This window comes from Rhodococcus sp. IEGM 1372 (assembly GCF_030056835.1).
In the GTDB taxonomy this organism is placed as follows: Bacteria; Actinomycetota; Actinomycetes; order Mycobacteriales; family Mycobacteriaceae; genus Rhodococcoides.
Map to the genome: position 1 here is coordinate 1 of NZ_JASHKS010000011.1, position 54507 is coordinate 54507.

Below are 54507 nucleotides of genomic sequence, written 5' to 3' on the forward strand. Positions count from 1 at the left end.
TCGCAAACATCCCTAATGATCAGGCCCGTTGCGACCACCGCTCGAATCCGCCCGACCCCTGCTACGAGTTTCCGCTCACCTGCGCGCAGCGCTCACACCGCACTCATCGACTCCCAGGTCGGCCAGTCGATGGCCCAGTCGTACAGGTCGCCGTCGGCTGCCGAGAGGTCGATGCGCGTTCCGGTGACCTCCACGGGATCGCCGTACATCGCCGTCTGGAAGTACTGCTGAGCGTCGGCGTCGGAGAGGTTGATACACCCGTTGGTGACGTTCGACGCGCCCTGCACACCGGTGGTCAGCGGATTGGCGTGGATGAATTCACCGTTGTTGGAGATGCGCACCGCCCAGCGTTCGCGGACGTTCTCGTAGAACGGAGGGTTGGACATCAGGAAGTCCTCGTGCTTCTCGGTGACGACGTGGATGCCGCTGCGGGTGACGTTGCGGTCCTCGTTGCCCTCGCCGTAGCTGACGGGAATGTCCATGATCGTCGCGCCGTCACGCACCACCTGCATGCGGTGGCTGGTCGCGTCGGCGATGACGACCTGACTGCGTCCGATGCTGAAGTTCAGGGTGACGTCGTCGGCACCGTAAGCGCCGCCGCCGTAGTTCACGCCGTAGAGCTTGGCGACCACCGAGACCGTCGTGCCGGGAGCCCAGTAGTCGGTGGGACGCCAGTGCACGCGCGAGCCGTTGTCGTCCGGGAACCAGGCCCACGCGCCGGGCGTCGGCGGGTTGGTGGTCACCGTCAACGCTTTCTCGACGGCCGCCTTGTCCTCGATCGCCGAGTCGAACTGCAGAATGATCGGCGCAGCGATGCCGACTTCCTGGCCGTCGCCGATGTTGGTACTCACCGACGTACGACTGTCGGGTTCGACGGTGGTGAAGGCCCCGGTGATGTCGACGGTCTTGTTGTCGCTGCCGAGGGCGGTGCCGGACCACGTGTACTGCACGCCGTAGCCGAGGGGCTCGGTGACGGCGTACGAGGTCTTGTCGGGCGAGAGCGCGCCCTGGACGACCTTGCCGTCGGGGTTGGTCAACGCCACCTGGGTGAGCGTTCCGTCGGCGACCGAGACCGAGATGGGCGCGACGGGACTGACGTCGACGGCACCTGCGACCGGGTTCTCGGTGACCTGGGCGACGGGAGCTGCCTCGGTGGTCGGGGCCGCGGCACCCGAGTTGCCATCGCCCGATCCGACGGTGCAGCCTGCCACGAGTGCCACCAACGCGACGAGCACGGCGATCAACCACACCGTGCGCGTCCGTTTTGTCTGTTCTACCTGCTCATGCACGTTGTCCAACGTACCTGCGTCTGCGAACTACCCCGATTTTTGGGGGCAGTCTCACAGGTGCAGGAGTGGAGCCTGCGGAATGACTCAGAGTTTGCGCGTGCGCAGTTCGTGGCCTTTCGAGGTGAGGCAGCGGCCGGTCTCGAGGTTCCAATCCCATCCGTGCAGGTTGCAGGTGAGCTTCTTTCCCTCGACGATGCCGAACTTCGTCAGGTCCGCCTTCAGGTGCGGGCAGCGGCGTTGGATCTCGTAGCCGCCCATCGTGATCGTGGCGGTGTCGTCGTGCGCCTCGGAGAACCAACCGTCTGCGTAGGCGATGCGCTCGTCGGTGAGGCACTTGAAGAACGTGTAGAGAAACTCGTTGTAGCCGCCCACGCGTCGGGCCCGGAAGCGGGTGGACAGGAAGATCGAGTTGACCCAGTCCGGCTCCTGGTCGCGTATGGCGGTGCGTACCAGCTCCGGCGGGATGGTGAAGCTGTAGCGGAACTTCTCGTCCGAGATCGGTTCGCGCACAATTCTTTTCGGAAAGTCGAGCACGACGGTTTCGTCGCCCATCGTGATTCCGACGGGGTAGCCGATGCCGTCGCAGATCAGATCGGTCTGGGCCATGATCGGCTCGAACAGGCCTCGCATCGGCTCGAGCAGTGGCTCGCCCTCGGCCGGAGCCCAGGCTGCCTTCTCGGCAGCGATGACCGACGCCTGACGCTGGGCGTAGGCCTCGATGTAGTCGGCCTTGCCGGTGGTGAAGATGGCCTCGGCCTCAGCGGTGGGGATCGGGTGCTCGTGGGAGATCAACTCGGAACCGTCGAACGTCGCGGCGGTGCCCGGCATCATCAGCAGGCCCTTGTCGTGCCCGTGCAGTCGCATCTGCTCGAGGAACACCATCTGGTCCGGGAACACGTTGGCAGGGTCGCCGTAGACGTCGTTGAGCGAGCGCAGCTCGTCGTCGAGGAAACACGGCGGGCCCGCGGACGGAATCACCCACGTCGAGCCGACCTGCTCGATGTACTGGCGCGCCCGATCCATCTGGCGCTGACGCTTCTGGATGCCGAAGTTCTTCTTCGCGCGCGAGACCATGTCGTAGACCATCGGGTACCAGATCGCGCCCGAGTACTGCAGCATGTGCACGTCCACGGGACCGAAGTTCTCGGTCATCACGTCCAGGTCCACCGGCCTCGCGTCGTTCATGTTGAACGCGACGGTCTTGCCGTCCGAGACGACCAGACCCGAGTCGCCGATGGGACCGTCGGCGGGCGCACGCAGCGCGATGATCATGATGTCGAGATCGCCCTTGGGCCCGGAGATCGTGTGCTTGACCGAGTCCGTCGTCTCGTAGAACTTGTGGAACCCTAGCTTCTCTAGCTCGTGCTTGAGATCGAGCACCGGGTAATCCGGCAGCAGAACCGTGGCGTCCTTGTTGACGTGCTCGGCCAGGTTCTTCGGGTCGAAGTGGTCCTTGTGCAGGTGCGAGACGTAGAGGTAATCGCAATCACCCAGGGCGTCCCAGTCCAGGCCCGAGTTGTCGGGAAACGGGAACCACGACGCGTAGAACGACGGGTTCACCCACGGATCGCACAGGATGCTTCCGGCGTCGGTCCGAATATGGAATCCCGCATGTCCCACGCTGGTGACCTGCACTGATTTACCTCCTACGAGCTTTCACTTGCAAAGCTCCATCGTATGCGCCGTTTCGACCTGCCCTAACCGAGCGCGCAGTTGACGAGGTCACACTCGGGCGTGAGCGTGACGCCGAACTTCTCCTGCACGCCGTCTCGCACGTGCGCAGCCAGCGCCATGATGTCCGACGCGGTGGCCCCACCCCTGTTGGTGACGGCCAGCACGTGCTTGGACGACAACGCCGCAGTGCCGCGCCCGAATTCGGTGCCGTAACCGCGCGGAAAGCCCGCATTCTGGATCAGCCATGCGGCCGGAATCTTGGTTCCCGCGGGGTCGGGGAAGCTGGGCGCGTGCGCAGCGGCCTCGGGCACCTCGGGCAGTACCGGGTTGAGGAAGAACGATCCGACGCTCCACGTGTCGTGATCGCTCGCGTCGAGCACCATCCCCCGCTCGCCGCGCAGAGCCAGCACGGCCGCGCGCACGTCCGGCACCGGTACGACGTCGCCGATCTGCACATCGAGTCGCTCCGACAACGCCGCGTAGCGCACCGGAAGCGACTCGGTCGTCTTCTTCAGCGCGAACGTCACATCCAAGATCACGTACCGCGAGGACCGCTTGAACACCGACGACCGATGCGTTCCGAATCCGCACTGCTCCGGCGTCCACACCGAAGTCTCCTCGCTCTCACGGTCGTAGACGGTGAGAGCGTGCAACAACTCCGACGTCGACGCGCCGTACGCGCCCACGTTCTGGATGGGCGTCGCGCCGGTGGTTCCGGGAATGCCCGACAGCGCCTCCATGCCGGACAGTCCCGCATCGATCGTCGCCTGCACGACGGCATCCCACTCGACGCCGGCGTCGACCGTGACGATCTCGCCGTCGATCTCCAGCCGCGAACCGGTCACCCGAATCACCCGGCCGTCGAACCCCTCGTCGCCGACGACCAGATTGGATCCACCGCCGACGACCAGCACGTCCGTCCCCGCGCGATCCGCGTCGCGCACGAGGGAGACCAACTCGTCGCCCGTCGTCGCGACGCAGAATTCACGGGCCGGGCCGCCCACCCGAATGGTGGTGAGCTCCGAAATTGCAGTAGGCACGGACTCTCACGCTACCGGTCGCACACAAGCGTCGGACCCACCCGGTAACCTGCGGGGATGCCTCGCCCCATTGAGCACAGCTCGACTGTGCCCGCCTCCGCCGACAAGGTCCACGCCGCACTGACGTCCGAGCAGTACTGGAAGGACCGCATCGAGCAGATCGGCGGCCCCAGCGCAAGCGTGAAGAGCATCACCGTCGGCGACGGCACCATCGACGTCGTCATGACCCAGGCCGTCCCCGAAGAGGAGTTGCCGGCCGCGGTGACTGCGTTCAAGAAGGGCGACCTCATCATCGAACGCACCGAGAGCTGGGGACCGTTCGACGGTACCCACGCCGCCGGCACCTTCGGAGCGACCGTCGAAGGCGCACCGGCCCGCATCACCGGCACCACCACGCTCGACGCCACCGGCGACACGACGACCATCGCGCTGGCCGGCACCACCGAGGTCAAGGTCCCGATCTTCGGCGGCAAGATCGAAGCGATGATCAGCGAGCAGGTGCTCTCGCTCATCGACAACGAGCAGGACTTCACCGGTAACTGGATCGCCGCGCAGGGCAACGGCTAGCCTGGCGCACTATGGCTCGCCGAATGAACTACTCCGCCCGGTTCACCCACTCGACGCAGCAGGTCTATGCAGCGCTCTCCAGTCGCGATCACTGGGATGCGCGGATCGAGGAGATGCGTAAGTACTCGGAGAACGAGCTGAAGAGCTTCGAGGTGTCCGACGCCGGAATCGACATCGTGATGCACCACGTCATCCCGCGCACCGAATTGCCCGACATCGCGCAGACGGTGATGAAGAAAGACATGGTCATCACCCGCAACGTGCACTTCGACGCCTACGAGGAAGTCACCGCGGGCCACTACGACGCGTCGATTCCGGCCGGACCCGGCTCACTGAAGGGCACCACCTCGCTCTTCCCCACCAACGGCGGTTCGACGCTGCGCACCTCCTCCGAGGCCAAGGTCTTCCTGCCGTTCATCGGCGGCAAGCTCGAGCAACTCATGCTCGTCAACCTCATCGACCTGTGGCGCGGCGAAGGCGAAGTAACCGCCGACTGGCTCGAAAAGAACGCCTAGCCCTGAGCCCAGTTCACAAAGGTCGTTCCGCAGGCTCCACTCCCCATCTGGGTCGTTCCGCAGGCTCCACTCCTGCCCCTCAGGGCGTCATCACCCGCGGCACCACCGGCATCAATCGGCTGCGTCGTAGTGACCGGTGGCTGATGCACAGTCCCGATGTTCGACGCGTACTGCAGGGCTCGCCCGATCCCCTCGTCGTCGACCTCGGGTACGGGGCGATGCCGAACACGACCCTCGAGCTGGCCGGGCGGCTGCGCACCGTCCGGCCCGATCTTCGAGTCACCGGTCTGGAGATCGACCCCGCACGCGTCGTTCCGGGGAGTGACGGCGTCGAGTTCGCCCGCGGCGGTTTCGAGCTGGCGGGATTGCGCCCCAACCTGGTCCGGGCGTTCAACGTACTGCGGCAGTATCCCGAGGACGCGGTACCTGCTGCCTGGCAACGCATTCTGTCGGGCCTGGCACCGGGCGGCCTGCTGATGGACGGCACCTGCGACGAGCTCGGTCGACGCTGCGCCTGGGTGTTGATCGACGCCGATGGGCCACGTTCACTGACGCTGGCGTGGGATCCGTTCGACGTCGAGATGCCGTCGGACATCGCGGAGCGGCTACCGAAGGTGTTGATTCATCGCAACATCGAGGGTGAGCTCGTGCACGATCTGCTTCGACGGGCCGACAGAGCGTGGTCGGTGTCGGCACCGCTGGCACCGTTCGGGCCTCGAATTCGATGGCGCGCGGCCATGAAAGTGCTTGCCGACCAAGGTCTTCCGATCACACTCCCCCGCCGACGAATGCGAGACAACGTGCTCACGGTCCCGTGGTCCTCGGTCGCACCTACACCGTGAATCGGGTGCAACTGACCGCGGTGAGCGCGGTCAGCTGCACCCGATTTCGCGGCTACGTACAGGCGGACAGTGCCAGTTCGACGCGTTCGGCCACTCGATCGGTGCTGTTTCCGGCCTCGGTGTACAGCGTGTGCGGGTCGACGCGACCGATCGCGACGGCGTCGCACACCACCTCGTCGAGGGTGCTCTGCGAGATGCCACCTGCGGCGAGGTCGAGCACCGTGCGCACCGGGGTGGTGAGGTTGAACGTGCCAGCCGATTCGACGTCCCGTGGCTCGAGCCTCAGACGATGAACCGCCAGCCTGGTGTCGGTCAGTCGTAGGTCGCCGAAGGCGCAGACGTGCACGAATTGCGGGTGAAGGTGCCCGAATCCGTGTAGCTCGGCCGCACTCTGGTGCGAGATCACGGCCTCGCCGCCGAACCAGGCGCACCACATGGCGAACACTTCGAGTTCGCTGTGGGGCCACTGGCCGAGTCGGAACAGGTTGCGCTCGACGCGAGTCCACGTGTTCGTGGCCAGATTGACGCGCACCATCGCAGAATCGAAGCCGAGCTCAGCGGCCTGCTCGGCAGTGAAATAGCCGTCCTGACGAGTGGCCAACGAGTGCAGCTCGTGCACGCTCGGTCCTGTCGTACTCATAACGCAAGAGTACGTCACAATGTGTTACAGGTCACAAACTTTGGTACCGGCTACACAGGTTCGGCGAGTTTCACAGAGCTTGCTCAGAATCATCGGGAAGACTGCCAGGAATGTCATCCACAGCCAGGCGCAGCACAGCACCGCTGATCGCAGTCTCCGTCGTTGTCGTCCTCCTCGTCGCCGTCATCGGTGGCGAGTTGTTCGTGCGTCAGCAGATCAAATCCTGCCTCGCCGGTCAGCTCGAATCCGAGCTCGGCAGCCAGGTCGAGGTCGGTCTCGGCTTGAAGCCGGTCCTGCTCTCACTGGTGGACAAGAAGGTCTCCTCGGTGACCGTCGACAGCAACGACGCACGCTTCGGACCCGCCGAGGGCATGGTCGTTCAGGCCGAGGCACGTGACCTGAATCTGACGCAGACCGCCGACTCCGGCGGCACCATCGGCAGCTCGAGTGCGGACATCTCGTGGTCCACCGACGGCATCACCCGCACCCTGCAGAGCCAGGGCATCGGCGCGATCGTCTCCGGCGTCACCTCGGACGCCTCGGCGGGCACCCTCGACTTCGCCGTCGGCGCTCTGGCGAATCTGACCGTCAAGCCGGAGGTCGTGGACGGCAGAGTCGACGTCCAGACCGTCGACGCGTCGATCCTGGGTCTCGGCATTCCCACCGATCTGGTCGACTCGGTCGTCGGCGTGCTGACCGACAGCCTGCAGGCCTACCCGCTGGACATGGCTCCGACGTCGCTGACCGTCACCGACAGCGGCATCGAGCTCACCCTCGAGGGCGGGCAGTACACGATTCCGGTCACCCAGCAGGATCAGAACCAGCCGACTCCCGAGGGTTGCTCGCTCGTCGCATAACCCACGTGCGCGGAACCTCGTAGCCTGCTACGAGTTTCCGTGCACGTGCGACGCAGTCGCTCTAGCCCAATCCGTCGAGTACCGCACGTGTTCCCGACAGTCCCAATCGTGTTGCGCCCGCGTCGATCATGGCCAGGGCGGCGTCCGTGGTGCGGATGCCGCCGCTGGCCTTGACGCCCAGTCGCCCGCCGACGGTCTCTGCCATCAATCGCACGGCCTCGACGCTCGCGCCGCCGGCCGGGTGGAATCCGGTGGACGTCTTGACGAAGTCGGCACCGGCTTTCTCGGCGGCGCGGCACACCTCGACGATCGCCTCGTCGGACAGTGCTGCCGATTCGATGATCACCTTCAGGACAGCGCTTCCGGCGATCCCTTCACGGACGGTGACGATGTCGGCCAGCACCGCGTTGTAGTCCCCCGCGATGGCCGCGCCGACGTCGATCACCATGTCGACCTCGTCGGCACCTTGCTGCACCGCGAGCCTGGCCTCGGATCCCTTGATCAACGAGTGATGCTTGCCCGACGGGAATCCCGCGACGACGGCGGTGAGCATTCCCTCGGCGTGAATCGGCAGCATCGAGGGCGATACGCACACCGCGAGCACTCCGAGTTCGCGGCCTTCCTCGATGAGGGCGGCCACGTCGGCCTGGGTGGCTTCGGGCTTGAGCAGCGTGTGGTCGACCATTCCGGCGAGGGCGGCGCGGGTGAGTGTCATGCGGTCCAGCTTTTCACAGCTCTGCCATTCGTAACCCTGTCGGTCTACGATTTTCGGTCATGACCGCAGCGTCGCTCGCCGCCACCTTCAACGCCACCAGCAGGGAGTTCGACGGCCTGACGCCGCAGGTGTGGGGCCCGGCCGGGCAGTCGCTCGCCTTCGCGCTCGAATTGGCCACCGGGGACGCGGTTCTCGACGTCTGTTCCGGCACCGGGGCGTCGGCGATTCCCGCGGCGGCGGCCGTGGGCCCCGACGGTCTCGTGCATGCCATCGATCTGGCCGACGACCTGTTGGAGGTGGGCCGCGTGAAAGCCACCGATCGCGCGCTGCGCAACATCGACTTCGTCCTCGCCGACGCCACCGAGTGGGAGCCGCCGTCGACGGTTCCCGATGCCGGCTACGACGCGTTGGCCTGTTCGTACGGCATCTTCTTTCTGCCCGATCCCGAGGGGGATTTCGCTCGTCTGGTGGCTCTGGTTCGTCCGGGCGGTCGCGTCGGGGTGACGGTGTGGCGCAAGGGTGCGATCGAGGCGTTCGCGGGCACGTACTTCGAGGTGATCGGCGCGCATTCGCGGCCGAGCGAGCACGACGGGCCACTCGCGCAGGACGGTTACGACAAGCACCCGATCCGGCGGATGGAGACGGCGGAGCTTCTGTCCGCATGGCTCACCGCGGCAGGCACCACCGATGTCGAGGTCGTGGAGCTGTCCAACCACGTTCCCGCGACGGAGTCGTTCGTGTGGGATCTCGTGCTGGGCAGCGCGATGCGGGGCGCACTGACACCGTTCGACGATGCGACCCGGACGCGGATCCGTGCCGAGTTCTCCGCGCTGCTGACCGAGCGTGGAATCGACTCGATCGATCTCGGGACACTGGTGGCAACCGGGGTGCGGACGCCCTGAGACAATCGGCGCTATGAGTTCTTCCGTATCCGAGGATCGCCGTTACGTTCTGTCGCTCGGTTGCCCCGACAAGACGGGCATCGTCGCCCGCATCTCGACCTTCCTCGCCGAGGTCGGTGGATGGATCGTCGAGGCCGCCTATCACGCCGATCCCGACACCGGGTGGTTCTTCACCCGGCAGGCCGTACGCGCGTCGTCAGTGGACATGAGCATCGAGGAGCTGCGCACACGTTTCGCCGCGGTGGCCGCCGAACTCGGCCCGGAAACCGAATGGACACTTCATGATTCGGGCGAGCCCAAGCGCGTGGTCCTGCTCGTCAGCAAGGAAGCACACTGCTTGCACGACCTCCTCGGCCGCGCCGCGGGCGGCGAACTGCCCGCTCAGATCTCCGCGGTGATCGGCAACCACAAGTCACTAGAGCCGATCGCCGCCGCACACGGCACACCGTTCCATCACGTCGAGTTCCCGAAGGATCCGGCCGAGCGCGGTCCTGCCTTCGAAGAGGTGCGGTCGCTGGTCGATTCCTACGACCCGCACGCGGTGGTGCTGGCACGGTTCATGCAGGTTCTCCCCGAGTCGCTGTGCGCGCACTGGGCAGGCCGGGCCATCAACATCCATCACAGCTTCCTGCCGTCGTTCGTCGGCGCTCGTCCGTACCACCAGGCATTCGCGCGGGGCGTGAAACTGATCGGTGCGACGTGCCACTACGTGACGGCCGAGCTCGACGCGGGTCCGATCATCGAGCAGGACGTCATCCGCGTCGATCATTCCGACGAGGTGGTCGACATGGTGCGTCAGGGTCGCGACATCGAGAAGCTTGTGCTTTCCCGCGGTCTGCGGTGGCACCTGGAGGATCGTGTCCTGGTGCACGGCCGCAAGACCGTGGTGTTCAGCTGAAAGCTAGAGATTCCGGAGCCGAACCACTTCGGTGTTGAATTCGTCGATTGCCTCGACGGAGCTCATGTGTCCGATGCCGGGGATGACGATCAGTCTGCTCAGGTGATCGTGATCGTCCAGGGCGCGGGCGAGTTTGCGGGCGTGCACCGGTGGGGTCAAGCGGTCGGCTGATCCGACGAGCACGCTGGTGGGGACGGACATGTTCGCCAGGGCCTCGCGGATGTCGAGGTCGGTGAGCGCTGCACCCCAGATACCGCGGGTGCGCGGGGCGCATTCGAGGACGATCTTCTCGCAGAACGCCACCTCGGCGGGTGTCGCTCCGGGTGCCATCGAGATGTACTTGATGGCTTGGCGCACCACCGGTGACGGCCGCAGCGGAAGTGCCGAGCCGAGTACCGCGCGCCCCACCGGGGTAGGGACCCGTGGAAAGCGTTGCGGCAGCGGGATGACGGTGGTTTCGCGAATCAGGGAGTCGGTCGCGGTGCTGGCGAGGAGCACAGCGCTGACGAGTCGGTCGACCTGTTCGGGATAGTTGCCGGCCCAGGCCATGATGGACATGCCGCCCATGCTGTGTCCCACCATGACGGCCTTGTTGTCCTCGGCCACCGTGGCGGAAAGGATCGCGGAGAGGTCGTCGGCCAGCACGTCGGGGCTCAGCGGTCGCGTCCCGACGTCGCTTCGACCGTGACCGCGCTGGTCGTAGGTGACGACGCGGTAGCGGCCGGCAAGGGCATTGATCTGCGGGTACCAGTAATCGGCCGAGCAGGTCCACCCGTGGCTGAAGACGATCGGTTCGGCATCGGCGTCCCCGTAGCTACGGACGTGCAGGTGCGCACCGTCGTCGGTGACCACCTCGGTGATGTGTGGTTCGAACGTGGGGCGCGCGAGCAACTCGTCGGGCTGCACGTCGGTCGTCTTGGTGAACGAGTGCAGGCGACGCCGCCGGACGACGAATGCACCGACAGAGGCCGCCGCGGCCGCGCTGCCCACTCCGAGCAGCGCGCGTTCGATTACCTTGCGTGAAACCACTGACATTCCCCTCTACCTGTGTCCCCCCGAGCGGGTGCGGTAGAGGGTACGCCCACACCGAAGTGGGCGTCGATGCGACTTACCTACCAGCGGGGTCCGCGCTGGATGCTGTCGACCTTGGGACGGACGTCGACGAGGTACACGCACACGGCGACGACGCCGATGATGCCCAGGAAGCCGATCACACCCGAGACGAGAATGAGCAGTAGACCGATGAACAGAATGGCCAGCCATTTGGTCTTCGTCAGCTTGTCCACTGCTGGAAACGCGTCGGGGCGCTGGCGCAGTGCGTGGAAGATCGCGAATCCTGCGCCCACCACTCCGAGGATCTGGAGAAAGGTCAGGATGTAGTAGCTGAAGCTGCCGGCGATGCTCACGTGCGCCAGTGTACGAGAAACGACCCCTGCGCCGCGCGGCGCAGGGGTCGTTTTCTTTACGAATGCTTTAGCGAGTGGTCTTCTTCGCCGGAGCCTTCTTGGCCGGAGCCGGGGCGGTCTTCTTGGCCGCCGGTGCCGGAGCCGTCTTCTTGGCCGGAGCCGGGGTCTTCTTGATCGGCGAGTTCGCGCTGCTGCGGGTCTTGGCCTCGACCTTGCCTGCCACGCCGCTCACCTTGTCGGAAGCTTCGACGGCCTTGTCCTTGGCCTCGTCGCCTGCTTCGTCGATGTTCTCGGCGAGCTCGTCGGCGGCCTCGGAGATCTCGTCGGCGCCTTCACGAACCTTGTCCGACGCAATGCCGGCCAGAGCAGCGGCGCGCTCGCCGACTGCGCGGGTCTGCGAGGCGACGGTTCCGAGGGCCTGCTCGGTGAGATCGACGACGTCGTTGGCTGCGGTGTTGGCGCGCTCGAGGCCCTCTTCGACGGCCGGGGTGCGGCGGATGCGCTCGACGGTCTCTTCGCCGCGCTCGGCGAGCGAGGTGTAGAGGTCGGAGGCGACCTTGAGGTACGCCTCGGCAACCTTGCGGAGCTCTTCGGGGGTGAAGCGCTCGCGCAGTTCGGCGATCTCGTCGGGAAGCTCTGCGGGCAGGTTCGCGAGCCGCTCGCGCAGGCTCTCGACGCCTTCGGTGACGTCCTCGGAGAGGTCGGCGATGCGGGCGTTGACCTCGCTGGTGCGGCTCTCGGCGCGCGAACGCACCTGAGCGACGACGTCCGCTACTGCCTGGACGACTGCGTCGCCCGCGCCGACGGCGGCGAAGATGGGGGTCTTGACGTTCTCGAAGTTCTTGGAATCAGACATCGGGTGTCTCCTGTTCGTCGGGTTCGGGCTCCTGCGTCGACTCGTTCTCACGACAGAACGAGTCGTAGATCTCGATCAGCACTTGCTTCTGCCGTTCGGTGATGTGCTCATCGCCGAGCAGAGCTTCGCGCACCGGACCGTGGGGACGCGCTTCCAAGATCCCGGCCCGGACGTACAGCACCTCCGAGGAGACGCGCAGACCCTTGGCTATCTGCGCTAGCACTTCTGCGGACGGGTTGCGCAGTCCGCGTTCGATCTGGCTCAGGTAGGGGTTGCTCACTCCGGCTCGGCTGGCGAGTTGCCGCATCGATACCTGCGCGGCTTCCCGTTGCGACCGGATGTAGCTTCCGATGTCCTGAGCTGCAGTCGTCACGACTGCGGCGACAAGATCCCCCGCCTCGGCGACGACCTGCGTCGCCTCGGTCGCCTTGGCGACCAGATCCCCCTCGTCATCGGCCATCTCGGCCTCCTGTTTTCGGTGTCCTACTGGACGGTACCGAAGGGTGCTAACTATTGCAAGCACTCTGCTAGCACTAGTGCCCGAAGATCAGATCCGAGATCGTGTAGATGGCCAGTCCGGCGATGGATCCGACGACGGTTCCGTTTATCCGGATGAACTGCAGATCGCGTCCGACCTGCAGTTCGATCTTCTTGCTCGCTTCCTCAGCGTCCCACCGAGCGACGGTGTCACCGATGATCGTGGTGATCTCGTCGGCGTAGTTCGCGGCGATGTAGCTCGCCCCACCGAGCAGCCAACCGTCCACTTTTCCGCGCAGTTCCTCGTCGTCGCGGAGCCGCACGCCGAGGTTGACGGTGTTCTCCTTGATCTTGGTGCGCAGCGTGCTCGTCGGATCGTCGACCGACTCGGTGATCAGCCGCTTGGCCACCTTCCAGGTCGCCGCCGCGAGCCCGGTGATCTCCTCGCGGCCCATGATCTGCGCCTTGAGCTTCTCCGCCTTCTCGATGGTCGTCGGGTCGTGCTGCAGATCGTTGGCGTAGTCGACCAAGAATTTGTTGGCGGCCAGACGCACGTCGTGCTCGGGGTTGGACCTGATCTTCCAGGTGAACTCGACGAGTTCCTTGTAGACCTTCTCCCCCAGCAGCGTGTCGACGAACTTCGGCGACCAGTTCGGGGAATCTCGCGCCACGACGCGATCGATCATCTCCTGGCTGCCGAGAGCCCATTGGTGGGCGCGCTCGGCGAGCATGTCGATCAACGGCAGCTGACGGTTCTCGCGGAGCAACTCGTCGAGGATCCGGCCGATGGGCGGGCCCCACTGAGGATCGGCGAGACGCCGCACGATGGTGCTGTCGATGACCGCGGTGATGTCCTCGTCGTTGAGCACGTCGACGACGCCGTGCAACACGGTCGCCGCCTCGGCCGCGACGCGTTCGGCGTTGTCGGGCTGAGCGAGCCAGGTACCCAACCGCAACGGAACCTGCGCCGACGCGACCTTCTCGGACACCACCTCGGGGGCGAGGAAGTTGCTGCCCACGAACGAGCTCAAGCTCGCGCCCAGCTGGTCCTTCTTCTTCTTGATCAGAGCCGTGTGCGGAATCGGGATCCCCAGCGGGTGTTTGAACAACGCAGTCACCGCGAACCAGTCCGCGAGCGCGCCGACCATTCCGGCCTCCGACGCCGCGCGCACGTATCCGACCCATGCACCGGCACCCGTCGACTCCTGCCACCGGCAGAAGAGGTAGACGATCGATGCGAAGACGAGAAAGCCCGTCGCCACTGTTTTCATCTTGCGGAGGTCGCGACGTTTGGTCTCGTCGTCGAAGTTCATGAGCTGCACAACCGACATTGTGCCCAGAATCTCGGCAGACCAACCGGACGCAGCCTGCAATGGTGTCGGACAAGGCGCATAGGGTGGGGTTGTGGCGAGAAATACGACGGAGGCAAAGCTGGACGAGTCCGAGCCGAGCGAGGACAAGCCGAAGGTCGAGAAGCCGGACGGCCGAAAACGTCGTTGGCGTGAGCACAAGATCGCCCGCCGCGAAGAGCTCGTCGACGGCACGTTGGCCGCGATCCGGTTGCGCGGCCGCGAGATCGGGATGGACGAGATCGCGTCGGAGATCGGTATCTCCAAGACGGTGCTCTACCGCTACTTCACCGACAAGAACGATCTGACGAGCGCCACCATGTCTCGGTACGTCGAGACCACGCTTGCCCCGCGCATCTACTCGGCGATCGCACACGAACTCGACGAGTACGAGCTCACCCGCATCGTCGTGACCGCCTACGTCGAGACAGTGGCCACCGATCCCGAGGTCTACCTCTACGTCATGGCGAACAACGCCGGCAACAACCGCGATGTCGTCGCCGAGTCCGAGCGGATGATCGCCGAGTTGCTGTCCACGGTGCTGGGCGAACGCCTACGGCAACGCGAAATGGATTCCGGTGGTTCGGTGCCGTGGGCCTTCGCCATCGTCGGCGCGGTCCAGTTGGCCACGCACTGGTGGATCTCCAACAAGTCGATGTCCGCGGACGATCTGATCGATTACCTCTGCATGATGATGTGGGGCGGAATCCACGGGGTCGCGATGGCCGACGGCTCCCCCGCAAAATTCAAGTCACAGCCACATCCGTTGGTCGACGAGGAGCCGAACACGCCTTAGCGCTCGTCGTACCCGTCGTCGTCCACGGGCACTTCTGCTCGTTGATCCAGCACGTCACGGGCGTCGGCCTCGATGGGCAGATCGTCGACGTTCGGCTCGTCCGGCTCGTCTGCGACCGGGAGATTCTGTTCGACGCGATCCTCGGTCGGGGTTTCGATGGGTGAGTCGCTCATGTCTCCATTCGTACCATCGCTCGTCAGTTTGAGATCAGGCCCGGTCGGACATCCGAGAAGGTATGACTACCGAAACATTGACCGGACGCCGCATCGCGATTCTCGCCACCGACGGCGTCGAGCAGGTCGAGCTGGTGCAGCCCCGCGAAGCAGTCGAAAAGGCCGGGGCCTCAGTCACATTGGTCTCGCTCGACCACGGCGACATCCAAGCCATGGAGGGTGACGTCAATGCCGCAGACACTTTCACCGTCGACAGCGTGGTCGCCGACGTCTCGGCCGACGACTTCGACGCATTGATCCTGCCCGGCGGAACCACCAATCCCGATCAACTCCGCGTCGATGCGGACGCCGTGGAGTTCGTCCGCTCGTTCGTACAAGCCCGCAAGCCCGTCGGCGTCATTTGCCACGGGGCCTGGACACTCGTCGAAGCCGACGTTCTGAAGGGCCGGACATTGACGTCCTACCCGAGCATCCGAACCGACATTCGCAACGCCGGTGGCACGGTCGTCGACGAGGAAGTGGTCGTCGACGGCAATCTGATCTCGAGCCGGAACCCGGACGACCTGCCCGCCTTCTGCGCGAAGATCGTGGAGCATTTCAGCGCTTGATAGGTTAGCGTGCCCTATGCGCATTTCTCGTTCCTTGGCTCTGCCTGCGGCAGTCCTCGCCCTCGCTCTCACCCTTTCCGCATGCAGCTCCGACGCCGGCGACGGCGACAGCGCCGATTCCTCCGAGGCCGGCGGTGTCGTCGTGACCGACATGTTCGGCGACGTCGAAGTCCCTGCGAACCCGCAGCGAGTGGTCGCACTCGGTTGGTCCGATGCCGAAACTGCGCTCGCCCTCGGTGTACAACCCGTCGGAGCCAGTGACTGGCTCGGCGTCGGCGGCAACGGCCTCGGTCCATGGGTCGACGAGTCCTACGACACCGACCCCACGATCGTCGGCACCTTCGACGTGAACATGGAATCGGTGGCGGCTCTGGAACCGGACCTGATTCTGTGGACGCGCAGCACCAACGACAAGGCTGTCTACGACGACCTGTCCGACATCGCACCGACCGTCGCGGCACCTCCGGGAACCGACGTCGCCTACGGCACCACCTGGGACGGACAGACCGAGATCGTCGCGCAGGCACTGGGCAAGGTCGACGAGGGCAAGCAGCTCGTCGACGAGACCGAGGCACTGTTCGAAAACACCATCGCGGCCAACCCCGAATTCGCCGACAAGACCGTCGCCGTCGGCACGCTCTACAGCGGACAGGTCGGTGCCTACGTCCGCGGCGACACCCGCGTCGACTTCCTCGAATCGCTCGGCCTGACCAACACACCGGCCGTCCAGGACCGCGCCGAGCCCGGAGCGTTCAGCATCGAACTGTCCGAGGAGAACATCTCCGCTCTCGACGCCGACCTCACCGTCATGTTTCCCATCGGCACCGGACCCGAGGTGATCACCGACAACCCGTCGATCCAGGGCCTGCCGTCGGCACGGGACGGACGCCTCGTGGTCCTCGGTGACACGAACCTGTCCAACGCCTTCTCGGCCGCCTCGGTCGCAGGCACCCGATACGCACTGGAAAACGCGGTGCCACTGTTCGCGGCACCGTTGAAGGGCTAGATCACAAGCCCGCCGGGGATCGTCACACCCTCCCTGGCGGGCTTGTTACACCCTGCCCGGGGGCTTTTCACACTCTCCCTGGTGGGAATCCACCCGCGGCGATCGGTCCCCAGGTGTCGATCACGATGCGTATCAACGACTTTCCCTGCTTCACCATCGCCGCGCGGTACTCGTCCCAGTCCGAGTGCTCGCCGGCGATGCTGCGGAAGTACTCAACCAGCGGCTCGACGGCGTCGGGAAGATCGATGATCTCGGCCGTACCGTCGACCTGGACGTAGTCGCCGTTCCAGTCGTCACTGTGCACCAGCACCGTGACGGCGGAATTACGGCGGATGTTGTGCACCTTCGCGCGCTCGGGATAGGTGGCGATGACGATGCGGCCTTCCGAGTCCACTCCGGCCGAGACCGGGGAGACCTGCAGACCGTCGTCGCGCTTGCGGGTGATCAGGGTGTGGTGGTGCCGCGGAGATACGAATTCGAGCAGTTGCTCACGCGACACGGTCTCTGCTTTTGCAATGGTAGGGGCCATGAATCCCATGGTAGAGAAGTAGTCTTCTCGCCTATGGCCGACAAGTCGAAACTGTGGACTCTTTCTCCCGTCGATGTGCTGCGGGCCAGTTCCTCTCCCCGTGTGGAGGACATCGACTTCACGGCAACTCCGGGTTTCGACGGCGCGAAAGCGCACGGCAACGACGTGCTCGAGCAGCGCGGTGCAGTGCTGGCAGCGCTGCAGGAAAAGCTCTATGCCCACGGGCGCGCAGGCGGAACCAAGTCGGTTCTGCTGGTGCTGCAGGGCATGGACACCGCAGGCAAGGGCGGCATGGTCAAACACGTCATCGGGATGGTCGATCCGCAGGGCGTCGACCTCGCCTCGTTCGGGGTGCCGACTCAGGAAGAGAAGCAACACCACTACCTGTGGCGCATCCGCAAGGCACTTCCGCGGGCCGGCCGGATCGGGGTGTTCGATCGGTCCCACTACGAGGACGTTCTCGTCGTCGCGGTTCACGATCTGGTGCCGCGGCAGGTGTGGGAGAAGCGATTCGACGAGATCAACGCCTTCGAGAAGGAATTGGTCGACGAGGACACCGTCGTGGTCAAGGTGGCCTTGTTCGTCTCGGCGGACGAGCAGAAGAAGCGACTGCAGGAGCGACTCGACCGACCCGAGAAGCACTGGAAGTACAACCCGGGCGACGTCACCGAGCGTGGATTCCTGGCGCAGTACCGGGCGGCGTATCAGCGGGTTCTCGATCGCACGGATTTCGACCATGCGCCCTGGTACGTCGTCCCCGCCGACCGCAAGTGGTACAGCCGCTTGGCCGTCACGGAGATCCTGATCGACACGTTGGAGAAGCTCGATCTCGATTGGCCGCCTGCGGATTTCGACGTCGAGCACGAGAAGAAGCGACTGGCCGAGAGCTGAACCCACTTCGAAAGCGTGAATGGTCCATCGACCCCCGTCTGGGCAGGTCAACGGACCATTCACTCGTCCAAGGTGACAGTTACAGCGTGGCTGCGTCGATCACGAAGCGGTAGCGCACGTCGGACTTGATGACGCGGTCGTAGGCCTCGTTGATCTTCTCGGCCGGGATGACCTCGATCTCGGCACCGATGTGGTGCTCGGCGCAGAAGTCCAGCATTTCCTGGGTCTCGGCGATGCCGCCGACCATGGAACCGGCGAACGAACGACGGTTGGCCAGCAGGTTGAAGGCGGGCACCTCGAGCGGCTTCTCGGGAACGCCGAGCTCGACGAGGGTGCCGTTGCGGGCGAGCAGTCCGAGGTACTTGCCCATCGGCAGGTTCGCCGAGACGGTGTTGAGGATCAGGTCGAACTTGCCCTGCAGATCCTTCAGCGCCGTGGTGTCCTTGGTTGCGTAGTACTCGTCGGCACCGTAGGCCTTGCCGTCGGCCTCTTTGGCGTCGGTCTGGCTCAGGACGGTGACGTGCGCACCCATGGCGTGGGCGATCTTGACGCCGATGTGTCCGAGGCCGCCCATACCGATGATGGCGACCTTCTTGTCGGGGCCGGCTCCCCAGTGCTTGAGCGGCGAGTACAGCGTGATGCCTGCACACAGCAGGGGTGCGGCGACGTCGAGCTCGACGCCTTCCGGGATGCCGAGGACGAACTTCTCCGTCACGACGATCTGGGTGGAGTAGCCGCCGTGGGTGAACTCGCCCTCGTAGGTCTCCGAGTTGTAGGTCTGTACGACGCCCTTGGTGCAGTACTGCTCGTCGCCGTCCTTGCACGCCTCGCACTCGCCACAGGAGTCGACGAAGCAGCCGACGCCGACGCGGTCGCCCACCTTGCGGGTGGTCACCTCGGAGCCGACCTCGGCCACGATGCCTGCGATCTCGTGCCCGGGAACGACGGGGTACGTGGTGCCGCCCCACTCGTTACGGGCGGTGTGGATGTCGGAGTGGCAGATGCCGGCGAACTTGACGTCGATGAGGATGTCGTTCGGTCCGACGGCGCGCCGCTCGATCGTCGCCTTCTCGAGCGGGGCGTCCGGAGCGGTGGCCTGGTAAGCGGTAGCTGAAGTCATATCTATATTGCTACCTACGCATCAGTGCGAGCGCAAGGCAGCTACCGCCTCGACCAGGCTATTCCTGCTCTAAACGAGTCGTTCGCAACAGTAACGTCAGCTGTTCTTGGCGATATTGATGCCGAGCCACCCAACGTACGCCACCAGACCGACCAGTCCGATCTTACGCGTCCCGGGGTATGCGATCGCCGCGCCGACGGCCAATTCGGTGGCTCCGTTGCGACTGATCCAGGTTCGAGTGTCCTTGGGGAACGGGAGCTTGGTGATTCCCTCGAACGCCTCCGGCACCACGAAGTGGGCGGCACCGGTCGCGGCCAACCCGATCCCGAATGCCTTGGGAACCACACCGTTCGACTTCGTGGACTTGCTCACTGACACGCTCCTGTGATCGAAGTGACTGCGTTCGCAGACCGACAATAGCGCTCCGATGACCGTCGCGGGGCAACCCGCCCGCCGCGGCGTCTACTTTGCGATCCGGCCGTTCTCGTAGCGGTAGAACCCGGCTCCGGCCTTCTTGCCCACGTGCCCCGATTCGACCATGTGCAGCAGTAGCGGGGGCGCCAGGAAGAGAGGTTCTCCGAACTCCGAATACATGGCGTCCGCAATGGCTTTGACCGTGTCGAGCCCCACGAGATCGGCGAGTGCGAGCGGCCCCATCGGGTGCGCCAGACCGAGCACCGTCGCCTTGTCCACGTCTTCCTTGGTGGCGAATCCGGATTCGACCATGCGAATCGCAGAGAGCAGATACGGCACGAGCAACGCGTTGACGACGAAGCCCGAGCGATCGGCCGAGCGCACGACCTGTTTGCCGAGAACGTCGCCTGCGAAGCGCTCGGCGCGGTCGGCCACGGCCGGTGCGGTCAGGTCGGTGGTGACGAGTTCGACGAGTGGCAGTACCGGGACCGGGTTGAAGAAGTGCAGACCGACGACGCGGCCGGGTGCCGTCGTCGCGGCTCCCAGGCTGACGATGGGAATGGAGGAGGTGTTCGAGGCGATGACGGCGTCGGGGTCGGTCACCACCGAGTCGAGCTCGGCGAAGATGTCGGCCTTGATCTTCTCGTCTTCGAGTACTGCTTCGACGACGAGTTGGCGATCGCCGAAGTCGGCGAGGTCGGAGGTGAATCGCAGCCTGGCCGCGGCATGCTCTCGCTCGCGTTCGGTGATCTTGCCGCTGCTCACTCCGCGATCGAGGGACCTCAGGATGCGGGTGCGTCCGGCGTTGGTCAGTTCGCGGGTCTGTTCGTGGACCAACACGTCGACATGGGCGCGGGCACACACCTCGGCTATTCCTGCCCCCATCTGCCCCGCTCCGACGATCCCCACCCTCTCGACCGTCACAGCAAACTCCTAGCGAATAATGTTGCAGCACAACAGCTTCAAGGTGAGATGAGGGTAACTCTTCCGGGGTACGCCCAAGACCTTCGTTGTACAAATCAGGCGGCCCGCAACGAAAGTTGCGGACCGCCCGACTAGTGCGCTGAAGGTTCGGGGTGGCGGCTCAGTGGAACTGGCCTTCTTCGGTGGAGCCCTTCAGTGCTGCCGTCGAGGTGTTGGGGTCGACGGTGGTGGCGATGCGGTCGAAGTAGCCGGCGCCGACCTCACGCTGGTGCTTGATGGCGGTGAAGCCGCGCTCTTCGGCAGCCTTGAACTCGCGCTCCTGCAGATCGACGAACGCGGTCATGCCTTCGCGGGCGTAGCCGTGTGCCAGGTCGAACATGCCGTAGTTGAGCGAGTGGAAGCCTGCGAGGGTGATGAACTGGAACTTGAAGCCCATGGCTCCGAGTTCCTTCTGGAACTTGGCGATGGTCGCGTCGTCCAGGTGCGCCTTCCAGTTGAACGAAGGCGAGCAGTTGTAGGCGAGCAGCTGGTCCGGGAATTCGCTGCGAACCGACTCGGAGAACTTCTTGGCGACCTCGAGATCCGGCACGCCGGTCTCCATCCAGATGAGGTCTGCGTACGGGGCGTAGGCCTTCGCACGGGCGATGCAGGGCTCGATGCCGTTCTTGACGCCGAAGAAACCTTCTGCGGTGCGGGTTCCGTCGAGGAACTCACGGTCACGCTCGTCGACGTCGGAGGTGATCAGCGTGGCTGCCTCGGCGTCGGTGCGGGCGATGATGACCGACGGGACGTCGGCGACGTCGGACGCGAGGCGTGCCGAGGTCAGGGTACGGATGTGCTGCTGGGTGGGGATCAGAACCTTGCCGCCGAGGTGGCCGCACTTCTTCTCCGATGCGAGCTGGTCCTCCCAGTGCACGCCTGCGGCGCCGGCCACGATCATGGCCTTCTGCAGCTCGTAGGCGTTCAGTGCGCCGCCGAAGCCGGCTTCGGCATCGGCGACGATCGGGGCGACCCAGTTCTTGACGGAGGTGTCGCCTTCGATCTTGGCGATCTCGTCGGCGCGCAGGAGCGCGTTGTTGATGCGACGGACGACCGAGGGGACCGAGTTGGCCGGGTAGAGGCTCTGGTCCGGGTAGGTGTGGCCCGAGAGGTTGGCATCGCCTGCGACCTGCCAGCCGGAGAGGTAGATCGCCTGGAGGCCGGCGCGAATCTGCTGCACGGCCTGGTTGCCGGTGAGGGCACCGAGCGAGTTGATGTAGTCCTCGTTGTTGACGAGGTCCCACAGGATCTCGCTGCCGCGGCGAGCGAGGGTCGCTTCTTCGACGACGGTGCCCTGGAGGTCGGAGACCTGCTGTGCGGTGAAGTTACGGGTGACGCCCTTCCAGCGGGGGTTGGTGTCCCAATCCTGCTGGATCTCGGCGATGGTCTTCGGGGTGCCGGTGGTCGACATCTTCAGCTCCAGTCTCTTCTGCTTCTCGGCCTGCCTCGAGACGAATCTTTACATCGTTGCCAGGCCCTTCTGGTGTACTCCAAAACAATGGCACAACCGAAAACATGCGTCTACCAGTTGTTAGTGCCAATCTTGGCTAGCTTTCCCGAGCACCTTGCTAATGTTGCAAAGTTTTGGTCGACGCAAACCTCTCGGATCGGACGCCATGGTTACTCGCCAGTAGCGATGAATCCCCAGTTGATGAACGCAATGAACAAAAACTCATACAGGACGCTTGTACGGTTTGGCGCAGCCGTCTGAATCGAGTCAGAAACCGTCGCCCTTGTGACCGACATCACAGTACTCCGATCTCAAAATGTGGACATGCACGGGGTGCTCCACTCGACGCCTTTGCCGCGGGAATCACGCCGCCGACGCCCCCGAGTGGAGCGCAACGTGCACTCATCCACAGACACGCACCTATCCACAGGGCATTCCATTCCCCCAGGTCGAGCTTCGGGGGACATCTGCACCATCCCCGACGCTGCACCCATGACACCCGACGCAGGCTCCACTCCCGGACCCACAGGTCATTCCGCAGGCTCCACTCCCAGACCGAAGGGTCATTCCGCAGGCCCCACTCCCGGCCCCGCCACCTTTCAGCAGCTCCTGGCCTCCGGACTCCACCCCAGCACCGTCTCGCGGCGCTTCACCCGTGTTCTGCCGACGGTCCACATGCGCGGGGAACCGTCGACGATGGATCGGTGTCGGGCCGTTTCGCTGTGGCGACCGGACGCCGTGCTCAGTCACCGGTCGGCCGCCTACCTACGGGGCTGGACGACCGAACCGACCATCCTCGACGCCACGGTCCCTCGCTCGGCGAGGTTGCGGCCACCGCCCTGGCTTCGGCTGCACCGTCGGACACTCGATTCCAGGCTCGTCGACGAGGTCGAAACCCTGCCGTGCACCACTCCCGCACAGACGATTCTCGATTGCTTGGCAATACTCCCCCGCGCCGAGGCCGAGTTGCTGATCGACGAACGCCTGAAGTTCGGACTCGACCCCGCGTCGTTGCTCCGCCTGCTCGAACGATTCCCGGGTCGACGCGGCAACGCAGAGTTGGCTCGCCAAGTTCGGCTGGCAGTGACCAGGTTCGCCTCGGAACCGGAGCGGGCACTGGGACGCGCGCTGCACCGGATCGGGCTGTACCTGGAGATGAATGCGGCAGTCGGTCCGTACATCTGCGACCTCGTCGACCGTCGCAGCCGAACGATCATCGAAGTGGACGGACACGAATTCCACAGTGCAGCTGGGGTATTCAGCAAGGATCGGCGCAGGCAGAACGCGCTGGTGCTCGATCGCTGGCTGGTGCTGCGCTACTCGGCATTCGACGTACTGGCCGCACCGGACTCATCGCCGGCGAGATTGCGTCGGTGATCCGACGACGTCGGGAATCGAGGCGATGACTGCACACGGTGCTCCACTCCCGGAGCTGTGCACGACATTCATCGCGCACGCCCTCGGGAGTGGAGCACCGGTTGCACCAGGCCATGAATGCACAGAATGCTCCACTCCCGGAGCCGTGCACGACATTCATCGCGCACGCCCTCGGGAGTGGAGCACCGGTTGCAGAGAAAGCTCAGATACGGACGCCGCTGCGCTCGTCACTGGACGCAACCACTCGCGACGTGGTCGGTGTCCGACGCGAGGCGAGCACCCCGAGCGCACCCATCGCGGCGATCACGAGTCCGCCGATGATGGCGAACAGGTCCGCAGCCAGCAATCCGGACGGGAACACCATCAGCGCCGGCGAGACCGCGAGCAGCAGGCCTAGGCCGACATGGGTCCAGTGACTTTGCCTCGACGACGATCCGATGGCCCACAGCGCGGTCGATGCAGCGAGAATGCCGAGCACCAGGATGGCACCGGTGACTTCCTGGTCGCCCTGGACGGGAAGCCAGACGGTGGATGCGACGAGTACGGCTCCGGTGACGAATACGACGACGTCCCTGAAAACTTCCGATGTGCGTTGACGGTTGGACATGACCGCTCCTCGTGATGCGTGGTGAATAGCTCGTATACCGGTATACGCCTTTACTTCGGCTAATGTTCCCGATGAACACCGAATTGTGACTCAGCAGCCGATTGCCAATGCTGTTAAGGCAATTCTTCGCAGGCGTAGCCTGGCGATATGTCCAAAACCTTCGTCGGCGTACGGCTTCGGCAGCTTCGCAGCGAACGCAGCATGAGTCAGGTGTCGCTGGCGCAGAAGCTGGGAATCTCGGCCAGCTATCTCAACCAGATCGAGCACGACGTGCGTCCACTGACGGTGCCGGTGCTGCTGCGGATCTCCGAGGTGTTCGGCGTCGACACGTCGTTCTTCTCCTCCGAGGACGACACCAGACTGGTTGCCGAACTCCGTGAGGTCGCGCTCGATCAGGACATGGGGATCGACGCCGACGCGCACGAGATCGCGCAGATGGTCAGCTCGCACCCGCAGCTGGCACGAGCGATGGTCAACATGCACCGCCGATACCGCAATACGACGGCTCAGCTGTTGGCCGCTACCGAGGAGCGTTTCTCCGACGGCAGTGGCAGCGGCTCCATCAGCAAGCCGCACGAGGAAGTGCGCGACTACTTCTATCAGCGGCAGAACTATCTGCACGAACTGGACACTGCAGCAGAGGCTCTGACCTCGAGGATCCGGTTCCATCGCGCCGATATCGGCGGCGAGATCGCCAAGCGGCTGCGGACGGTCCACGACGTGCAGATCGTCAATCGGATCGACCTCGGCGAGAACGTACTGCACCGATTCGATCCCCAGACGCGAGTACTGGAGATTTCACCGCATCTCTCCGGCGGGCAGAAGGTGTTCAAGTACGCCGCCGAACTCGCCTATCTCGAATGCGGGGACCTGCTGCAGAAGATGGCCGACGAAGGCAATTTCACCAGTGAGTCGTCGAAGAAGTTGGCGGTGCTCGGCTTCGCGAACTACTTCGCGGCCGCGACCGTGTTGCCGTACCACCAGTTCCATGACGTGGCCGAGGATTTCCGGTACGACATCGAGCGGCTCTCGGCCTTCTTCTCGGTCAGCTACGAGACCATCTGCCATCGACTCTCCACCTTGCAGAGACCCGAGTTGCGGGGTGTGCCGTTCTCGTTCGTGCGCGTCGACCGTGCCGGGAACATGTCGAAGCGTCAGTCCGCCACAGGTTTTCACTTCTCGTCCAGCGGCGGCACGTGCCCGCTGTGGAATGTGTACGAGACGTTCGCGTATCCGGGCAAGATCATGACGCAGATCGCCGAGATGCCCGACGGCCGCAGCTATCTGTGGATCGCGCGCACCGTGGAGAGGCGAGCGGCGCGATACGGTCAGCCCGGAAAGACCTTCGCCATCGGCCTCGGTTGCGAACTGCGCCACGCCGGACGGCTGGTGTACGCGGACGGTCTGGACGTGCAGGGTTCGGCAGCGGCGACGCCGATCGGAGCGGGCTGCCGGGTGTGCGAGCGCTCGAACTGCCCGCAACGCGCATTCCCGCCATTGGGTAAGGACCTCGACATCGACGAGCACCGAAGTTCAGTGTCCCCCTACCTCGTTCGCTGAGAAGAAAGGAAGACTGCAATGACACGAATCGGCGTCGTACTCAGACCCGAACTTGCGCCGGAGGATCTCGTCGAGGCGGCACGTGCAGCCGACCGGGCAGGCGTCGACGAAGCGTGGTTGTGGGAAGACTGCTTCTACTCCGGCGGACTGTCCACCGCTGCACTGGTTCTCGCGAACACCGAACGCCTGAACGTCGGCATCGGGGTGCTACCCACTCCGATGCGGAACGTGGCAGCCACCGCCATGGAGATCGCTACCGTCGCCCGAGTCCATCCGGGGCGGCTGCGCGTCGGGCTCGGACACGGTGTGCAGTCGTGGATGGGCCAGATCGGGGCGCGCGTGCAGTCGCCGCTGACGTTGCTGAGCGAGCAGATGTCAGCGCTCACCGCACTGTTGGCGGGCGAGAGCGTCACCGTGCAGGGTCGGTACGTCTCACCCGACAACGTGCAGCTCAATTGGCCTCCGCTGCAACCGCCGCCGCTGCTCGTCGGTGCGACGGGGCCGAAGACTCTCGCCCTGAGCGGCCGCACAGCCGTGGGAACGATCCTCACCAGCGAGACGACACCGGAACAGGTGCGAACGGCCATCGAGCACATCGGCGGTGGGCCCGATCACGACGTGGTGGTCTACGTTGCCGCGGGCTCCGATGCCGCGGCCAGCAACCTGCAACGCTGGATCGATGCCGGTGCCACCACCGTCGTACTGGAACCCTCTGCAGCAGAACCGGATCCGACCACACTGTTCGCACACGCGGCATCGTTGACACAGCAGTTCGGTGTGCCGGAGCCGCACTCGCGGTGAGCACACCTAGTGCTCTCGCAAGTACCTCCCCGCGTCCGCGAACGCACGTGCTCGACGCGTCAGCGTGGGTGGCGCAGGCGGCTCACCTCGCCACAGGCGGTAGAGGGTGCTCATGCTCAGGATGAGTCGTTCGGGTGAGTCCCAGTGCGCATACTGCCCGAATTCGCTTGATTTCAGCAGGTTCTGGGCGGCTTCGGTGGGCGCGAGTCCGGCGTCGAAGCAGCTGTGCCCGGCCTCGGACACCCAGGTCCAGTAGTTGCGGAGGGCGCGAATCTCGGCGGTGCCGCACAGGGGTCCGTGGCCCGGGACGTAGACGGCGGCATCGAGCTCGAGGAGGTGGTCGAGGGCGTCGATCCAGTTCTGCAGCGGACCGTGCCAGAGCACCGGGGTGGCGTCGATGAACAGCAGGTCGCCGGCGAACACCACTCCGACGTCGGGTACGTGTGCGATGAGGTCGCCTTCGGTGTGCGCCGGGCCCAGGTATCGCAGGTGTACGGATCGTCCTGCCACGTCGATGGTCTCGGTGGTCTCGAAGGTGTGGTCCGGCAGCCGCGGCAGAACGCTGGGGAAGGTGGCGTCACCGCGGACCCGATTCATGTAGGAGCCCATTGCACCGACCGGTCCCGGTACCCAGCCGATCTTCGCACCGAGGGAGGCGAACGCGTGCACACCTTTCGGAGGTGTTTCCTCCTTCATGGCGTGCAGTGAAGCGGCACTGGTGGTGATGCGAGCCGAGGTGGGGACGGTGTCGTTTCCCCACCAGTGATCACCGTCGGAGTGGGTGTTGAGCACTTCGGTGATCGGCGCGTCGGCCACCAGCTCGGCGGTGTCGGCAACGACGCGTTCTGCCCAGTTCACGTCCCACACCGTGTCGATCAGCATCGACGCAGAACCCGGTCCCACGATGAGGCCGGTGTTCGTCTGGCCCCAGCTTCCGGGCGGCCGCATGAATGCCCAGGTGTCGTCGGCGATCTGTCGGTACCCCACCTCTGTGTCTGCCACCGCCACAGGCTAGCCGGTGAGCAGCTCGCTCAGGTGTGAGTCCCACCGTCGGTCCGGGAAGCACCGATTCAACAGCTCGATCAAGATGGGCACGGCAGTGGATGCACCGGGAGACGCGCCGAGCACGGCGGCGATCGTACCGTCCTTCGAGGCAACCACTTCGGTGCCGAATTGCAGTGCACCGTCCTTCACGATCTGGGCGCGCTGCCCGGCGTCGGCGATGGACCAGTCCGCCGAATCGGCGCGCGGCAGAAACTCACGGAGCGCAGCGATCTTCCTGGTCCGCGTCGCGGTCAACTCGGAGAGCAGCAACCCGATCAACGGAGTGTTGCTGCGGGCCATCGACAGCAGCGAGCCGATGTTGTCCGCGTTGACCGAGCGCGGAAGGTCCATCAGGGATCCGTGTTTCAGAAACTTCGGGTTCGCCCCGGCATACGGTCCGAACAAAACCGATCGCTTCCCGTCGACGATTCGAGTGTCCAGGTGCGGCACCGACATCGGCGGAGCTCCGATGGGCGGAGTGCCGTACACCTTGGCGTCGTGCCTATCGACCAGCTCGGGTCGATCACAGCGCAGGAACTGTCCGCTGATCGGCAGCAGTCCGTAGCCTCGCGCCTCGGGAATTCCGGCTCGGCGCAGCAGCTTCAGAGCCCAGCCACCGGCTCCGACGAACACGAAGCGAGCACGCTCCACCGGCCGACCGCCGCGCACGTCGAGTCGCCAGGATCCATCTGTGTCCTGCGTCAATCCTCGCACTTCACGGCCGGTCTCGACGCTCGCGCCCGCGGCAGACATGGCATCGAACAGCTGCCGCGCCGCTGAGCCGAAGTCGACGTCGGTACCCGTGGCATCTCGGGTCGCCGCCCACGTCCCCGTCCTGCCCTCTGCCACCAGCGGTGCCCATTGCCGAAGCACCGCAGCGTCTTCGGTGTACTCCATTGCGTCGAACAGAGGATGCGCACGCAACGCCCTGTGCCGTGCGCGCAGGAACTCGACGTTCTCGGCACCCCGTACGAGCGTCATGTGCGGCACAGGATGCACGAAGTCCGCCTGGGGCAGCGTCGACCAGAAACGCCGGGTGGTCGCGAACTGCTCGGCGATCCCCACGGCTCGATCGATGTCGACCGACCCGTCGGATCGCAGTGTCGTGTAGTTGGTCTCGCACAGACCGGCATGACCGGTTCCGGCGTTGTTCCATCCGTCGGATGCTTCCGCTGCCACCCGAGGCAATCGCTCGAGTACCCGGATCGACCAAGTCGGTTCCAGTCTTTGCAACAGCGTTCCCAAAGTCGCGCTCATGATTCCGCCGCCGACGAGGATGACGTCGTCCACCTGCAGCCCCTTTCTCGTACTAAGTACAAGTCACGCTAGCACCGACTCGTACAGCTGTATAGTTCTGCCGATGTCCCGCCTGACCAGGATTGCCGTCGTCGACGCCGCGCTGGACGTCGCGTACCGCCGCGGATTGGACTCGCTCACCATCCGCAAGATCGCCACCGAACTGGGCGTGTCCCCCATGGCGATCTACTGGCACGTCGAGAACAAGGACGAGCTACTGGACGCCATGGGCGACCGCGTCTGCCAGGACATCGAGATCACCGCGGATCCCACCGCTGCGTGGTGGGACCAACTGCGCACCGTGCACGAGGACTTCATGCGCGCCCTACGCGCACACCCGGGAGCCGCGACCATCGTGGTACCCCGAATGCTGTTCTCTCCCAATAGCAGAGCGGCGATGGAACTGAGCCTGAAACTCCTGCGGGAGGCCGGTTTCTCCGTTCCCGACGCCACCCAGCTCGCTCGCCAGGGTGTTCGGGTCGCCATTTCTCTGATCACGGAACCGTTGTTCACCGGCGTCGATGTCGAGCCGGAGCGTCGGGCACACGTCGAGCACGAGGTGGCGTCGACGATGGAATCACTCGATCCCGACGAGTTCCCGAACATACTCGCTGCCGCCCCGCATCTGGGCGATGCCACGGCTAGAGCGGCGTTCGAGAAACTCGGTCTCGATACCTTCATCGCGGGCGTCAGAGCTCTGGCGCGAGAGACCGACATCTCGTCCTGATTCGAAGGGAAGTATTGGACATCTTGTCGGGTGGCGAAGTCTCGTCCGTAGGTGCAGGCTTTGCAGAACCGAAACAGTCGACGCTAGGGGTTTCAGTGATGACGGTGCCTGTCCTGCAGAACTACATCGACGGGGCGTTCGTGACGCCCTCGGGCACCGAGATGCTCGATGTGGTGAATCCGGTGGACGAGTCGGTTGTCGCCCACTCCCCCGTGTCCGACGCCGCCGATGTGGAGGCCGCGATGTCGGCCGCTGCCAGCGCGTTCGAGACCTGGGGCAAGACCACGCCGGGAGAACGGCAGAAGGTGCTGCTGAAGCTCGCCGACGCCATCGAAGCGCACAGCGACGAGATCGTCGAAGCGCAGAGCCGCAACACCGGCCAGCCCAAGGCCACCATCGCCGCCGAGGAAGTCACCGTCGGTGCCGATCAGATTCGATTCTTCGCCGGCGCGGCCCGGATGCTCGAGGGCAAGTCGGCGGGCGAGTACATGGACGGCTTCACCTCCTATGTTCGACGCGAACCGATCGGTGTCGTCGGCCAGGTGACGCCGTGGAACTACCCGTTCATGATGGCGATCTGGAAGATCGGTCCCGCGCTGGCCGCCGGAAACACCATCGTGCTCAAGCCAAGTGACACCACTCCCGAGAGCACGTTGGTGCTGGCGAAGCTGTCCAAGGGCATCGTTCCGGACGGAGTGTTCAACGTCGTTCTCGGCAACGGCGGCACCGGAGCTGCGATCGTCGAACACAAGACTCCCGGCCTGGTGTCGATCACCGGATCTGTCCGCGCCGGCATCGCGGTGGCCGTGGCCGCCGCCAAGCAGCTCAAGCGCGCGCACCTCGAATTGGGCGGCAAGGCACCGGCAATCGTGTTCGACGATGTCGACATCAGCAAGGCCGCGGACGGAATTGCCGAGGCTGCGTTCTTCAACGCCGGCCAGGATTGCACCGCCGTCACCCGCGTCCTGGTGCACGAGTCGGTACACGATGCCCTCGTCGATGCCCTTGTCGCCAAGGCGAAGACGCTGAAGGTCGGCCTGCCCGACGACCCCGATACCTTCCTCGGCCCACTGAACAACGTCAACCACTTCGGTCAGGTGAGCGCCAAGGTCGACGGCATCGGCGCTCATGCCACCGTCGTCACCGGCGGTAAGCGCATCGGCGACAAGGGTTTCTTCTTCGAGCCCACCATCATCACCGGCGTGCAGCAGTCCGATCCCATCGTGCAGGAGGAGACCTTCGGCCCGGTGCTCACGGTGCAGAAGTTCACCGACGAGGCGGAGGCCATCGCGCTCGCCAACGACGTCGATTTCGGGCTCGCATCGAGCGTCTGGACCTCCGATCACGGACGCACACTGCGCATCTCGGCGGCCCTGGACTTCGGTGCCGTCTGGGTCAACTGCCACATTCCGCTGGTGGCGGAGATGCCGCACGGTGGATTCAAGTACTCCGGCTACGGCAAGGACCTCTCGGCGTACGGCGTCGAGGACTACACCCGCATCAAGCACGTCATGAGCTCGACGGAGACACTTCGATGACTTTTCATCCCCTCGATCCCCTGTCCAGCGACGAATTCGCCACCGTAGCCGAGGTTCTCGGCCGCGATCACGGCGTGGGCGACGGCTGGCGCTACGCCTCGATCGAGATGATCGAGCCCGCGAAGTCCGAGATCACCGCGTTCGACGCGTCCGGGACCGTGCCTGCGCGTCGAGCAGTCTCGGTGGTGTTGAACCGCGCCGAGAACACGACCTTCAAGGCCGTCGTGTCGCTGGACGATCGCACCACCGAATCGTGGACGCACATCCCGGATGTACAGCCCAACTTCACCGTCGACGAGTGGGAGGAGGCCGACGCGGCTCTCCGCGCCCACCCCGATGTGATTGCCGCCCTTGCCGATCGCGGTATCACCGATCTGGATCTGGTGTTCATGGACACCTGGACCTACGGCGAGGCGGTGACGCCCGAGAAGTACAAGGGTCGACGCCTCGGCTGGTCCGACACGTGGGTCAAAGCTGCCGAGGGTGCCAATCCCTACGCCGGACCGGTGGGCGGATTTCACTGCGTGATCGACGTAAACACGATGGAGCTGCTCGAGATCGAGGACACGTATCGCGTCGAGCGTCCGGAGATCATGGGCGAGTACGTCCCTCGCCATATCCCGGAGCGAATCAGGAACGCGAGTACACGCCCGCCCTTGAAGCGCCTCGAGATCACTCAGTCCGACGGGCCCTCGTTCGAGCTCGACGGCAACAAGTTGACGTGGCAGAACTGGTCGCTGCGAGTCGGCTTCAACTACCGCGAGGGCATGACGCTGCACGCCGTCAGCTACAACGACAACGGGAACGTGCGGTCCGTCGCCAATCGAATGTCGTTCGCGGAGATGGTGGTTCCCTATCGCGATCACACCGAGGATCATTATCGACGCACCGCGTTCGACATCGGCGAGTGGGGTCTCGGTTTCATGACCACCTCGCTCGAGCTGGGCTGCGACTGCCTCGGTGAGATCCGCTATCTCGACGCGGTGCTGCACAACAGCAAGGGTGAGCCGTACACGATCACCAACGCGATCTGCATCCACGAGGAAGACAACGCCGTGCTGTGGAAGCACGTCGATCACGACGCCGGAGCCGAGGTGCGGCGGATGCGTCGCCTCACGGTCAGCTTCCATGCCACCGTGGCGAATTACGAGTACCTCGTCTACTGGCGGTTCTATCAGGACGGCAACATCGAGTGCGAGGTTCGTGCGACGGGCATCATGGTCGTCACGCACTTTGCCGAAGGCGGGAATGACGCCAGCGACGAGGGCGGCATGCACCCGTCGGGAACGCTGGTCGACAACCGGACCTACGCGCCCTACCACCAGCACTTCCTGGTCGCCCGACTCGATCTGGACATCGACGGCACCGAGAACACCGTCTATGCCAGTGAGACGCAACGCGTTCCGATGGGTCCGGACAATCCTTACGGTCTCGCGCTGACTCAGGTCAACACTCCCCTGACCACCGAGTCCGAGGGCAAGCAGGATTACGACTGGAACACCCAGAAGGCGTGGAAGGTCGTCAACGACAACGTCACCAACGGCCTCGGCACCCGGCCCGCCTACAAGTTGGTTCCGGGAGCGGCGATCCCGTCGATGTTCGATCCCGCGTCGCCGATCTTCCAGCGTGCCCAGGTGATAGGTCACACCGTCTGGGTCACACCCAATTCGCCCGACGAGCGTTGGCCCAGCGGCGAGTTCGTCAACCAGAGCGGCGTAGACCACGGGCTCCCGGAGTGGACCGAGAAGGATCGCAGCATCGAGAACACCGATGTCGTCGTCTGGTACACCTTCGGCATCCACCACATCACTCGGCCGGAGGACTGGCCGGTGATGCCCGCGGACACGGTCTCGTTCTGGCTCAAGCCGTTCGGGTTCTTCGATCGCAATCCCTCGCTCGACGTCGCACCGTCGGAACCGAAGTCGTGCCACACCGATCCCGGTAGCACCTGCCATTAGCTCGCCCAACCTCAGGGAAGGTCCGCCCATGCGTCTGATCGTGGGTTACCAAGCAACACCGAGTGGCGCTGACGGAATCGCCCTGGGGGCAACGCTGGCGCGTTCGCTGCAGGCGTCGCTTGACATCTGTTTGGTGCTGCCGCAGGAGCGTCCGGTGCCGTCCAAAGCGCCGGTCGAGGCCGGATACGACGACATCCTGATCGATCGGGCCACCGGCTGGCTCGACGAGGCACTCACCCTCGTACCCGAGGACGTGGAGGCACGCGCACACCTGTTGTTCGACGAGTCCTTCGCTCAGGGCCTGCTCGACGCCGTCCGTGAGTTCGACGCGTACATGATCGTGGTCGGTGCGGCCGGCGACGGTCTGCTCGGACGCCATTCGATCGGCACCGTCACCAGCGATCTGCTGCACGTGGCTCATGTGCCGCTCGCGCTGGCTCCGCGGGGGTATCGACATTCTCCGCCGCAACGCATTCGAGAGATCACCTGCGCCATCGGAAATCGTCCAGGGGCAGCGGAGCTCATCGAGGCAGCCACCGACCTGTCCGTCACCGCAGAGTTGCCGCTGCGCCTGCTCTCCCTCGTGTCCGCCGAAGAGCAATCGGCACGGGGACAGAGTGGTCTCGCCAAGGCCGAGGAAGTGCTGCGCACCGTGCAGGCGGAAATGCCCGCGGGATCGGACGTGCAGCTGAGGGTGGCGGAGGGCTCCGGCATCGAGAAGGCCGCCTCCTCGCTCGACTGGCACGGCGGCGACGTGTTGATGGTGGGGTCGTCGCGACTGGCCCAACCTCACCGCCTGTTCCTGGGATCTGTTGCCGCCAAGATGCTTCGGGTCGTTCCCGTTCCGATGATCGTTGTTCCGAGAGAGGCCGGCGATGAATGAGCACAAGGTAGTGGACGTCGAGTCCAAGGGCCTGTCGGCCGGCCAGCTCGGGTTGCTCGCGAGTGTGGTCCTGGGCATCTCGACCATCGCACCCGCATACGCGCTCACCGCCTCACTCGGGCCGACGGTCACCGAGGTGGGGGTGCACCTGCCCGCGATCTTCATCGTCGGCTTCATCCCGATGTTGTTGGTGGCGTTGGGCTATCGAGAACTCAACGCGGCCGAGCCCGACAGCGGCACGTCGTTCACGTGGGCGTCGAAGGCCTTCGGCCCGTACGTCGGCTGGATGGGCGGATGGGGCCTGATCGCGGCAACCATCATCGTGCTCTCGAACCTGGCCGGAGTGGCCGTCGACTTCTTCTATCTCTTTCTCGCCCAGGTCACCAGCAACGACTCGCTGGCCGACCTGACCGGCAACAAGCTCGTCAACATCGTCACGTGCCTGGTGTTCATGGCGCTGGCAGCCTGGCTCTGCTATCGCGGCATGCAGGAGACCAAGCGTGTCCAGTACACGATGCTCGGCTTCCAGCTGTTGGTCATGGCGTGGTTCATCGTGGCCGCGTTCGTCAAGGTCGGTGCAGGCGACGGGGCCGAGGACATCTCGTTCAGCCTGGACTGGTTCGACCCGTTCGGCATCCCGAGCTTCCCCGCGTTCACTGCCGGCCTGTCACTGTCGATCTTCATGTACTGGGGTTGGGACGTCTGCCTGACCGTCAACGAGGAAACCTCCGGTAGCGCAAAGATTCCCGGACGCGCTGCGCTGGTCACGGTGTTCTTCATCATCGTGCTGTACTTGCTCACCGCAGTGGCCACCTTGCTCTTCGCCGGCACCGGTGACACCGGAAACGGACTGCAGAATCCCGACACCACCGACAACGTGTTCGCCGCCCTCGCCGGGCCGGTGATGGGTCCGTTCGCGATCCTGCTGTCACTGGCCGTGTTGAGCAGCTCCGCCAGCTCGCTGCAGGCCACGTTCATCTCGCCGGCCCGCACGTTGCTGGCGATGGGCCACTACCAGGCCCTACCGAAGCGGTTCGCCTCCATCACACCGAGATTCAGCACCCCGGGCTTCGCGACGCTGGTGGCAGGTGGAGCGTCCGCAGGCTTCTACGCCGTGATGCGGGTGGTGAGCGACAACGTTCTCACCGACACCATCGCCGCGCTCGGCCTGATGATCTGCTTCTACTACGGCATCACCGCGTTCGCCTGCGTCTGGTACTTCCGTGAAGAGTTGTTCACCAGCACCCGCAACGTGTTCTTCAAGTTCCTCGCTCCGCTGCTCGGTGGCGTCGGCATGGCCGTGGTGTTCGTGCAGACCTCGGTCGACGCTTGGGACCCCGAATTCGGCAGTGGCTCATCACTGTTCGGCATCGGCATGGTGTTCCTCATCGGGGTCGGCATCATCGTTCTCGGAATGGTCGTCATGGCAGTGGTTGCACTGCGCAAGCCGGAATTCTTCAAGGGCAACATTCTCCGCCGTGATACTCCGTCGCTGATCGTCGAAGACTGACCGCCCCTCGGCCCTCGTCAGGGTCGGGGGTGCTCGATGCCGCGCTCCTGCAGCCCCTGCACGATCAGCTCGGTGACGCGCACCCAGGCGGGCCGATCGGCCCACTGCGCCTCGAGCAGCGAGTTGGCCGCCGGGTCGTCGAGACCGCGCTCGAACGACCACTCGAGGGCGTCACTGTCCCAGGCGTTCACCATCCACTCGACCGTGTCGTCCGCGAGCTGCTGGATCCGTGGGTCCTCGGGTTCGAGCTCGGCTGCTCGAAAGGAGCGCACCATGAGTGCCAGATAGCCCGGGTCCCTGAGCATGGTGCCGCCTACCGATTCCAGCCATGGATCGAGCCTGGGCCGGTAGACGGCATACGTCAGCACCCAGGCATCGCGATAGTGATCGACAACGTCGGGGTCGATACCCGCTTTGCGCAGGTGCGTGATCAGGCCGACGATCACATCTGGAAAGACAAGCGCGTCGCCGGCACGCAACAGCCGGAGCCTGTCGCGATCCTTCTCCAGACGTTCGATCCTGTTGCTCAGGTCGGCGTCGATCTCGGCCAAGGCGAGGTCGAGTGATTCCTGCGAGGCGTCGAGTAGCTCGTGAACGCGCGCCAGTGGCACACCGGCGGAGGCAAGAGCAACGACGCGTGACAGCCTCAGAACGGCCTCCCCGTCGTAGAGGCGGTAGCCCGATGTATTGCGCTGCGGCTCGTCCAACAGACCCTGCTGGTGATAGAACCGCACGGTTCGGGTTGTCACTCCCACGTAGGAAGCCAGCTCACCGATGCGCAGCAAGGCAACCATTCTGGCCGATCAATCGTCCACCCGGGCAGACTGCGGCAGCGGTTCGGTCAGCTCACGTGCACCCGGACTCAGAATCGCATAGGCGGCGACAGCGGTCCATCCGACGCCCATGACGACAGCCCCGAGACCGAGATCTCCGCCGACGAGCACCACCGACATCAGCCCCAACCCCATCGGACCCGCCACGAGCCCGCCCATGTTCAGCCAGCCGAGGACGCGCCCCCGAACGTCTGCGGGGACACGCTCGGCGACGTAGACGTTCCAGATCGGACCGAACAGCCCGGATCCGAGACCCATGACCAGCATCCCCGCTGCGACGATCCAGAACCCTTGCAACTGTGCGAACAGCCAGATGCCGGCCGTCATCGCCGCCATTCCCGTCACGAAGGTGGCCCGTCGCGATCGGGCGGCCAACACAGCGAACAGTGCCGACCCCGCCAGCGCACCGATCGCGAACGCGGACATCGCCAGGCCCAGCTGCCCGGGTTCGCCGATCTCGTTGAAGTGGCCGGGCAGCAGCAGGCTGATCATCGGCGGGGTGACCAGGCTCGCAAGGAACGCGAAGATCAGCATCGCCCGCAGTGCGGGCGTGGCACGGATCAGGTCGAGGGCACTCCCGGAGCCCGTGGCGGCAGTCGGGAATGCCTGCCCCATGACCGGAACCAACGTGGTCAGCACCGCTGCGGCCGCCGACGAGGCGGCCGTGACGGCAACGACGTCGATCGGATCCAGCACGCTCAACAGCAGGCCCGCCAGAGCCGGTCCGGCCAGGAACGCCAGCGAGAACCCGGTCTGAAAGAACCCGGCCACCGCGGTGACCGACGTTCCCGAGATCGACGCGACGTCGGCGAGCATCGCTTGACGAGCCGTCATCCCCGGAACATCGAAGACCGCGCCTGCAACACCCAGCACCACGAACCACGGCACCGACAACCCCACCGTCGAACTCACCACGATCAAGCCGAGTACCGCAGTCGCGCTGCCGAGATCGGAGACTACGGCCACGTTGCGTGCCCGAATCGGTCGATCAGCCGACCACCGGCGAACGTTGCCGGTACCGCAGCGATGCCCGCTGCCGCAGCGATCAGACCTGCCGACGACAGGCTTCCGGTCGTGGCCAGCACCAACCAGGGCAGGACGATCGTGATCGCCGAGTTGCCGAAAAGCGACAACGAAGCGCCACCGATGTACAGAGGAACGGCAAAACGGATTCGACTCATGCTTCGATGATCGACATTGACGTTGCGTCAAGGTCAAGCTCAGCCCGCCGGACGGGAACCTCCGAAAACTTGGCGAGAGTGTCTCGAACTACCGGAGTACACTCGCCTTACCTGAAGTAAGGAGTTCCTGTGTCATCTGCCACCGTCACCAGCAAGGGTCAGATCACCATCCCTGTCGAGGTGCGCAACAAGCTCGGCCTGCGCCCCGGTTCTCGGCTTGCATTCGTACCCACCGCCTCGGGGTCGTACGAGATACATGCACAGGCGGCGTCGATCCGAGATCTCAAGGGCGTTGTAGCACCTCCCCTGGAACCGGTCACTCTCGATGACATGGACGAGGCGGTTGCCTCCGGAGCCGCGGAACACTGGTCGTGATCGGACTCGATACCAACGTCGTCGTTCGCTATCTCGTCCAGGACGAGCCGGAGCAATCAGCCCAGGCCGGGTCGGTGATCGATGCGCTCACAGAGAAGGACCGGGGGTTCCTCAGCCTCGTTACCGTTGTCGAGCTGTACTGGGTACTACGCAGGGCGTACAAGCTCGGTGCCGACGCATGCGCAAATTTGGTCGACGGACTCCTCGACGCGCGGGAGCTCGAGATAGACCAGGAGTCGATAGTCAGGACAGCCCTCGCTGCGAGCCGCGACGGACTCGACTTCGCCGATGCCGTGATAGCAGAACTCGGCCACGCTGCCGGCTGTCACCACACGGTGACGTTCGACCGGAAGGCATCGCAGTCGGCGCATATGCAACTGCTCAGCACCGACTGAGCCGGACCGCGGCCGGGTTCTCGCTCGTATCCGTCGAACACAATGTTTCGGCCGGCAGATCAGCCTTCTAGCATCTCCGAGGATTTGGGATCGAATCCGGCCAATAGCGCTCGGAGTCCGTATTCGAAGGCATCCTCGGATCGCTCGCGCAGATCTCCCGCGGTGTCCAGTGCAGCTCTCAGTTCCGGTTCCACGTCGCGACTGCTGAGCCACGGCGCCTCGGGAGCTGCCAGATCCAACGCCGAACCCAACACGTAACTGTCGAGCACGGTGATGATGCGGAGCACGTCGGCCGGCACGAAACCTGCGTCTGTCAGCACCCGCGCCAGCGTGTTGTACATCCCGAACGCAGCGCTGCTGTTCACGGCCTGAGCCGTCAGCAGTGGAATCAGCCGCGGGTAGCGTCCGTAGCTGTTTCGGTAGCCGCGTGCGATCCAGGCGAGCGCCTCACGCCACGGCACACCTACCTCCGGCATCGCCACCTCGGACATAGCCCGGCCCCGCAGCAACTCGATGATCTCGTCACGTCCGGACACGTGGTTGTAGAGCGAGGACGGACTGACCTTCAGCTTCTTGGCCAGCTGAGGCATGGTGAATCCACCGGACTCTTCGACGAGAGTCAGGGCCGCCGTCGTGATGCGATCGAGGTCGAGAAGGGGTGCCGACGGTCGTCCCACAGCATTTCTCCCGTATCTGTTGCGTTCGAGGCAGACATCCACGATACTTAACGAATCACATTCGTTTTAACAGGAGATCAGCATGCTGACACTCACCAATCTCTCGGCCCCCGAGGCCCTGACTCGCACCACCCCGACCGATCGCGCGCCGCTCCGCGTCGGACTGGTGCAGCATCGCTGGAACCCAGATGCCGCAGCGTTGAAGGCCGAACTGCTCGACGCCATCGCCGCTGCCGCGGACCTCGGGGCGAAGGTCGTCTTCCTGCCCGAGATCACCCTGTTGCGCTACCCCGCCGACACCCGCGCCGGAGCCAACCCGGGCAGTGAAGCCGAGGATCTGCTGACCGGGCCAACGTTCACTCTCGCTGCCGAGGCCGCAGCCGCGAACGGCATCGTCGTCCACGCTTCGCTGTACGAGAAGTCGGAAGCCGCAGACGGATTGGGGTTCAACAGCGCCATCATGGTCTCGCCGACGGGAGAACTGCTGGCGAGAACCCGCAAGCTGCACATCCCCATCTCGGCCGGCTATTACGAGGACACCTACTTCCGGGCCGGTCCGGCCGAGGACCCGTATCCCGTGTACTCCCCCACGGAACTCGGCGGGGCGAGAGTGGGCCTACCCACGTGCTGGGACGAGTGGTTCCCCGAGGTCGCGCGCAGTTACGCGCTCGGCGGCGCAGAGATTCTCGCGTATCCGACGGCCATCGGGTCCGAGCCGTCGTTCCCGGCCTTCGACACCCAACCGCTGTGGCAACACGTCATCGTCGGCCACGGCATCTCGAACGGCCTGTTCATGGTGGTACCCAACCGCTGCGGAAACGAAGGCGAGATCACCTTCTACGGTTCGTCGTTCATCTCCGATCCGTTCGGCCGCGTCCTGGTTCAGGCACCCCGCGACGAATCGGCCGTCCTCGTCGCGGATCTCGACCTCGATCAGCGTCGAGAATGGTTGGAGCTCTTTCCGTTCCTACTGACACGCAGACCCGACACGTACGGCCGCCTCACCGAGCCGGTGAACACCGACGCCCCGTACGGTGACGGACATCCCGCGACTCCGGTGATCAAATGACAACCAATGCAACGACATTCACGATGCCGTCCGAGACCGCTCCGCACGACAAGGTATGGATGGCGTTCCCGTGCGAGGGCTACTCCCTCGGAGACGACCCGGCGGCCAAGCACGAGGCCCGCTCCACGTGGGCGGCCGTCGCACACGCTGTTGCCGCATTCGAGCCGGTGACCGTCGTCGTCGATCCGGCCGAACGCGCCGTCGCGTCGACATACCTCTCGCGCGACATCGACATCGTCGAAGCACCGTTGAACGACGCCTGGATGCGCGACATCGGTCCGACATTCGTTCACGCACAGGACGGTTCGGTCACCGCGGTCGACTGGGTCTTCAACGGCTGGGGTGCGCAGGACTGGGCGCAGTGGGACAAGGACAGTCACATCGGCGAGTTCGTCGCGAATCAGGCTGCGGTACCGCGAATCACGTCGCCGATAGTCAACGAGGGCGGCGGCATCGCGGTCGACGGCGCAGGCACCGTGCTGGTGACCGAGACCGTACAGCTCGATCCGGGGCGCAACCCCGGGCTGTCGAAAGCCGACATCGAAGCGGAACTGGCACGAACCATCGGTGCGCAGCACGTCATCTGGCTGCCGCGCGGACTGACGCGCGATTCCATGCGTTTCGGTACCCGAGGACACGTCGACATCGTCGCGGCCATTCCGTCACCGGGAACAGTGCTGGTGCATCGGCAACACGACCGGGCTCACCCCGACTACGAGGTCAGTTCACTGATCGTCGACACCTTGCGGGCCGCCCATGACGGCTCGGGCGCGGACTGGAACATCGTCGAGGTGCCGGCTCCGCGGACATTGCGTGATGCCGACGGTTTCGTCGACTACAGCTACATCAATCATCTGGTCGTCAACGGCGGCGTGATCGCCTGCAGTTACGACGACCCGTCCGACGCCGAAGCGGCCGCGATCCTGCGCGACGCGTACCCGGGCCGGGATGTGGTGACCGTGGATGCGAGGCCACTGTTCGAGCGAGGCGGCGGGATCCACTGCATCACCCAGCACCAGCCTGCGGCGAAGAATTTCCAGTGAGAAGTGGGGTCCTACGAGCTGCGACGAACCTCGAGCTCCTCGCCGACGGCGACGGTGTGCGATTCGGTCACGCAGTCCAGCCGTCCGTCGAGACGCAGTGAGACGTTGTATTCGCCCGGCTTGAGGTTGAACGTGGTGATGCTGGTGGCGTTCTCGTCCACGATCACGCGCTGACTCAACGACAGCATCCCGTTGTGCAGAACTTCGCACATCTGCCCCGGCAGGACGTTGTCGACATGGACCGTGATGGCTTTCGGTCCGCCGAGAACCTCGATGGTGGGCTGCGGCGTGCTCGACCCGACGAGTCTGAGGTAACTCTTGTCTCTGCGCACGGCCTCGACTTCCCTGTTAGCGTGCTCCACCAGAAGGTGGACGTCCGACGTGGTCTCGTTGGTGCTTCGTGGCGCGATGGAAGACGGATTGGTTTCACACGTCGTCATCGGCCTCGACCCCGAGCCTCTCTTTACATCGGGGGCGCAATCGTCCGCGTTACGAACCCGCCTCCGACCAGCCCACCCACAGCCGCGAACATCCAGGGAATCTCGATGTCATCGGTCAGAACATACCTCTCGCTCCTCCGATCTGCGAGCGGACTGTTCGAAACGATATCTTTACGTATCCTTGCGCCCTGTAATACTCGGCGCGAGTGATCAAGGACACGAGAGTCACTCCGTTTCCTCGAAGCCCTGTAGTTCGGCCTTCTCGGCGGCGAGCTCGGCTTCTCGCCGGCGACGCTGATGCATCTTGACTCCGACGACCGCCGCGGCGAAGCCGAGCGACGCACCGACGGCCACCCCGATCCACAGCGACCCGAGATCGCCGTCACCGTAGTGAGCGAGCAGACGAAGCGCGGCTCCCCCTCCACAGAGGACGAAGAGCGCCGAGGCAAACACTATGCGGGCACGCCGAAGTTCCTGCACGGTGTACATGTCGATCCCCCGAGAGCGTGCGTACCCGATAACCACGTAGGACACGACGATCAGCGCGACGTAGATACCCAACGCCACCCACGCTCCGGTGACACCTGCCGCGTAGGGCAGGATCGCGCCTGCAATGAGCCCGATCCACAGCAGCGACTGGAATCCGACGGCCGAGGCCTCGTTCCAAGCGTCGCGTTGCAGCTCGTCGGCGTAGAACTCGTCGTCGAGGTCGCCGACGAATCGGGCTGCTCTGACGAATGCGCTCATGATTCTGCCTCTCCTTCGTTTCCGAACAGTGTTTCCACCGTCGTATCGAGTGCACGGGCCAATCGCAGTGCCAGGTAGACGCTCGGCGCATAGTCGCCGCCCTCGACGGAGACGATGCTCTGTCGGCTCACCCCGCAGATTTTGCCGAGTTCGGCCTGGGTGATCCGTGCCTGTTTGCGATGTGCGCGAACGTTGTTCGTTCCGGACATGCCAGAAAGTCAACTCTGCTTGTCATAAACTGTCAAGAGGAGTTGTCATCCTGCGGCATTTACGTCCACGTAACGCGGGAAACAGACTCGTGACCGCAGAACATACCGACGCAATAACTTCCCTTTACTGTTCGCAATCGCGAATACAACTCCGTATACAAAACCTCCGAAAGGGCCGTAGATGCCTGCTGTCTCGAAGCGCATGTCCTTCAAGCGCGTCATGGTCGTTCCCGCAGCGCTGGCTGCATTGAGCCTCGTTGCCACCGCCTGCGGAAGCAAGGCGAGCGATACCGCCTCTGCCGACGGCGGCGGCGGTTCTGCCGCCTCGTGTGTCGACACCTCCGGTGACACCATCAAGGTCGGCTCGCTCAACTCCCTGTCCGGCACCATGGCGATCAGCGAAGTGACGGTGCGTGATTCGATCGCACTGGCCGTCGAGCAGATCAACGCAGCGGGCGGCGTCAACGGCAAGCAGATCGAGGTCGTCGCCGAGGACGGCGCGTCCGAGCCGACGGTGTTCGCCGAGAAGGCCGAGAAGCTCATCAGCAGCGACTGTGTCGCAGCGGTTTTCGGTGGATGGACCTCGTCGTCGCGCAAGGCCATGCTGCCCGTGTTCGAGGACAACGACGCTCTCCTCTACTACCCCGTGCAGTACGAGGGACTCGAGGCGTCGGACAACATCTTCTACACCGGAGCCACCACCAACCAGCAGATCATCCCGGCCCTGGACTATCTCAAGGAGCAGGGCGTCAAGTCCCTGTACCTCGTCGGTAGCGACTACGTGTTCCCGCAGACCGCCAACCGCGAGATCAAGGCCTACGCCGCGGCGAACGACATCGAGATCAAGGGTGAGGACTACACCCCGCTCGGCTCGACCGACTTCTCCACCATCGTCAACAAGGTCCGCTCGGCCGACGCGGACGCGGTGTTCAACACCCTCAACGGCGATTCCAACGTCGCGTTCTTCCGCGAGTACACCAACGCCGGCCTCAAAGCTGCTGACATGCCGGTCATCTCGGTCTCCATCGCCGAGGAAGAAGTCGCCGGCATCGGTGCGGCCAACATCGAGGGCCAGCTGACCGCCTGGAACTACTACCAGACCGTCGACAGCCCCGAGAACACCAAGTTCGTCGCCGACTACAAGGCGAAGTACGGTGCCGACAAGCCCACCTCGGACCCCATGGAAGCCGCGTACACCTCGGTCTACCTGTGGAAGAACACCGTCGAGAAGGCCGATTCCTTTGCCGTGGCGGACGTTCAGGCCGCCGCCGACGGAGTCAGCTTCGCCGCTCCCGAGGGCGAGGTCGTCATCGACGGCGACAACCACCACATCTCCAAGACCGCCCGCATCGGCGAGATCCGTGCCGACGGACTGATCTACACGGTGTGGGAATCCCCCGAGGCGATCGCACCCGACCCGTTCCTCGAGACCTACGACTGGGCATCCGACCTCAACTGACCGAGAGTGCCTGCGGCAGTGGTGCGGTTGAGCGCCCTCTGGGGCACCTAACCGCACCACTGCCGTAGGCACCACCGAAGGAGCTCCCCTATGGACGTCGTGATCGGACAGTTGTTCACCGGCCTGTCGATCGGATCCATTCTCTTGCTCGCCGCCCTCGGGCTCTCACTGACGTTCGGTCAGATGGGCGTCATCAACATGGCGCACGGCGAGTTCATCATGGCCGGTTCGTACACGGCCTACGTGGTGCAGCAGATCGTCTCCACCGGCGGCGCATCACTGTTCATCTCCCTGATCGTCGGTTTCCTCGTCGGCGGTGCGATGGGCGTGCTGCTCGAGGTGACGCTGATCCAGCGCATGTACCACCGCCCACTGGACACCCTGCTCGTCACGTTCGGCGTCGGGCTCATCCTGCAGCAACTCGCTCGCGACATCTTCGGCGCTCCGGCGGTCAACGTCGTCTCCCCGGAATGGCTGAGCGGCGGCGTCGACATTCTCGGTGCCGTGGTGCCCAAGACCCGAATCTTCATTCTCGTGCTCGCGGTCGTGGCCGTCGTCGCACTGTCGATCGCGCTGAAGAAGACCGCAATGGGTCGACGCATCCGCGCGGTGGTGCAGAATCGCGATCTCGCGGAGACCTCGGGCATCTCGAGCCGCAGGACCGACATCTCGACGTTCTTCCTCGGCTCGGGCCTGGCCGGCGTCGCGGGCGTGGCGCTGACCCTGATCGGATCAACCAGTTCCACTGTGGGACAGAGCTATCTGATCGACGCCTTCCTCGTGGTCGTCGTCGGCGGACTCGGCCAGATCAAGGGCGCGGTGATTGCCGCCTTCGCTCTCGGAATCCTCAACTCGTTCATCGAGTACAGCACCACGGCCTCGATCGCCAAGGTCATCGTGTTCGTCCTCATCGTGATCTTCCTGCAGGCCCGCCCGCAGGGCTTGTTCGCCGTCAAGACAAGGAGCCTGGTATGAGCGAGTTCATCGCCAAGCGCGGCGCTCTACTGGGGTTCGCACTCGCCGCGATCCTGCTGTTCGCCGTCGCTCCGGCCGTCCTCAGCGACTTCCGGTTGAATTTGCTGGGCAAGTTCATCTGCTACGCGATCGTGGCCGTAGGAATCGGATTGGCCTGGGGCCGAGGCGGAATGCTCACCCTCGGCCAAGGCGTGTTCTTCGGTATCGGTGCCTACATCATGGCCATGCACCTGAAGATCTCCGACGCCGATCTGCGCGGCGACGCCGTACCGGACTTCATGTCCATCGCCGGTATCCGTGAATTGCCCTCGTACTGGCTGCCGTTCACGTCCCCCATCACCACGATCCTGGGCATCCTGTTCGTGCCGGCCCTGGTGGCACTGGTTCTCGGCCTCGGTGTGTTCAAGCGCCGAGTCAAGGGCGCGTACTTCGCGATCCTGAGCCAGGCCCTGGCCGCGGCCTTCGCAATTCTGCTCATCGGACAGCAGAGCACCGGCGGATCCAACGGGCTCAACAGGTTCCGGACGTTCTTCGGATTCAATCTCAACGACCCCGCCAACAAGCAGATGCTGTTCTTCATCGCCGCAGGGGTACTGCTCGCCGTCGTCGCCATCACCCGCCAGCTGATGTACTCGCGCTACGGCGAGCTGCTGGTGGCGGTACGTGATCAGGAGGAGCGCGTCCGCTTCCTCGGTTACGACCCGGCCAACGTCAAGATCGTCGCGTACGTCGCCGCGGCCTTCTTCGCCGGACTGGCAGGGGCGCTGTTCGTTCCGATCGTCGGCATCATCTCCCCCAACGACGTCGGCATCGTCCCGTCCATCGCGTTCCTCATCGGCGTCGCCATCGGCGGCCGCACCACCCTTCTCGGCCCGGTCCTGGGAGCCCTCGGCGTCGCGTGGGCTCAGACCACGCTGTCCGAGCAATTCCCGTCCGGCTGGACCTACGCGCAGGGTCTGCTGTTCGTGGTGGTCGTCGGATTCTTCCCCGCCGGCGTCGCCGGACTCTTCGCCTTGCGCAAGCGAAAGCAGGAAGCCGAATCGGTCCCCGAATCGAGCGCAGAACCAGAGAAGGAACTCGCACGATGATTCATGTCGAAGGCCCGCAGCCCACGTTCGGCGGCAATGCCGGTATGTCGAGTCAGTACCTCGAAGTCCGAGATCTGACAGTTAGTTTCGACGGTTTCAAAGCCAATACGAACGTCGATCTGACGCTGATGCAGGGCGATCTGCGCTTTCTCATCGGACCGAACGGTGCCGGCAAGACCACGCTGATCGACGCCATCACCGGTCTCGTCCCGGCCACCGGCTCGGTCACCAAGTCCGGCGTCGAACTACTGGGCAAGAAGGTGCATCAGATCGCCAGGCTCGGCATCGGCCGAACCTTCCAGACTGCCAGCATCTTCGAGAATCTGACGGTGCTGCAGAACCTGGACATCGCCGCCGGATCCGGACGATCGGTGCTGACGATGTTGCGTCGTCGCGGATCGGTACTGCCTGCTATCGAAGAGGCCCTCGAGACCATCGGTCTGACGGCCGAACGAGACAAGGCAGCAGGCATCCTCGCACACGGGCAGAAGCAGTGGCTCGAGATCGGAATGTTGTTGGTGCAGAACGCCGATGTGCTCCTGCTCGACGAGCCGGTCGCCGGTATGAGCCACGAGGAACGCGAGGAGACGGGTCAGCTGCTGCAACGCATCGGCGGTGAGCGGACCGTCGTGGTGGTGGAGCACGACATGGACTTCATGCGCATGTTCGCCACTTCGGTGACGGTGTTGGCGGCCGGACGCGTTCTGGCCGAGGGCACTGTGGCCGAAGTACAGGCCGATCCGAAGGTCCAAGAGGTCTATCTCGGCACCGCAGCGGCGGGCGAGGAACTCGAACAGATCGCAGAAGAAGGAGCCGGTCATGCTTGAACTGGTCGATGTGCGTACCGGTTACGGCCGCAGCGAAGTGATTCACGGCGCGTCGCTCACGGTTCCGGCCGACGGTGTGGCCGCAGTGATGGGCCACAACGGTGCAGGCAAGACAACGCTGCTGCGGGCCGCGGTCGGATTGCTGAAAGTGAACTCCGGCAAGGTCATGTTCGACGGTGAGGACGTCAGTGCGTTGCGACCCAGCGCTCGCGTCGCCCGGGGCCTCGCCTACGTGCCGCAGGGCCAGCAGTCGTTCGGCCAGTTGACCACGGCCGAGAACCTGCAGGTGGTTGCCGACGGTCGCAAGCGTGGCAAGGCATTGATCGACGAGGCACTGGATCTCTTTCCGGCTCTGAAGGAATTGCTGAACCGCAGAGCCGGATTGCTCTCGGGTGGCCAGCGCCAGCAACTCGCCATCGCGCGAGCGTTGATCACCGAACCTCGGATGCTGATCCTCGACGAGCCGACCGAGGGCATTCAGCCGTCGGTGGTCGCCGAGATCGAACGCACCATTCTCGCGCTCACTCGCCGCGGTGGTCTCGGAGTGCTGCTGGTGGAGCAGCACATCGGCTTCGCCCTCGAGTCGGCGCAGAACTATTACATCCTGGAGGCCGGCCGCATCACCTCGACCGGCGTCGGCGGCAGCGAGTCCGAGGCCGACGTGCGCGCAGCCATGGCGATCTGACCGGACGAATCGTGCCGCGCAACGACCTTCGCGAGAAGGTCTATTCGTCCCTGCGCCGGGATCTGATCTCCGGTGCCATCAGCTCCACCGAGCGGCTCGGCGAGGAGCGTCTCGCCGAGTTGTACGGGGTCTCACGCACTCCGGTGCGTGAGGCCTTGGCCAGATTGCAGGCCGATGGTCTCGTCACTCGCGACGACGCCGGGCTGCACGCCTATCGTCCGCGACTGAGCGACCTGCCCGATCTGTACGAGCTCCGCTCCACTCTCGAGGCTCGTGGCATCACGCGCTCGACATCGCAGTCCGTCGACCGGGCGTCGCTGTCGAACCTGTTGGACACCTGGATCGGTTTGCGGGACGACCCTCCCGGCACCACCGACGATCTGGTGTCCCTGGACGAGAACTTTCACGTCACCTTGCTGGCCGCGTCGGGTAATCCGGCTCTGACCGAGGCGCTGTGCACCGTGAACGCCAAGGTACGTCCGGTTCGGATACTCGGCGGACTCGACGCCGCAGCCGTGGTCTCGGCGATCGATCAACACATCGACATCGTCGAACGCGTGCTCGCCGGGACCCTGGACTCGGCACTGGAACTACTACTCGCCCATATCGATTCATCACGCGATCGAGTGGTCGCGCGGGCGCAGCAGGCGGCGGCGCTGGCCGGCGCGGTCCGGATCTGATGCGTCAGGCGCGACCCGAGAGAATCCGATCGATGTCGTCGAGCACGGTCTGCCCACCCATGGGCCCGACCCCGGTGATCCAGTACGACATGTCCACCGCGTGCGGGTTCGGCAGGATCGCTGCGTTGGCGGTGATCGACGCCGGAATTGCGGCGGGGTCCGACGGATCGGTGGCGGTGACGACGATCAGATCCGCTGCCGCCTGAGCCGCCAGCTCCGGCGAGATGTCGACCGAGATCTCGTCCGCCCATTCCGGCCGCGGCGGAGTGGTGAAGCCGGCACATTCGAGGGTGCTCCCGGCGAACGACGACGGCCCGTACAGGGTCAGCTCACCGTTGCGCGGCCTGATGAGTTGTGCCGTCTGCCCGGCAGTGTCGAATTCCTCGGCGATCTCGGCACACCGGTCGTCGTAGTCGGTGAGCAGTTCCTCGGCGTCGTTCTCCTTGCCGAGAGTGCGCCCGACGAACCTGACGTTCTCGCGCCACGGATCGGACTGGGATGCCATGAACACCGTCGGTGCAATGGCGGCGAGTTGGTCGTAGTACTCGGCGTGTCGAGTCTCCGTGCCCAGGATCAGATCTGGTTGCAGGGCCGCGATGTCCTCGATGGTGGGTTCGGCAACCGTACCGACGGTCGCGATGTTCGCCGCTTCGGTACCGAGGTACGACGGCACGCCGCTCGTCTCGCTGAGCACGGCGGTGCCGACGGGCACGACGCCGAGGGCGACGGTGGTGTCGAGCTCGACCGGCTCCAGGGTGACGATGCGCAGCGGGGTCTCGGGAACGTCGACCGGTCCCCGGACGGTCTCGATGGATCTCGTGGCGCTGCCTGCGCTGTCGGGGGCGGCGTCGGTGGACGAGCACGCCGTCGCAGTCACTCCGAGGGCGGCGATGGTGAGCGCGAGGGCCGTGATGCGGGCATGGGACTTCGTCAAGGGTCCTCCGAGGAAAGATTGTGCTGGATGACAAGAAGGTAGCCTAGCCTTCTTTGTCCCGGTGACGTCCGGCCGGGCAGTCGGTACGGTGTGGCTGTGACCACACCACGCATTCCGTCCGGTACCGCCAGAACCCTCGGACCCATCAACTGGGTCATCTGCAAGGTGATCGCCAAGGGTGCGGGGGTGCCCAATCCGCACTTGTTCACCACCCTCGGGCGCACCGGTGGGCTGTATCGGGCATGGCTGTTCTACAGCGGCCACCTGATGCCCGGCGGGAAGATCTCACGCAAGGAAACCGAAATGGTGATCCTGCGCGTGGCGCACCTGCGCGATTCCGCGTACGAGATGGACCATCACATCCGGCTGGGCAAGCGGGCGGGCATCGACCGGGATCTGCTCGAGCTGATCAAGACCGGACCGGACGCACCGGGACTGTCGACGCGGTATCGGACCATCCTCACTGCGGTCGACGAACTCATCGCCACCAAAATCCTCTCCGACGCGACCTGGAACCAACTCGCCACCCAGTTCGACGAGCGACGACTCATCGAATTCGTCCTGCTGGTCACTCAATACGACGGGTTGGCAACCACTCTCGGCGTTCTGCGAGTGGAGCGGGACTACGGCGACCGGCCTCCGCGACCATGATCGACTCTGCCGAGACCGCATTGCACCGCGCACTCGAGATGATCGAGCCCGAGGTGCTGCGGGGGCTGGCGCGCACCGACGGCGGGTACGTCGAACTCTTGCCGAACGTGCCCGCACCGAATCCGTCGCCGGCCAGCATCGCGATGAACAACCGCGTGGTGGCGGCGATCTACGAGAAGGTGTGGCGCCCGTTCGGTGTATCGATGATGGGCGTCGCCGGCATGTCCATGTCGGCCGAACGTGCGAAAGCCGTTGCCGACCTTCGATTGGACGGCCCGCAACGGGTACTCGATGTCGCGTGCGGCCCGGGCAACTTCACCAGGTTCCTCTCGGAGGCTCTCACCGGTGACGGGCTCGCCGTCGGATTCGACATCTCCGAGGCGATGATCGCCCGCGCCGTGCGAGACAACCGCGGCCCCCGCGCGGCGTACGTGCGGGGAGATGCCGCCCGACTGCCCTATGCCGACGGCGCGTTCGACGCCGTGTGCTGCTACGCCGCTCTGTATCTCGTTCCGCAGCCGATGACGGTGCTGGACGAGCTGATTCGCGTCGTGCGCCCGGGTGGACGGATCGCGATCATGACCAGCTGCGAGCCTCGCCCGGCACCGCTGGGTACCGTCGTCGGCTTCGGAACCGGCCTGGCCGGTGTCAGGATGTTTCCGAAGAACCTGTTCGTCGACGTGTTCGAGGCGTCGGGACTGACCGAGGTCAAGCAGGAGGTACGCGGCCTCGCGCAGTTCGTCAGCGCTACCAATGCCCGCGCAACGGAGAGAATCTAGGTCTTGGGACCGTAGTCGCTGACGATCCACTGACCGTCCTGGTCGGTGACCGTCACCAGCAGGAGATTCGGAACGTTGCCGGGGTCGGGCTGCTGTACGTTCTGTGTCGTCTGCTGCGCGAACACCGCCACCTTGTACTCTCCACCGGATTCGGAATCGATTGCCGCCGAGAGGACCTCACCGGTCGCCACCACCTGGGACTCGTTCATGATCGCGGTGAGTGCTTCCCGGACACCGTCGTACCTGTCCTGCAGTGACTGCGACGCCCCTTGGTCGACTCCTTCGAAGAAGGCGTCGAGGTTGCGGTAGTCGTACGTCAACGACCGTGCGGTGTACTCGGTGGCCGTGTTCAGCGCCATCTGCCGGTCCTGCTCGTGTGCACGTTCGGCTGCCAGATCGCCTGCCGCAGAATGCCACAGCACACCGAACACCACCGCCAGCACTGCCCCCGGTACGGCCGCACCCACGACGGACCACCGGATTCGGCGTCGCCGCGTCGAGTTCTCGGGCGCGGTCGCTGTCTTGTCCTCGGGCACTGCTTCTGTCTTCTTTTCGGATGCATCTACTTCGACCATGAGGGGGTCACTCCAATCAGTTCGGAATCTGGACGGACAGTTTGGCCGGTCCGCCCGGAGGGAAGACGGCCTGCAACATGTCGACGATGGAACCGGTGTCCACTCGCATCGGCTTGATGGGCGCGGTGTACGGCTTCAGAAGCGTTGCGATGAGGGCAAGGTCGGGTGACAGGGGCGTCAGATACTGATCGATCTTCGGGCCGATCTTGCCGAGTGGATCGTCCCAGACGTCCGCGCCGACGTACGAGTAGTCGTTGAAGCCCTCGAGCAGATTGGCCACACCCGAACCCGTCGCACCGACCCACGGCGCCGCGTCGGTCATGACCGGGCCGTAGCCGTAGGCGTTGCGTCCGCCCTGTTGAGCGTTGTCGTAGAGCCTTCGGATCTCACCGCTCTTGTCACGCAGCGTCGCCGACAGATATCGGAAGGCCTCCACCAGGCGATCGACATCGCCTTCGCGACCGTCGACAGCTGCCGACGCGGTCTCGGTCAGCCCCCTCACTGCGTTCGTATCGAGCTGCGCGGCAAGGGAATCACCCAGGCTCAGGGCCTCGCTGACGGTGATCGACGCGCGGACCTGCTCGTTGCCGATCTCGTCCCCGTCCGTCAGGTCGGGACCTCCGGTTCCTCGCGGGCGCAGATCCAGGTACTGCTCCCCGGCAGCGGACAGATTCGCAACGACCACCTCCGAGTCCGCGGGAATTCGATGATCGGCGTCGAGGGCGAGAGTGACGTCGAGCCCGCCCGGAACCACCGCGATGCTCTCGACCCGACCGACGTGGATTCCGCGCGAGGTCACCTGCGAGGTGTCCATCAAACCGCTCGACGTATCCATGTGCACCACAACGCGGTTGGTACTCCGCGTGGGGTTCATGTCCAGGACGCCGACCGTCAGGTAGACGACACCGACAACCGTCATGGCCATCAATGCGAGGAGTGAAACGACTGTGCCCGGCCTCATCGCACGATTCCTATCCCGCGCAGGATCCCGATCATGTCGTCCGCCAGTGCACCGGCTCCGCCATCGGTCGAGACCGAGCGCACTGCGATGTTCGGTGTCGACTCGAAGTAGGGAATCAACCGCTCCCGCAACAGGGTGTTCGCCTTCTCCATGTTCATCGGTACCGAGGAGTCGGAATTGGCGATCGCGATCAGTGCCGGTGAGATCGTCTCGACCGCGCCCTCCAGTTCCGGGTACGGACCGGCGAGAACGTCACCGATGTTCTGCGACATGTACCCAGCGTGAAGATCATGTGCACGACGCTGAAGAGCACATCGGCCAGTCCGTCCGATCGTCTCGGACCGAGTTCGAGGACGCGTTCGACGCCGTCTCGCTGTGTCACGACGGTGTTCGACACCTTCTCCGCCGCTCCGAGGATTCGATCGATCTCGGGGGTGTTGTCGCCGAGGTCGGTCAGTGCGATCCGCGCCGCGTTGTTGACCTTGTCGATCTCCGCCGGATCGGGAGAAATGGCGGCGTTGACGTTGTTCACCGCCTCCTGCAGCTGAACGTAGTGACCACCGGTCACCAGATTCGACACTCCTCGCAGCACGTCCTCGACGTTGTCGGCCGGAACCGTACGTTCGACCGGAATGACATCGCCGTCTCGAAGGTACGGCCCGGCGTCGCCCCCTCCGGCGCGAGTCGAATCCTCCGGCGGTTGCAGCGAGATGTAGATCTCGCCCAGAATCGACGACTGCCGAAGCTCGGCGACGGTGTCGGACGGCAGCTGCACATCGGCGGACAGGTCCACCGTTGCCACGGCGGTCGACCCCACCAACTCGACGGTGTCGAGGACACCCGCGTCGACGCCTTCGACGATCACCTTCGCTTTTTCCGGAAGATTGAGCACGCTCGCGAATTCGATTCGCAAGGAGTACTTGTCGCCTGCCACGTAGCTGCCGGGAATCGGCAGGTCGGCCGGGTCGACGCTGCACCCGGACAGCAGGGCGACACAGCACAGCCCGGTGATCGCGCGCCTCATCGCCATCCCGCCGAACCCAGTATCAGCTGCACCAAACCGACATCTATGACATCGCCTCGTTGCTGGTCCGCCGAACACGTCGGTCTGTACTTGTTGAGCAGAGCGCAGACCTCGTTGGGAGAATTGGTGTCGATCTCGAACTGCGGCGGGTGGTAGATCACCCGACCGCTCCTGGAATCGTTGTCGTACATCGTCATCAAGTTCTCGCCTACGGTCGGCACCTGCGCCAGGATGTCCTTGATATCGCCCACCCGCCCGAGTAGTACGTCGACCACCGGCACCGCTTGGTCGAGAAATGCGTAGACCTTCTCGTCGTACTTCGCGACGTTGCGCGCCAGCGGCGGAATGAATTCGGTGGTCAGAGCGACCGTGGTGCCGAAGGACTGGGTGAACTCCGACAGCGTGATCATCCCCCGCTTCAGATTGTCGAGCAGCTTCGCCACCTCGGGCCAGCTCACCACGAACGTGTCGATCAGGCCGTCGAGGTTGTCGATCAGACGCCGCACGGTGGTGTCCTTGTCGGCAGGATCGCCGACCAGCTGCGCCAGTTGCCGAAGACTGTCGTTGAGCTGGGTGCCGGAGCCGCGGAGCGAATCGTCGACCGAACGCAAGGTGTCGCCGAGGATCTCGTCGTGGTTGCCCTCGGCGTCGGCCGGACCGAGCAGATCCGACGCCAGACCCGACACGGCGTTGAGTGTGTCGCTGATTCCCAGTGGAGTTCTGGTGCGATCCAACGGAATACAACTCGACCGGTCGAACTCGGGACCGTCGATGTAGGGCTGTGTGAATTCCACGTGCCGGTCGGTGACGATCGAATTCGACAGTGTCACGGCCCCCACCTCGGCGGGCAGCCTGAGGCTGTCGTCGATATCCATGGTGACCACCACCGCGGCGTCGCTGTTCTCGATGCGTGTCACCGTTCCGACGACCACACCGAGCATCATGACCGAATTACCCTCGTACAACCCCACCGTGTCGGTGAACTCGGCACACAGCGAGGAGTTGCCCGCACCGGGGTCGATGACCGATGTGGCGGACGCAACCGAACCGACGAGCGTGACTACGACTGCTGCCGCCACGGCGATGCGTACCGATCTGCGTCTCATCAGCACACCCTCCCCGGCAACGGAATGCACACGCCGACACCGACGACCGTGTCCTGCGACTGGTCGATCACGGGACCCTGCCCGCCGCCGATCAGAGCGGCGAGACCGTCCGAGCTTTCCTTCATGGTCGTGATCGCCCCGTCCACGTCACCCAACTGTGCGAAGAGCTTCTGCGTGATCTCCTCGAGTTGGACGATCGACGGCTCCAGCCCCTTCTCGAATGCGACCACGGGACGGTGGAAGAGCTCGAACATTCTCCCGAGCAGGTCGAAAGCACTGACGACCTCGACGCGCTTGTCGCCGAATCCTTTGGTCAGGGTGCCGAGCTCGCGTACGAGTTCGGTGAGCATGACCCGATCGGCGGCCAATGCACCGACGTACTCGTCCGATACGACGAGTCCGCGCTCGAGTTGATCGGACCGCGTCGCGAGCGTGTCGGTGAGCGCAGACAGGTTGTCCACGATCGCGCGAGTGGACTGCGGCTGTTCGCTGACGGCCTTGTCCAACTCGGCCACG

General features: G+C 64.6%; 63 protein-coding genes (1 of these 63 only partly in view). 30 read left to right on the top strand and 33 right to left on the bottom strand.

The annotated features are described in order from the left end of the window. Nucleotides 1-92: 92 nt before the first annotated feature. The 3 genes from QM590_RS12045 to QM590_RS12055 form a co-directional block, all read right to left on the bottom strand. Nucleotides 93-1289: a L,D-transpeptidase gene (locus tag QM590_RS12045; protein WP_269595146.1), complete on the bottom strand. Its 1197-nt coding sequence runs from the start codon at nucleotides 1287-1289 to the stop codon at nucleotides 93-95. 84 nt (nucleotides 1290-1373) lie between these two features. Continuing rightward, a complete protein-coding gene (locus tag QM590_RS12050) occupies nucleotides 1374-2924 on the bottom strand; it encodes an MBL fold metallo-hydrolase (RefSeq protein WP_269595145.1) in 1551 nt (516 codons plus the stop codon). A gap of 62 nt (nucleotides 2925-2986) precedes the next feature. Beyond that, nucleotides 2987-4003 (bottom strand): UDP-N-acetylmuramate dehydrogenase, encoded by a 1017-nt coding sequence (locus tag QM590_RS12055; RefSeq protein ID WP_269595144.1) that lies wholly within the window; start codon nucleotides 4001-4003, stop codon nucleotides 2987-2989. A gap of 57 nt (nucleotides 4004-4060) precedes the next feature. Here QM590_RS12055 and QM590_RS12060 point away from each other — a divergent pair, with 57 nt between their 5' ends. The 3 genes from QM590_RS12060 to QM590_RS12070 all read left to right on the top strand — a co-directional run bounded on the left by QM590_RS12060 (nucleotide 4061) and on the right by QM590_RS12070 (nucleotide 5927). After that, nucleotides 4061-4570 carry a DUF2505 domain-containing protein gene (locus tag QM590_RS12060; RefSeq protein WP_269595143.1) on the top strand — a complete coding sequence of 170 codons (510 nt, stop codon included), beginning with the start codon at nucleotides 4061-4063 and terminating at the stop codon, nucleotides 4568-4570. 11 nt (nucleotides 4571-4581) lie between these two features. Further along, nucleotides 4582-5085, top strand: a complete 504-nt coding sequence (locus QM590_RS12065) for a DUF2505 domain-containing protein (RefSeq protein ID WP_032380350.1) — start codon at nucleotides 4582-4584, stop codon at nucleotides 5083-5085. 143 nt (nucleotides 5086-5228) lie between these two features. Beyond that, nucleotides 5229-5927 (top strand): class I SAM-dependent methyltransferase, encoded by a 699-nt coding sequence (locus tag QM590_RS12070; RefSeq protein WP_269595142.1) that lies wholly within the window; start codon nucleotides 5229-5231, stop codon nucleotides 5925-5927. A gap of 52 nt (nucleotides 5928-5979) precedes the next feature. Here QM590_RS12070 and QM590_RS12075 read toward each other — a convergent pair whose 3' ends face one another. Next, nucleotides 5980-6567, bottom strand: coding sequence for a type IV toxin-antitoxin system AbiEi family antitoxin domain-containing protein (locus QM590_RS12075; protein WP_269595141.1), 588 nt, complete (start codon nucleotides 6565-6567; stop codon nucleotides 5980-5982). Nucleotides 6568-6677: 110 nt separating this feature from the next. Between QM590_RS12075 and QM590_RS12080 the strand changes: the two genes are divergently transcribed. After that, entirely contained in the window at nucleotides 6678-7424 is a 747-nt protein-coding gene (locus QM590_RS12080; protein WP_269595140.1) for an LmeA family phospholipid-binding protein, read from the top strand. Between the two features lie 61 nt (nucleotides 7425-7485). On the opposite strand, the gene deoC is transcribed toward QM590_RS12080, so the two are convergent. After that, nucleotides 7486-8139, bottom strand: a complete 654-nt coding sequence (deoC, locus tag QM590_RS12085) for a deoxyribose-phosphate aldolase (protein WP_411741329.1) — start codon at nucleotides 8137-8139, stop codon at nucleotides 7486-7488. Nucleotides 8140-8198: 59 nt separating this feature from the next. On the opposite strand from deoC, the gene QM590_RS12090 reads away from it, so the two are divergent. Next, the gene (locus QM590_RS12090; protein ID WP_269595139.1) at nucleotides 8199-9041 is read left to right on the top strand and encodes a class I SAM-dependent methyltransferase; all 843 of its coding nucleotides are present in this window, start codon (nucleotides 8199-8201) and stop codon (nucleotides 9039-9041) included. A gap of 13 nt (nucleotides 9042-9054) precedes the next feature. Further along, nucleotides 9055-9939, top strand: a complete 885-nt coding sequence (purU, locus tag QM590_RS12095; protein WP_269595138.1) for a formyltetrahydrofolate deformylase — start codon at nucleotides 9055-9057, stop codon at nucleotides 9937-9939. 3 nt (nucleotides 9940-9942) lie between these two features. Here the strand turns inward: purU and QM590_RS12100 are convergent, their stop codons facing one another. From QM590_RS12100 to QM590_RS12120, 5 genes are all read right to left on the bottom strand, one after another. Next, on the bottom strand, nucleotides 9943-10974 hold the full coding sequence (locus QM590_RS12100) for an alpha/beta fold hydrolase (RefSeq protein WP_269595137.1): 1032 nt from the start codon (nucleotides 10972-10974) through the stop codon (nucleotides 9943-9945). A gap of 77 nt (nucleotides 10975-11051) precedes the next feature. Then, nucleotides 11052-11345 (bottom strand): DUF2516 family protein, encoded by a 294-nt coding sequence (locus tag QM590_RS12105; RefSeq protein ID WP_068046153.1) that lies wholly within the window; start codon nucleotides 11343-11345, stop codon nucleotides 11052-11054. Between the two features lie 67 nt (nucleotides 11346-11412). Beyond that, entirely contained in the window at nucleotides 11413-12201 is a 789-nt protein-coding gene (locus QM590_RS12110) for a heparin-binding hemagglutinin (protein WP_269595136.1), read from the bottom strand. Further along, nucleotides 12194-12661, bottom strand: coding sequence for a helix-turn-helix domain-containing protein (locus QM590_RS12115; RefSeq protein ID WP_052047273.1), 468 nt, complete (start codon nucleotides 12659-12661; stop codon nucleotides 12194-12196). Before QM590_RS12115 ends, QM590_RS12110 begins: the two co-directional genes overlap by 8 nt. 73 nt (nucleotides 12662-12734) lie before the next feature. Further along, nucleotides 12735-14009 (bottom strand): DUF445 domain-containing protein, encoded by a 1275-nt coding sequence (locus QM590_RS12120; RefSeq protein ID WP_188078706.1) that lies wholly within the window; start codon nucleotides 14007-14009, stop codon nucleotides 12735-12737. A gap of 73 nt (nucleotides 14010-14082) precedes the next feature. On the opposite strand from QM590_RS12120, the gene QM590_RS12125 reads away from it, so the two are divergent. After that, nucleotides 14083-14823 (top strand): TetR/AcrR family transcriptional regulator, encoded by a 741-nt coding sequence (locus tag QM590_RS12125; protein WP_068046163.1) that lies wholly within the window; start codon nucleotides 14083-14085, stop codon nucleotides 14821-14823. Here the strand turns inward: QM590_RS12125 and QM590_RS12130 are convergent. Then, a complete protein-coding gene (locus QM590_RS12130) occupies nucleotides 14820-14996 on the bottom strand; it encodes a hypothetical protein (RefSeq protein WP_188078705.1) in 177 nt (58 codons plus the stop codon). The two genes, QM590_RS12125 and QM590_RS12130, sit on opposite strands and share 4 nt — an antisense overlap. Before the next feature lie 62 nt (nucleotides 14997-15058). Here QM590_RS12130 and QM590_RS12135 point away from each other — a divergent pair, with 62 nt between their 5' ends. Both QM590_RS12135 and QM590_RS12140 read left to right on the top strand, forming a co-directional pair. After that, entirely contained in the window at nucleotides 15059-15604 is a 546-nt protein-coding gene (locus QM590_RS12135; RefSeq protein WP_188078704.1) for a type 1 glutamine amidotransferase domain-containing protein, read from the top strand. A gap of 16 nt (nucleotides 15605-15620) precedes the next feature. Further along, complete coding sequence (locus tag QM590_RS12140; RefSeq protein WP_269595135.1) at nucleotides 15621-16610, top strand: iron-siderophore ABC transporter substrate-binding protein; 990 nt, start codon at nucleotides 15621-15623, stop codon at nucleotides 16608-16610. A gap of 67 nt (nucleotides 16611-16677) precedes the next feature. Here QM590_RS12140 and QM590_RS12145 read toward each other — a convergent pair whose 3' ends face one another. Beyond that, entirely contained in the window at nucleotides 16678-17139 is a 462-nt protein-coding gene (locus tag QM590_RS12145) for a PPOX class F420-dependent oxidoreductase (RefSeq protein ID WP_068046196.1), read from the bottom strand. Between the two features lie 33 nt (nucleotides 17140-17172). Here QM590_RS12145 and QM590_RS12150 point away from each other — a divergent pair, with 33 nt between their 5' ends. Beyond that, entirely contained in the window at nucleotides 17173-18030 is an 858-nt protein-coding gene (locus QM590_RS12150) for a PPK2 family polyphosphate kinase (RefSeq protein ID WP_269595134.1), read from the top strand. 79 nt (nucleotides 18031-18109) lie between these two features. Here QM590_RS12150 and QM590_RS12155 read toward each other — a convergent pair whose 3' ends face one another. The 4 genes from QM590_RS12155 to aceA all read right to left on the bottom strand — a co-directional run bounded on the left by QM590_RS12155 (nucleotide 18110) and on the right by aceA (nucleotide 21938). Then, on the bottom strand, nucleotides 18110-19150 hold the full coding sequence (locus QM590_RS12155; RefSeq protein WP_068046175.1) for an NAD(P)-dependent alcohol dehydrogenase: 1041 nt from the start codon (nucleotides 19148-19150) through the stop codon (nucleotides 18110-18112). A 96-nt stretch (nucleotides 19151-19246) separates the two neighbouring features. Beyond that, complete coding sequence (locus QM590_RS12160; protein ID WP_068046176.1) at nucleotides 19247-19522, bottom strand: DoxX-related protein; 276 nt, start codon at nucleotides 19520-19522, stop codon at nucleotides 19247-19249. A 90-nt stretch (nucleotides 19523-19612) separates the two neighbouring features. Continuing rightward, entirely contained in the window at nucleotides 19613-20488 is an 876-nt protein-coding gene (locus tag QM590_RS12165) for a 3-hydroxybutyryl-CoA dehydrogenase (protein ID WP_269595133.1), read from the bottom strand. Nucleotides 20489-20648: 160 nt separating this feature from the next. Then, nucleotides 20649-21938: an isocitrate lyase gene (gene aceA, locus QM590_RS12170; RefSeq protein WP_037186862.1), complete on the bottom strand. Its 1290-nt coding sequence runs from the start codon at nucleotides 21936-21938 to the stop codon at nucleotides 20649-20651. A gap of 531 nt (nucleotides 21939-22469) precedes the next feature. Here aceA and QM590_RS12175 point away from each other — a divergent pair. Beyond that, complete coding sequence (locus QM590_RS12175; protein WP_269595132.1) at nucleotides 22470-23354, top strand: DUF559 domain-containing protein; 885 nt, start codon at nucleotides 22470-22472, stop codon at nucleotides 23352-23354. A 202-nt stretch (nucleotides 23355-23556) separates the two neighbouring features. On the opposite strand, the gene QM590_RS12180 is transcribed toward QM590_RS12175, so the two are convergent. Beyond that, a complete protein-coding gene (locus QM590_RS12180; RefSeq protein ID WP_269595131.1) occupies nucleotides 23557-23961 on the bottom strand; it encodes an SPW repeat domain-containing protein in 405 nt (134 codons plus the stop codon). A 147-nt stretch (nucleotides 23962-24108) separates the two neighbouring features. Between QM590_RS12180 and ramB the strand changes: the two genes are divergently transcribed. Both ramB and QM590_RS12190 read left to right on the top strand, forming a co-directional pair. Next, entirely contained in the window at nucleotides 24109-25521 is a 1413-nt protein-coding gene (ramB, locus tag QM590_RS12185) for an acetate metabolism transcriptional regulator RamB (RefSeq protein WP_068046182.1), read from the top strand. An 18-nt stretch (nucleotides 25522-25539) separates the two neighbouring features. Beyond that, nucleotides 25540-26322 carry an LLM class flavin-dependent oxidoreductase gene (locus QM590_RS12190; RefSeq protein WP_269595130.1) on the top strand — a complete coding sequence of 261 codons (783 nt, stop codon included), beginning with the start codon at nucleotides 25540-25542 and terminating at the stop codon, nucleotides 26320-26322. Between the two features lie 6 nt (nucleotides 26323-26328). Here the strand turns inward: QM590_RS12190 and QM590_RS12195 are convergent, their stop codons facing one another. Both QM590_RS12195 and mqo read right to left on the bottom strand, forming a co-directional pair. After that, the gene (locus QM590_RS12195; RefSeq protein ID WP_269595129.1) at nucleotides 26329-27324 is read right to left on the bottom strand and encodes an MBL fold metallo-hydrolase; all 996 of its coding nucleotides are present in this window, start codon (nucleotides 27322-27324) and stop codon (nucleotides 26329-26331) included. A gap of 9 nt (nucleotides 27325-27333) precedes the next feature. Then, nucleotides 27334-28656 (bottom strand): malate dehydrogenase (quinone), encoded by a 1323-nt coding sequence (gene mqo / locus QM590_RS12200; RefSeq protein WP_269595128.1) that lies wholly within the window; start codon nucleotides 28654-28656, stop codon nucleotides 27334-27336. Between the two features lie 70 nt (nucleotides 28657-28726). On the opposite strand from mqo, the gene QM590_RS12205 reads away from it, so the two are divergent. The 5 genes from QM590_RS12205 to QM590_RS12225 all read left to right on the top strand — a co-directional run bounded on the left by QM590_RS12205 (nucleotide 28727) and on the right by QM590_RS12225 (nucleotide 35278). After that, a complete protein-coding gene (locus QM590_RS12205; RefSeq protein ID WP_269595127.1) occupies nucleotides 28727-29389 on the top strand; it encodes a TetR family transcriptional regulator in 663 nt (220 codons plus the stop codon). Nucleotides 29390-29487: 98 nt separating this feature from the next. After that, entirely contained in the window at nucleotides 29488-30927 is a 1440-nt protein-coding gene (locus QM590_RS12210; RefSeq protein WP_269595126.1) for a gamma-aminobutyraldehyde dehydrogenase, read from the top strand. Further along, nucleotides 30924-32885, top strand: coding sequence for a primary-amine oxidase (locus tag QM590_RS12215; protein WP_269595125.1), 1962 nt, complete (start codon nucleotides 30924-30926; stop codon nucleotides 32883-32885). Before QM590_RS12210 ends, QM590_RS12215 begins: the two co-directional genes overlap by 4 nt. Nucleotides 32886-32913: 28 nt before the next feature. Further along, the gene (locus tag QM590_RS12220) at nucleotides 32914-33768 is read left to right on the top strand and encodes a universal stress protein (RefSeq protein WP_269595124.1); all 855 of its coding nucleotides are present in this window, start codon (nucleotides 32914-32916) and stop codon (nucleotides 33766-33768) included. Beyond that, a complete protein-coding gene (locus QM590_RS12225; RefSeq protein WP_269595123.1) occupies nucleotides 33761-35278 on the top strand; it encodes an APC family permease in 1518 nt (505 codons plus the stop codon). Before QM590_RS12220 ends, QM590_RS12225 begins: the two co-directional genes overlap by 8 nt. 17 nt (nucleotides 35279-35295) lie before the next feature. On the opposite strand, the gene QM590_RS12230 is transcribed toward QM590_RS12225, so the two are convergent. Genes QM590_RS12230 through QM590_RS12240 form a run of 3 tightly spaced genes read right to left on the bottom strand, consistent with a single transcriptional unit; the run spans nucleotide 35296 to nucleotide 37292 of the window. Then, nucleotides 35296-36072, bottom strand: a complete 777-nt coding sequence (locus QM590_RS12230) for a MerR family transcriptional regulator (RefSeq protein WP_269595122.1) — start codon at nucleotides 36070-36072, stop codon at nucleotides 35296-35298. Between the two features lie 9 nt (nucleotides 36073-36081). Then, entirely contained in the window at nucleotides 36082-37077 is a 996-nt protein-coding gene (locus tag QM590_RS12235; RefSeq protein ID WP_269595121.1) for an MFS transporter, read from the bottom strand. Further along, entirely contained in the window at nucleotides 37068-37292 is a 225-nt protein-coding gene (locus tag QM590_RS12240) for a hypothetical protein (protein ID WP_269595120.1), read from the bottom strand. The genes QM590_RS12235 and QM590_RS12240 overlap by 10 nt, the downstream gene beginning before the upstream one ends. Nucleotides 37293-37421: 129 nt before the next feature. Here QM590_RS12240 and QM590_RS12245 point away from each other — a divergent pair, with 129 nt between their 5' ends. Beyond that, nucleotides 37422-37667 carry an AbrB/MazE/SpoVT family DNA-binding domain-containing protein gene (locus QM590_RS12245; RefSeq protein WP_269595119.1) on the top strand — a complete coding sequence of 82 codons (246 nt, stop codon included), beginning with the start codon at nucleotides 37422-37424 and terminating at the stop codon, nucleotides 37665-37667. Then, complete coding sequence (locus tag QM590_RS12250) at nucleotides 37664-38062, top strand: type II toxin-antitoxin system VapC family toxin (protein ID WP_269595118.1); 399 nt, start codon at nucleotides 37664-37666, stop codon at nucleotides 38060-38062. The genes QM590_RS12245 and QM590_RS12250 overlap by 4 nt, the downstream gene beginning before the upstream one ends. Nucleotides 38063-38121: 59 nt before the next feature. Here the strand turns inward: QM590_RS12250 and QM590_RS12255 are convergent, their stop codons facing one another. After that, entirely contained in the window at nucleotides 38122-38739 is a 618-nt protein-coding gene (locus QM590_RS12255; protein ID WP_269595117.1) for a TetR/AcrR family transcriptional regulator C-terminal domain-containing protein, read from the bottom strand. Between the two features lie 82 nt (nucleotides 38740-38821). On the opposite strand from QM590_RS12255, the gene QM590_RS12260 reads away from it, so the two are divergent. Together QM590_RS12260 and QM590_RS12265 are read left to right on the top strand one after the other, a co-directional pair. Continuing rightward, nucleotides 38822-39808, top strand: a complete 987-nt coding sequence (locus tag QM590_RS12260; protein ID WP_269595116.1) for a nitrilase-related carbon-nitrogen hydrolase — start codon at nucleotides 38822-38824, stop codon at nucleotides 39806-39808. Continuing rightward, complete coding sequence (locus QM590_RS12265) at nucleotides 39805-40851, top strand: agmatine deiminase family protein (RefSeq protein WP_269595115.1); 1047 nt, start codon at nucleotides 39805-39807, stop codon at nucleotides 40849-40851. Before QM590_RS12260 ends, QM590_RS12265 begins: the two co-directional genes overlap by 4 nt. An 11-nt stretch (nucleotides 40852-40862) precedes the next feature. Here the strand turns inward: QM590_RS12265 and QM590_RS12270 are convergent, their stop codons facing one another. From QM590_RS12270 to QM590_RS12280, 3 genes are all read right to left on the bottom strand, one after another. Then, nucleotides 40863-41291, bottom strand: a complete 429-nt coding sequence (locus QM590_RS12270) for a hypothetical protein (protein WP_269595114.1) — start codon at nucleotides 41289-41291, stop codon at nucleotides 40863-40865. Between the two features lie 225 nt (nucleotides 41292-41516). After that, nucleotides 41517-42038 carry a hypothetical protein gene (locus QM590_RS12275; protein ID WP_269595113.1) on the bottom strand — a complete coding sequence of 174 codons (522 nt, stop codon included), beginning with the start codon at nucleotides 42036-42038 and terminating at the stop codon, nucleotides 41517-41519. Beyond that, nucleotides 42035-42247, bottom strand: a complete 213-nt coding sequence (locus QM590_RS12280; RefSeq protein ID WP_068046235.1) for a helix-turn-helix transcriptional regulator — start codon at nucleotides 42245-42247, stop codon at nucleotides 42035-42037. Before QM590_RS12280 ends, QM590_RS12275 begins: the two co-directional genes overlap by 4 nt. 181 nt (nucleotides 42248-42428) lie before the next feature. Between QM590_RS12280 and urtA the strand changes: the two genes are divergently transcribed. The 6 genes from urtA (at nucleotide 42429) to QM590_RS12310 (ending at nucleotide 47961) form a co-directional block, all read left to right on the top strand. Then, nucleotides 42429-43706 (top strand): urea ABC transporter substrate-binding protein, encoded by a 1278-nt coding sequence (gene urtA, locus QM590_RS12285; RefSeq protein WP_269595112.1) that lies wholly within the window; start codon nucleotides 42429-42431, stop codon nucleotides 43704-43706. Between the two features lie 90 nt (nucleotides 43707-43796). Then, nucleotides 43797-44681 carry an urea ABC transporter permease subunit UrtB gene (urtB, locus tag QM590_RS12290; RefSeq protein ID WP_027498414.1) on the top strand — a complete coding sequence of 295 codons (885 nt, stop codon included), beginning with the start codon at nucleotides 43797-43799 and terminating at the stop codon, nucleotides 44679-44681. Continuing rightward, entirely contained in the window at nucleotides 44678-45769 is a 1092-nt protein-coding gene (gene urtC / locus QM590_RS12295) for an urea ABC transporter permease subunit UrtC (protein ID WP_269595111.1), read from the top strand. Before urtB ends, urtC begins: the two co-directional genes overlap by 4 nt. Continuing rightward, nucleotides 45766-46596 (top strand): urea ABC transporter ATP-binding protein UrtD, encoded by an 831-nt coding sequence (gene urtD / locus QM590_RS12300; RefSeq protein WP_032380315.1) that lies wholly within the window; start codon nucleotides 45766-45768, stop codon nucleotides 46594-46596. Before urtC ends, urtD begins: the two co-directional genes overlap by 4 nt. Continuing rightward, entirely contained in the window at nucleotides 46589-47281 is a 693-nt protein-coding gene (gene urtE, locus QM590_RS12305; protein WP_269595110.1) for an urea ABC transporter ATP-binding subunit UrtE, read from the top strand. Before urtD ends, urtE begins: the two co-directional genes overlap by 8 nt. An 11-nt stretch (nucleotides 47282-47292) precedes the next feature. Further along, complete coding sequence (locus QM590_RS12310) at nucleotides 47293-47961, top strand: GntR family transcriptional regulator (RefSeq protein WP_269595109.1); 669 nt, start codon at nucleotides 47293-47295, stop codon at nucleotides 47959-47961. Between the two features lie 4 nt (nucleotides 47962-47965). Here the strand turns inward: QM590_RS12310 and QM590_RS12315 are convergent, their stop codons facing one another. After that, the gene (locus tag QM590_RS12315) at nucleotides 47966-48895 is read right to left on the bottom strand and encodes an ABC transporter substrate-binding protein (protein ID WP_269595108.1); all 930 of its coding nucleotides are present in this window, start codon (nucleotides 48893-48895) and stop codon (nucleotides 47966-47968) included. Nucleotides 48896-48985: 90 nt separating this feature from the next. On the opposite strand from QM590_RS12315, the gene QM590_RS12320 reads away from it, so the two are divergent. Together QM590_RS12320 and QM590_RS12325 are read left to right on the top strand one after the other, a co-directional pair. Then, nucleotides 48986-49546, top strand: coding sequence for a carboxymuconolactone decarboxylase family protein (locus QM590_RS12320; RefSeq protein WP_269595107.1), 561 nt, complete (start codon nucleotides 48986-48988; stop codon nucleotides 49544-49546). After that, nucleotides 49543-50325 carry a class I SAM-dependent methyltransferase gene (locus QM590_RS12325; RefSeq protein WP_269595106.1) on the top strand — a complete coding sequence of 261 codons (783 nt, stop codon included), beginning with the start codon at nucleotides 49543-49545 and terminating at the stop codon, nucleotides 50323-50325. Before QM590_RS12320 ends, QM590_RS12325 begins: the two co-directional genes overlap by 4 nt. Here QM590_RS12325 and QM590_RS12330 read toward each other — a convergent pair. The 6 genes in view from QM590_RS12330 to QM590_RS12355 are tightly spaced (at most 16 nt apart) and all read right to left on the bottom strand, a layout consistent with a single transcriptional unit that may run on beyond the window. After that, nucleotides 50322-50900: a hypothetical protein gene (locus tag QM590_RS12330; protein WP_269595105.1), complete on the bottom strand. Its 579-nt coding sequence runs from the start codon at nucleotides 50898-50900 to the stop codon at nucleotides 50322-50324. The two genes, QM590_RS12325 and QM590_RS12330, sit on opposite strands and share 4 nt — an antisense overlap. A gap of 16 nt (nucleotides 50901-50916) precedes the next feature. Next, a complete protein-coding gene (locus QM590_RS12335) occupies nucleotides 50917-51861 on the bottom strand; it encodes an MlaD family protein (RefSeq protein WP_269595104.1) in 945 nt (314 codons plus the stop codon). Further along, complete coding sequence (locus QM590_RS12340; RefSeq protein ID WP_269595103.1) at nucleotides 51858-52133, bottom strand: hypothetical protein; 276 nt, start codon at nucleotides 52131-52133, stop codon at nucleotides 51858-51860. The genes QM590_RS12335 and QM590_RS12340 overlap by 4 nt, the downstream gene beginning before the upstream one ends. Continuing rightward, nucleotides 52052-52891, bottom strand: coding sequence for an MlaD family protein (locus tag QM590_RS12345; RefSeq protein WP_269595102.1), 840 nt, complete (start codon nucleotides 52889-52891; stop codon nucleotides 52052-52054). Before QM590_RS12345 ends, QM590_RS12340 begins: the two co-directional genes overlap by 82 nt. Further along, a complete protein-coding gene (locus QM590_RS12350; RefSeq protein ID WP_269595101.1) occupies nucleotides 52882-53991 on the bottom strand; it encodes an MCE family protein in 1110 nt (369 codons plus the stop codon). The genes QM590_RS12345 and QM590_RS12350 overlap by 10 nt, the downstream gene beginning before the upstream one ends. Further along, on the bottom strand, nucleotides 53991-54507 hold the 3' portion of the coding sequence (locus QM590_RS12355) for an MlaD family protein (RefSeq protein WP_269595100.1). It continues 494 nt past the right edge of the window; only the last 517 of its 1011 coding nucleotides appear in the window; its start codon lies off the right edge, out of view; its stop codon occupies nucleotides 53991-53993. Before QM590_RS12355 ends, QM590_RS12350 begins: the two co-directional genes overlap by 1 nt.

Bases quoted from the DNA above. Each gene is read 5' to 3' on its own strand.
- QM590_RS12345 (WP_269595102.1), bottom strand. From the start codon at position 52,891: ATGGCGATGAGGCGCGCGATCACCGGGCTGTGCTGTGTCGCCCTGCTG.
- ramB (WP_068046182.1), top strand. From the start codon at position 24,109: ATGTCCAAAACCTTCGTCGGCGTACGGCTTCGGCAGCTTCGCAGCGAA.
- QM590_RS12180 (WP_269595131.1), bottom strand. From the start codon at position 23,961: ATGTCCAACCGTCAACGCACATCGGAAGTTTTCAGGGACGTCGTCGTA.
- QM590_RS12225 (WP_269595123.1), top strand. From the start codon at position 33,761: ATGAATGAGCACAAGGTAGTGGACGTCGAGTCCAAGGGCCTGTCGGCC.
- QM590_RS12240 (WP_269595120.1), bottom strand. From the start codon at position 37,292: ATGAGTCGAATCCGTTTTGCCGTTCCTCTGTACATCGGTGGCGCTTCG.
- QM590_RS12150 (WP_269595134.1), top strand. From the start codon at position 17,173: ATGGCCGACAAGTCGAAACTGTGGACTCTTTCTCCCGTCGATGTGCTG.
- QM590_RS12065 (WP_032380350.1), top strand. From the start codon at position 4,582: ATGGCTCGCCGAATGAACTACTCCGCCCGGTTCACCCACTCGACGCAG.
- deoC (WP_411741329.1), bottom strand. From the start codon at position 8,139: ATGACACTCACCCGCGCCGCCCTCGCCGGAATGGTCGACCACACGCTG.
- QM590_RS12060 (WP_269595143.1), top strand. From the start codon at position 4,061: ATGCCTCGCCCCATTGAGCACAGCTCGACTGTGCCCGCCTCCGCCGAC.
- QM590_RS12070 (WP_269595142.1), top strand. From the start codon at position 5,229: ATGCACAGTCCCGATGTTCGACGCGTACTGCAGGGCTCGCCCGATCCC.
- urtB (WP_027498414.1), top strand. From the start codon at position 43,797: ATGGACGTCGTGATCGGACAGTTGTTCACCGGCCTGTCGATCGGATCC.
- urtA (WP_269595112.1), top strand. From the start codon at position 42,429: ATGCCTGCTGTCTCGAAGCGCATGTCCTTCAAGCGCGTCATGGTCGTT.
- QM590_RS12090 (WP_269595139.1), top strand. From the start codon at position 8,199: ATGACCGCAGCGTCGCTCGCCGCCACCTTCAACGCCACCAGCAGGGAG.
- QM590_RS12265 (WP_269595115.1), top strand. From the start codon at position 39,805: ATGACAACCAATGCAACGACATTCACGATGCCGTCCGAGACCGCTCCG.
- QM590_RS12130 (WP_188078705.1), bottom strand. From the start codon at position 14,996: ATGAGCGACTCACCCATCGAAACCCCGACCGAGGATCGCGTCGAACAG.
- QM590_RS12190 (WP_269595130.1), top strand. From the start codon at position 25,540: ATGACACGAATCGGCGTCGTACTCAGACCCGAACTTGCGCCGGAGGAT.
- urtC (WP_269595111.1), top strand. From the start codon at position 44,678: ATGAGCGAGTTCATCGCCAAGCGCGGCGCTCTACTGGGGTTCGCACTC.
- QM590_RS12335 (WP_269595104.1), bottom strand. From the start codon at position 51,861: ATGAGGCCGGGCACAGTCGTTTCACTCCTCGCATTGATGGCCATGACG.
- QM590_RS12270 (WP_269595114.1), bottom strand. From the start codon at position 41,291: ATGACGACGTGTGAAACCAATCCGTCTTCCATCGCGCCACGAAGCACC.
- QM590_RS12135 (WP_188078704.1), top strand. From the start codon at position 15,059: ATGACTACCGAAACATTGACCGGACGCCGCATCGCGATTCTCGCCACC.
- QM590_RS12080 (WP_269595140.1), top strand. From the start codon at position 6,678: ATGTCATCCACAGCCAGGCGCAGCACAGCACCGCTGATCGCAGTCTCC.
- QM590_RS12350 (WP_269595101.1), bottom strand. From the start codon at position 53,991: ATGAGACGCAGATCGGTACGCATCGCCGTGGCGGCAGCAGTCGTAGTC.
- aceA (WP_037186862.1), bottom strand. From the start codon at position 21,938: ATGTCGACCACCGGCACCCCGAAGACCATCGCCGAGATCCAGCAGGAT.
- QM590_RS12325 (WP_269595106.1), top strand. From the start codon at position 49,543: ATGATCGACTCTGCCGAGACCGCATTGCACCGCGCACTCGAGATGATC.
- QM590_RS12120 (WP_188078706.1), bottom strand. From the start codon at position 14,009: ATGTCGGTTGTGCAGCTCATGAACTTCGACGACGAGACCAAACGTCGC.
- QM590_RS12215 (WP_269595125.1), top strand. From the start codon at position 30,924: ATGACTTTTCATCCCCTCGATCCCCTGTCCAGCGACGAATTCGCCACC.
- QM590_RS12155 (WP_068046175.1), bottom strand. From the start codon at position 19,150: ATGACTTCAGCTACCGCTTACCAGGCCACCGCTCCGGACGCCCCGCTC.
- QM590_RS12340 (WP_269595103.1), bottom strand. From the start codon at position 52,133: ATGTCGCAGAACATCGGTGACGTTCTCGCCGGTCCGTACCCGGAACTG.
- QM590_RS12220 (WP_269595124.1), top strand. From the start codon at position 32,914: ATGCGTCTGATCGTGGGTTACCAAGCAACACCGAGTGGCGCTGACGGA.
- QM590_RS12110 (WP_269595136.1), bottom strand. From the start codon at position 12,201: ATGTCTGATTCCAAGAACTTCGAGAACGTCAAGACCCCCATCTTCGCC.
- QM590_RS12205 (WP_269595127.1), top strand. From the start codon at position 28,727: ATGTCCCGCCTGACCAGGATTGCCGTCGTCGACGCCGCGCTGGACGTC.
- QM590_RS12230 (WP_269595122.1), bottom strand. From the start codon at position 36,072: ATGGTTGCCTTGCTGCGCATCGGTGAGCTGGCTTCCTACGTGGGAGTG.
- QM590_RS12140 (WP_269595135.1), top strand. From the start codon at position 15,621: ATGCGCATTTCTCGTTCCTTGGCTCTGCCTGCGGCAGTCCTCGCCCTC.
- QM590_RS12210 (WP_269595126.1), top strand. From the start codon at position 29,488: ATGACGGTGCCTGTCCTGCAGAACTACATCGACGGGGCGTTCGTGACG.
- purU (WP_269595138.1), top strand. From the start codon at position 9,055: ATGAGTTCTTCCGTATCCGAGGATCGCCGTTACGTTCTGTCGCTCGGT.
- QM590_RS12145 (WP_068046196.1), bottom strand. From the start codon at position 17,139: ATGGCCCCTACCATTGCAAAAGCAGAGACCGTGTCGCGTGAGCAACTG.
- urtD (WP_032380315.1), top strand. From the start codon at position 45,766: ATGATTCATGTCGAAGGCCCGCAGCCCACGTTCGGCGGCAATGCCGGT.
- urtE (WP_269595110.1), top strand. From the start codon at position 46,589: ATGCTTGAACTGGTCGATGTGCGTACCGGTTACGGCCGCAGCGAAGTG.
- QM590_RS12115 (WP_052047273.1), bottom strand. From the start codon at position 12,661: ATGGCCGATGACGAGGGGGATCTGGTCGCCAAGGCGACCGAGGCGACG.
- QM590_RS12280 (WP_068046235.1), bottom strand. From the start codon at position 42,247: ATGTCCGGAACGAACAACGTTCGCGCACATCGCAAACAGGCACGGATC.
- QM590_RS12275 (WP_269595113.1), bottom strand. From the start codon at position 42,038: ATGAGCGCATTCGTCAGAGCAGCCCGATTCGTCGGCGACCTCGACGAC.
- QM590_RS12260 (WP_269595116.1), top strand. From the start codon at position 38,822: ATGCTGACACTCACCAATCTCTCGGCCCCCGAGGCCCTGACTCGCACC.
- QM590_RS12330 (WP_269595105.1), bottom strand. From the start codon at position 50,900: ATGGTCGAAGTAGATGCATCCGAAAAGAAGACAGAAGCAGTGCCCGAG.
- QM590_RS12100 (WP_269595137.1), bottom strand. From the start codon at position 10,974: ATGTCAGTGGTTTCACGCAAGGTAATCGAACGCGCGCTGCTCGGAGTG.
- QM590_RS12175 (WP_269595132.1), top strand. From the start codon at position 22,470: ATGACACCCGACGCAGGCTCCACTCCCGGACCCACAGGTCATTCCGCA.
- QM590_RS12075 (WP_269595141.1), bottom strand. From the start codon at position 6,567: ATGAGTACGACAGGACCGAGCGTGCACGAGCTGCACTCGTTGGCCACT.